At 62.5% G+C, this 57671-nt stretch carries 51 protein-coding genes (1 of these 51 only partly in view); 29 read left to right on the forward strand and 22 right to left on the reverse strand.

The window, feature by feature from the left end; genetic code table 11:
- Window position 1 precedes the first annotated feature (1 nt).
- The 7 genes from rbsD to guaA form a co-directional block, all read right to left on the reverse strand.
- Window positions 2-385, reverse strand: coding sequence for a D-ribose pyranase (rbsD, locus tag JJJ17_RS10355; protein ID WP_200686099.1), 384 nt, complete (start codon window positions 383-385; stop codon window positions 2-4).
- A 10-nt stretch (window positions 386-395) separates the two neighbouring features.
- The gene (locus JJJ17_RS10360) at window positions 396-1577 is read right to left on the reverse strand and encodes a dipeptidase (protein ID WP_200686101.1); all 1182 of its coding nucleotides are present in this window, start codon (window positions 1575-1577) and stop codon (window positions 396-398) included.
- Between the two features lie 110 nt (window positions 1578-1687).
- A complete protein-coding gene (locus JJJ17_RS10365) occupies window positions 1688-2173 on the reverse strand; it encodes a GNAT family N-acetyltransferase (protein ID WP_200686103.1) in 486 nt (161 codons plus the stop codon).
- The gene (locus JJJ17_RS10370; protein ID WP_200686105.1) at window positions 2170-3987 is read right to left on the reverse strand and encodes a M3 family oligoendopeptidase; all 1818 of its coding nucleotides are present in this window, start codon (window positions 3985-3987) and stop codon (window positions 2170-2172) included. The genes JJJ17_RS10365 and JJJ17_RS10370 overlap by 4 nt, the downstream gene beginning before the upstream one ends.
- A gap of 73 nt (window positions 3988-4060) precedes the next feature.
- Window positions 4061-4651, reverse strand: a complete 591-nt coding sequence (locus tag JJJ17_RS10375; RefSeq protein ID WP_234464028.1) for a putative quinol monooxygenase — start codon at window positions 4649-4651, stop codon at window positions 4061-4063.
- Window positions 4648-5382 carry a DUF72 domain-containing protein gene (locus tag JJJ17_RS10380; RefSeq protein ID WP_200686107.1) on the reverse strand — a complete coding sequence of 245 codons (735 nt, stop codon included), beginning with the start codon at window positions 5380-5382 and terminating at the stop codon, window positions 4648-4650. Before JJJ17_RS10380 ends, JJJ17_RS10375 begins: the two co-directional genes overlap by 4 nt.
- Before the next feature lie 106 nt (window positions 5383-5488).
- Window positions 5489-7048 (reverse strand): glutamine-hydrolyzing GMP synthase, encoded by a 1560-nt coding sequence (guaA, locus tag JJJ17_RS10385; protein ID WP_200686109.1) that lies wholly within the window; start codon window positions 7046-7048, stop codon window positions 5489-5491.
- A 127-nt stretch (window positions 7049-7175) separates the two neighbouring features.
- Here guaA and JJJ17_RS10390 point away from each other — a divergent pair, with 127 nt between their 5' ends.
- The 5 genes from JJJ17_RS10390 (at window position 7176) to JJJ17_RS10410 (ending at window position 12034) form a co-directional block, all read left to right on the forward strand.
- A complete protein-coding gene (locus JJJ17_RS10390; RefSeq protein WP_200686111.1) occupies window positions 7176-7691 on the forward strand; it encodes a CAP domain-containing protein in 516 nt (171 codons plus the stop codon).
- Window positions 7692-7810: 119 nt separating this feature from the next.
- A complete protein-coding gene (locus tag JJJ17_RS10395; protein ID WP_200686113.1) occupies window positions 7811-8092 on the forward strand; it encodes a hypothetical protein in 282 nt (93 codons plus the stop codon).
- 12 nt (window positions 8093-8104) lie between these two features.
- A complete protein-coding gene (locus JJJ17_RS10400; RefSeq protein WP_200686115.1) occupies window positions 8105-8752 on the forward strand; it encodes a DUF1523 family protein in 648 nt (215 codons plus the stop codon).
- Entirely contained in the window at window positions 8749-9690 is a 942-nt protein-coding gene (gene deoC / locus JJJ17_RS10405) for a deoxyribose-phosphate aldolase (RefSeq protein ID WP_200686117.1), read from the forward strand. Before JJJ17_RS10400 ends, deoC begins: the two co-directional genes overlap by 4 nt.
- A gap of 7 nt (window positions 9691-9697) precedes the next feature.
- On the forward strand, window positions 9698-12034 hold the full coding sequence (locus JJJ17_RS10410; RefSeq protein ID WP_200686119.1) for an aldehyde dehydrogenase family protein: 2337 nt from the start codon (window positions 9698-9700) through the stop codon (window positions 12032-12034).
- Between the two features lie 79 nt (window positions 12035-12113).
- Here JJJ17_RS10410 and JJJ17_RS10415 read toward each other — a convergent pair whose 3' ends face one another.
- The 3 genes from JJJ17_RS10415 to JJJ17_RS10425 all read right to left on the reverse strand — a co-directional run bounded on the left by JJJ17_RS10415 (window position 12114) and on the right by JJJ17_RS10425 (window position 16044).
- Window positions 12114-13109: an ABC transporter permease gene (locus JJJ17_RS10415; protein ID WP_200686121.1), complete on the reverse strand. Its 996-nt coding sequence runs from the start codon at window positions 13107-13109 to the stop codon at window positions 12114-12116.
- A complete protein-coding gene (locus JJJ17_RS10420) occupies window positions 13102-14109 on the reverse strand; it encodes an ABC transporter permease (RefSeq protein WP_200686123.1) in 1008 nt (335 codons plus the stop codon). The genes JJJ17_RS10415 and JJJ17_RS10420 overlap by 8 nt, the downstream gene beginning before the upstream one ends.
- A 231-nt stretch (window positions 14110-14340) precedes the next feature.
- Complete coding sequence (locus tag JJJ17_RS10425; protein WP_200686125.1) at window positions 14341-16044, reverse strand: peptide ABC transporter substrate-binding protein; 1704 nt, start codon at window positions 16042-16044, stop codon at window positions 14341-14343.
- A 345-nt stretch (window positions 16045-16389) separates the two neighbouring features.
- Between JJJ17_RS10425 and JJJ17_RS10430 the strand changes: the two genes are divergently transcribed.
- The 5 genes from JJJ17_RS10430 (at window position 16390) to purU (ending at window position 22844) form a co-directional block, all read left to right on the forward strand.
- Window positions 16390-17256, forward strand: a complete 867-nt coding sequence (locus JJJ17_RS10430; RefSeq protein WP_200686127.1) for a DUF2189 domain-containing protein — start codon at window positions 16390-16392, stop codon at window positions 17254-17256.
- 134 nt (window positions 17257-17390) lie between these two features.
- The gene (locus JJJ17_RS10435; RefSeq protein WP_200686129.1) at window positions 17391-19223 is read left to right on the forward strand and encodes an ABC transporter ATP-binding protein; all 1833 of its coding nucleotides are present in this window, start codon (window positions 17391-17393) and stop codon (window positions 19221-19223) included.
- 4 nt (window positions 19224-19227) lie between these two features.
- A complete protein-coding gene (locus JJJ17_RS10440; protein WP_200686131.1) occupies window positions 19228-20577 on the forward strand; it encodes an NAD(P)/FAD-dependent oxidoreductase in 1350 nt (449 codons plus the stop codon).
- 66 nt (window positions 20578-20643) lie between these two features.
- On the forward strand, window positions 20644-21810 hold the full coding sequence (locus JJJ17_RS10445; RefSeq protein ID WP_200686133.1) for a M20 aminoacylase family protein: 1167 nt from the start codon (window positions 20644-20646) through the stop codon (window positions 21808-21810).
- Between the two features lie 149 nt (window positions 21811-21959).
- A complete protein-coding gene (gene purU, locus JJJ17_RS10450) occupies window positions 21960-22844 on the forward strand; it encodes a formyltetrahydrofolate deformylase (protein ID WP_200686135.1) in 885 nt (294 codons plus the stop codon).
- Between the two features lie 252 nt (window positions 22845-23096).
- On the opposite strand, the gene JJJ17_RS10455 is transcribed toward purU, so the two are convergent.
- Genes JJJ17_RS10455 through JJJ17_RS10475 form a run of 5 tightly spaced genes read right to left on the reverse strand, consistent with a single transcriptional unit; the run spans window position 23097 to window position 28049 of the window.
- Window positions 23097-24176, reverse strand: coding sequence for a BMP family ABC transporter substrate-binding protein (locus tag JJJ17_RS10455; RefSeq protein WP_200686136.1), 1080 nt, complete (start codon window positions 24174-24176; stop codon window positions 23097-23099).
- Window positions 24177-24215: 39 nt separating this feature from the next.
- A complete protein-coding gene (locus JJJ17_RS10460; protein ID WP_200686137.1) occupies window positions 24216-25103 on the reverse strand; it encodes an ABC transporter permease in 888 nt (295 codons plus the stop codon).
- Window positions 25100-25459 (reverse strand): hypothetical protein, encoded by a 360-nt coding sequence (locus JJJ17_RS10465; protein ID WP_200686138.1) that lies wholly within the window; start codon window positions 25457-25459, stop codon window positions 25100-25102. The genes JJJ17_RS10460 and JJJ17_RS10465 overlap by 4 nt, the downstream gene beginning before the upstream one ends.
- Complete coding sequence (locus JJJ17_RS10470) at window positions 25456-26532, reverse strand: ABC transporter permease (RefSeq protein WP_200686139.1); 1077 nt, start codon at window positions 26530-26532, stop codon at window positions 25456-25458. The genes JJJ17_RS10465 and JJJ17_RS10470 overlap by 4 nt, the downstream gene beginning before the upstream one ends.
- Window positions 26529-28049 (reverse strand): ABC transporter ATP-binding protein, encoded by a 1521-nt coding sequence (locus JJJ17_RS10475; protein ID WP_234464029.1) that lies wholly within the window; start codon window positions 28047-28049, stop codon window positions 26529-26531. Before JJJ17_RS10475 ends, JJJ17_RS10470 begins: the two co-directional genes overlap by 4 nt.
- A 95-nt stretch (window positions 28050-28144) precedes the next feature.
- Here JJJ17_RS10475 and dnaE point away from each other — a divergent pair, with 95 nt between their 5' ends.
- The 7 genes from dnaE to JJJ17_RS10510 all read left to right on the forward strand — a co-directional run bounded on the left by dnaE (window position 28145) and on the right by JJJ17_RS10510 (window position 36820).
- Complete coding sequence (gene dnaE / locus JJJ17_RS10480) at window positions 28145-31615, forward strand: DNA polymerase III subunit alpha (RefSeq protein ID WP_200686140.1); 3471 nt, start codon at window positions 28145-28147, stop codon at window positions 31613-31615.
- A gap of 161 nt (window positions 31616-31776) precedes the next feature.
- Window positions 31777-32292, forward strand: a complete 516-nt coding sequence (gene ruvC / locus JJJ17_RS10485; RefSeq protein ID WP_200686141.1) for a crossover junction endodeoxyribonuclease RuvC — start codon at window positions 31777-31779, stop codon at window positions 32290-32292.
- A complete protein-coding gene (gene ruvA / locus JJJ17_RS10490; protein ID WP_200686142.1) occupies window positions 32289-32957 on the forward strand; it encodes a Holliday junction branch migration protein RuvA in 669 nt (222 codons plus the stop codon). Before ruvC ends, ruvA begins: the two co-directional genes overlap by 4 nt.
- A gap of 19 nt (window positions 32958-32976) precedes the next feature.
- Window positions 32977-33813: a M48 family metalloprotease gene (locus tag JJJ17_RS10495; protein WP_200686143.1), complete on the forward strand. Its 837-nt coding sequence runs from the start codon at window positions 32977-32979 to the stop codon at window positions 33811-33813.
- The gene (ruvB, locus tag JJJ17_RS10500) at window positions 33810-34838 is read left to right on the forward strand and encodes a Holliday junction branch migration DNA helicase RuvB (RefSeq protein WP_200686145.1); all 1029 of its coding nucleotides are present in this window, start codon (window positions 33810-33812) and stop codon (window positions 34836-34838) included. Before JJJ17_RS10495 ends, ruvB begins: the two co-directional genes overlap by 4 nt.
- Before the next feature lie 113 nt (window positions 34839-34951).
- Window positions 34952-35743: an inositol monophosphatase family protein gene (locus JJJ17_RS10505; RefSeq protein WP_200686147.1), complete on the forward strand. Its 792-nt coding sequence runs from the start codon at window positions 34952-34954 to the stop codon at window positions 35741-35743.
- Window positions 35744-35854: 111 nt separating this feature from the next.
- Window positions 35855-36820 carry a DMT family transporter gene (locus JJJ17_RS10510; RefSeq protein WP_325168800.1) on the forward strand — a complete coding sequence of 322 codons (966 nt, stop codon included), beginning with the start codon at window positions 35855-35857 and terminating at the stop codon, window positions 36818-36820.
- A 169-nt stretch (window positions 36821-36989) separates the two neighbouring features.
- Here JJJ17_RS10510 and JJJ17_RS10515 read toward each other — a convergent pair whose 3' ends face one another.
- A complete protein-coding gene (locus JJJ17_RS10515; RefSeq protein WP_234464031.1) occupies window positions 36990-37853 on the reverse strand; it encodes a DMT family transporter in 864 nt (287 codons plus the stop codon).
- Window positions 37854-37970: 117 nt separating this feature from the next.
- On the opposite strand from JJJ17_RS10515, the gene JJJ17_RS10520 reads away from it, so the two are divergent.
- Window positions 37971-39368 carry an aminotransferase-like domain-containing protein gene (locus JJJ17_RS10520; protein WP_234464032.1) on the forward strand — a complete coding sequence of 466 codons (1398 nt, stop codon included), beginning with the start codon at window positions 37971-37973 and terminating at the stop codon, window positions 39366-39368.
- A gap of 21 nt (window positions 39369-39389) precedes the next feature.
- On the opposite strand, the gene JJJ17_RS10525 is transcribed toward JJJ17_RS10520, so the two are convergent.
- The gene (locus JJJ17_RS10525) at window positions 39390-41459 is read right to left on the reverse strand and encodes a lytic transglycosylase domain-containing protein (protein WP_200686149.1); all 2070 of its coding nucleotides are present in this window, start codon (window positions 41457-41459) and stop codon (window positions 39390-39392) included.
- 114 nt (window positions 41460-41573) lie between these two features.
- On the opposite strand from JJJ17_RS10525, the gene dapA reads away from it, so the two are divergent.
- The gene (gene dapA, locus JJJ17_RS10530) at window positions 41574-42449 is read left to right on the forward strand and encodes a 4-hydroxy-tetrahydrodipicolinate synthase (protein WP_200686151.1); all 876 of its coding nucleotides are present in this window, start codon (window positions 41574-41576) and stop codon (window positions 42447-42449) included.
- Between the two features lie 223 nt (window positions 42450-42672).
- Window positions 42673-42858 (forward strand): hypothetical protein, encoded by a 186-nt coding sequence (locus tag JJJ17_RS10535; protein ID WP_200686153.1) that lies wholly within the window; start codon window positions 42673-42675, stop codon window positions 42856-42858.
- Between the two features lie 60 nt (window positions 42859-42918).
- Here JJJ17_RS10535 and JJJ17_RS10540 read toward each other — a convergent pair whose 3' ends face one another.
- The gene (locus JJJ17_RS10540) at window positions 42919-43515 is read right to left on the reverse strand and encodes an HNH endonuclease (protein ID WP_200686155.1); all 597 of its coding nucleotides are present in this window, start codon (window positions 43513-43515) and stop codon (window positions 42919-42921) included.
- Window positions 43516-43700: 185 nt separating this feature from the next.
- On the opposite strand from JJJ17_RS10540, the gene JJJ17_RS10545 reads away from it, so the two are divergent.
- The gene (locus JJJ17_RS10545; protein WP_200686157.1) at window positions 43701-44147 is read left to right on the forward strand and encodes a VOC family protein; all 447 of its coding nucleotides are present in this window, start codon (window positions 43701-43703) and stop codon (window positions 44145-44147) included.
- Between the two features lie 395 nt (window positions 44148-44542).
- The gene (gene pnp, locus JJJ17_RS10550) at window positions 44543-46684 is read left to right on the forward strand and encodes a polyribonucleotide nucleotidyltransferase (RefSeq protein ID WP_200686159.1); all 2142 of its coding nucleotides are present in this window, start codon (window positions 44543-44545) and stop codon (window positions 46682-46684) included.
- 52 nt (window positions 46685-46736) lie between these two features.
- On the opposite strand, the gene JJJ17_RS10555 is transcribed toward pnp, so the two are convergent.
- Window positions 46737-47615 carry a glycosyltransferase family A protein gene (locus JJJ17_RS10555; protein ID WP_234464033.1) on the reverse strand — a complete coding sequence of 293 codons (879 nt, stop codon included), beginning with the start codon at window positions 47613-47615 and terminating at the stop codon, window positions 46737-46739.
- Between the two features lie 86 nt (window positions 47616-47701).
- Between JJJ17_RS10555 and JJJ17_RS10560 the strand changes: the two genes are divergently transcribed.
- Together JJJ17_RS10560 and JJJ17_RS10565 are read left to right on the forward strand one after the other, a co-directional pair.
- Window positions 47702-48484 (forward strand): hypothetical protein, encoded by a 783-nt coding sequence (locus tag JJJ17_RS10560; RefSeq protein ID WP_200686161.1) that lies wholly within the window; start codon window positions 47702-47704, stop codon window positions 48482-48484.
- Window positions 48469-49302 (forward strand): glycosyltransferase family 2 protein, encoded by an 834-nt coding sequence (locus JJJ17_RS10565; protein WP_325168801.1) that lies wholly within the window; start codon window positions 48469-48471, stop codon window positions 49300-49302. The genes JJJ17_RS10560 and JJJ17_RS10565 overlap by 16 nt, the downstream gene beginning before the upstream one ends.
- A gap of 21 nt (window positions 49303-49323) precedes the next feature.
- Here JJJ17_RS10565 and JJJ17_RS10570 read toward each other — a convergent pair whose 3' ends face one another.
- Complete coding sequence (locus JJJ17_RS10570; RefSeq protein WP_200686163.1) at window positions 49324-49641, reverse strand: hypothetical protein; 318 nt, start codon at window positions 49639-49641, stop codon at window positions 49324-49326.
- 81 nt (window positions 49642-49722) lie between these two features.
- Window positions 49723-50496: an SDR family oxidoreductase gene (locus JJJ17_RS10575; RefSeq protein WP_200686165.1), complete on the reverse strand. Its 774-nt coding sequence runs from the start codon at window positions 50494-50496 to the stop codon at window positions 49723-49725.
- A 131-nt stretch (window positions 50497-50627) separates the two neighbouring features.
- On the opposite strand from JJJ17_RS10575, the gene JJJ17_RS10580 reads away from it, so the two are divergent.
- The gene (locus JJJ17_RS10580) at window positions 50628-51542 is read left to right on the forward strand and encodes a LysR family transcriptional regulator (RefSeq protein ID WP_200686167.1); all 915 of its coding nucleotides are present in this window, start codon (window positions 50628-50630) and stop codon (window positions 51540-51542) included.
- Between the two features lie 77 nt (window positions 51543-51619).
- Here the strand turns inward: JJJ17_RS10580 and JJJ17_RS10585 are convergent, their stop codons facing one another.
- The gene (locus JJJ17_RS10585; RefSeq protein WP_200686168.1) at window positions 51620-52276 is read right to left on the reverse strand and encodes a peroxiredoxin; all 657 of its coding nucleotides are present in this window, start codon (window positions 52274-52276) and stop codon (window positions 51620-51622) included.
- 176 nt (window positions 52277-52452) lie between these two features.
- On the opposite strand from JJJ17_RS10585, the gene JJJ17_RS10590 reads away from it, so the two are divergent.
- The 4 genes from JJJ17_RS10590 to flgK form a co-directional block, all read left to right on the forward strand.
- A complete protein-coding gene (locus JJJ17_RS10590; protein WP_200686755.1) occupies window positions 52453-53889 on the forward strand; it encodes an aldehyde dehydrogenase family protein in 1437 nt (478 codons plus the stop codon).
- A 189-nt stretch (window positions 53890-54078) separates the two neighbouring features.
- The gene (locus JJJ17_RS10595; protein WP_200686170.1) at window positions 54079-54840 is read left to right on the forward strand and encodes a flagellar motor protein MotB; all 762 of its coding nucleotides are present in this window, start codon (window positions 54079-54081) and stop codon (window positions 54838-54840) included.
- 81 nt (window positions 54841-54921) lie between these two features.
- Complete coding sequence (locus tag JJJ17_RS10600) at window positions 54922-56238, forward strand: flagellar hook protein FlgE (RefSeq protein ID WP_200686172.1); 1317 nt, start codon at window positions 54922-54924, stop codon at window positions 56236-56238.
- 33 nt (window positions 56239-56271) lie between these two features.
- Window positions 56272-57671 carry the 5' portion of a flagellar hook-associated protein FlgK gene (gene flgK / locus JJJ17_RS10605; protein ID WP_200686174.1) on the forward strand. 58 nt of this gene lie beyond the right edge of the window, so the window shows 1400 of its 1458 coding nt (coding positions 1-1400); the start codon lies at window positions 56272-56274; its stop codon lies off the right edge, out of view.

Raw genomic sequence — 57671 nt, forward strand, 5'->3', positions numbered from 1 at the left:
GTCAGAAGGCAACGCCCGACCACAGGCAGATATTCGCGTAGGGGGTAAACTCGCCCGTTCTGACCACTGCGCGTGCATCACGGCTCAGACGCTTGAAGTCTTCGTGGCTGACCGTCTCGACACGTCCAATCGACCGTTGGCGGAAGGCGTGGGCCAGTTCCTCGGACGCCTCGGTCGCAATCGCTGCGCGTTCCACGACCAGTTCCGACAGCAGCGCGTCCAGCACGTCGAAAAGCCCCGGCACGCCGCGCGTGACGGCAAGGTCGATCACCCGAACCCCCGGCGGCACCGGCAGACCGGCATCGCCGACCACGATCAGATCGCCATGGCCCATCGCCGCGACCAGCCCCGACAGTTCCGCATTCAACAGCGTGCCGCGTTTCATCAATCGCTCCTTACTCAGCAGGCAGAACTTCGGCCAGATAGGCCATCATATTGCCGCCCATCACCTTTGCGATCTGCGTCTCGGTCAGTCCGGCATCCATCAGCGCCTGCGTCAGCGCCGACAGATGCGCCGCATCGAAGGGCGCATCGACAGAGCCGTCATAGTCCGAGCCAAGCGAGACGTGATCTTCCCCCACCAGCGCAATCGCCGCGCGGATGCTGGCCGCGATGTCGGCAGGCGCGCGGCCACAGACCACATCGGCCCAGTAACCGATGCCGATCAACCCGCCCTTGGCGGCGATCCCGGCGACCAGTTCGTCGTCCAGATTGCGAGCACTGCTGCAGTGACCGTGAATCCCGGTATGGGACAGGATCGGGCGCGTCCCCTCGATCGCCAGCACATCGCGGACCATTTGCGGCGAGGCATGGGCAAGATCGATCACCATGCCTTTGGCCATCATCTGCTCGACTACCTGATGCCCGAATTCTGACAGCCCGTTGCCCGAGCCACCCTCGCCATGCAGGCTGCCGCCCAATTCGTTGTCGAAGAAATGGGTAAGGCCCATCAGCCGGAAGCCCGCATCATACATCACATCAAGATTGGCGATATCACCTTCAAGCGGGTGCCCGCCTTCCGAGCCCAGCATCGCGCCCAGCAGCTTTTGCCCGCCTTCACGAGCCTCCAGCACGGCGGCCAGATCGGCTTGGGTGCGGATGACCCGCAGGCTTTCGGGGTCACGCGCCGCCGCCCGTTCCAGCGCGCGGGCCTGCACCAGCGCACGGTTCTTGAGCGAAAACCAAGACGAGACCGGGCGAAGCTGACCCATGAAGAGCGGCGTTATATTGTCCGCAGCCTCGGCGCTGTTTTCGCCATAGTTCTGGCCGCGCGGGCTTTTGGTGACGGTGGTAAAGACCTGCACCGCGACATTGCCTTCTAGCAGGCGCGGCACGTCGGTATGGCCGCGCTCGGCCCGTTTCAGGATGTTGCGATCCCATAGCAGGGTGTCGGCATGCCAGTCGCCGATGACCAGTCGGTCATGTAGTGCTTGCGCCTCAGCGCTGACGGGCCAGCCATTCTCGGGCATGGTCATCGGGTTCAGGCCACGCTCGACATAGGCGGGGGCGAAAATGAAGAAAGCGGCAGCCGCAATGATCAGCACAGTGGCAAGTCCCAGAAGAATTCGTTTCAGCATCCGTCCCTCCGATTTGCGGGTCAGAATAGCGCGGGGACGCGGCAAGGCCATGACGAAGATACGGATGCCCGGCAATAACGTTGGGGAAGGCGATGACGTCGCGCTTCGCTTCAGGCTGGTGCAGGGGCAGCTTTCAATTCCAGCCGCATGATATGTTGTGGCCCAGCTTCGCCCTCTGGCCAGACGCCGCCCTCATCCAGAAAGCCCGCCTTGCCGTAAACCGCATAGGCGGCGGGGTTGCGGAAATTCACCGTCAGATAAAGGTTTTGCGCCTGCGGATAGGCGGCGCTGACATAGCCGCGCAGCGCCTGCATCGCCGCCGTGCCGCTGCCCTTGCCCTGTTCGCGCGCATCCAGAATGACACCGCGAAGGCCCAGATCGCCATGCCCGGCGAAATCATAGGTTTCAGAATAGGCCCGGTCGATGCGGAACAGGCCGATGGCGAGATCGTCTTTGCGGATTTCATGCAGGTCCATCGTCGGCGGCGTGTTCACCGCGTCGGCGACCGTTCCCGCGAAGACAAGCTGATCGGGCCGCAGCTTGATATGCGCGACCCGATCGATATCCCCGCGATCCAGCGGATGCAGGGAAATCACGCTTCTAGCGCCTCCAACTCGTCGATGAATCCTTCGATCATCGACAGGCCCTTGTCCCAGAATTGCGGGTCCGAGGCGTCAAGTCCGAAAGGTGCCAGCAATTCCTTGTGATGCTTTGATCCGCCCGCCGACAGCAGGTCGAAATATTTCTGCTGGAAGTCGGGAAGCCCGTCCTCATAGGCGGCGTAAAGCGCGTTCACCAAGCCGTCACCGAAGGCATAGGCATAGACGTAGAAGGGCGAATGCACGAAATGCGGCACATAGGTCCAGAAGGTTTCATAGCCCGGCATGAACTCGAAAACCGGGCCAAGGCTTTCGGCCTGAACCGACATCCACAGCGCATTGATATCGTCGGGCGTCAATTCACCCTCGGCGCGGGCGGCATGCAGTTTGCATTCGAAATCGTAGAAGGCGATCTGGCGGACCACGGTGTTGATCATATCCTCGACCTTGCCGGCCAGCAGCGCCTTTTTCTGCGCCGGATCGGTGGTCTTGGCCAGAAGCGCGCGGAAGGTCAGCATCTCGCCAAAGACCGACGCCGTTTCCGCCAGCGTCAGCGGGGTCGAGGCCAGCAATTCCCCCTGACCTGCCGCAAGGCGCTGGTGAACGCCGTGGCCCAGTTCATGGGCCAGCGTCATCACATCGCGCGGCTTGCCCAGATAGTTCAACAGAACATAGGGATGCACGGTGGTCACGGTCGGATGGGCAAAGGCGCCGGGCGCCTTGCCGGGCTTGGCGGCGGCATCGATCCAGCCCTTGTCAAAGAACGGCTCGGCCAGTTCGGCGAGCTTCGGAGAGAAGCTGCCATAGGCGTCCAGCACGGTCGCCCGCGCCTCGGTCCAGTCGATGGTCTTCGGCGTCTCGGTCGGCAGCGGGGCGTTGCGGTCCCAGACTTGCAGCTTGTCCAGACCCAGCCATTTGGCCTTCAGCGCATAATAGCGATGCGACAGACGCGGATAGGCGGCGGTGACGGCGTTGCGCAAAGCCTCGACCACTTCCGGCTCGACATGGTTCGACAGGTGGCGGCCATATTGCGGAGTGGGCATCTTGCGCCACTTGTCCTCAATGGCCTTTTCCTTGGCGAGCGTGTTGTGGATGCGGGCGAACAGCTTGACGTTATCGCCAAAGACCTTGGCAAGCGCATGGGCGGCGGCTTCGCGCTTTGCCCGGTCATGCTCGGTCAGAAGGTTCAGCGTTTCCTCAAGGCTCAGCGTCTCGCCATCGACCTCAAAGGTCAGTGCGGCGGTGGTTTCATCGAAAAGGCGGTTCCATGCGGCTGCGCCGACGACGGAATTGTCATGCAGGAACTGTTCCAGCTCATCGGACAATTGATGCGGGCGCATGGCGCGCATGCGGTCGAAAACCGGTCTGTAGCGGGCGGGACCATCCGGCGCGGTGAAGACGGCATCATAGGTCGCGTCGGGGATGCGATTGAATTCAAGGCTGAAAAAGACCAGCGGCGTGGTGATATCGGTGATCCGGCCCTGAAGATCGCCCAATTGCTTGGCGCGGGCGGCATCGACGGTGTTCTGATAATAGCGCAGGCCCGCATAGGACATGATCCGCCCGGCGATGATGTCGATGACCTGATACGCCTCGATCGCCTCAAGCATCTGCGGCGCGGTGAGGTCGGCCAGTTTGCCCTGATAGCGGGCGGCGAAATCGTTCACCTTCGCCTCAAGCGCGTCGATATCGGCGGTCAGTTCGGGCGCGTCGGGGGCCGGGTAAAGATCGGTCAGATCCCATTCGGGCAGATTGCCAAGGGAAGCGCCTTTGGTCGCCTCATTCGCGTCGAAACTCATCGGTCCGGGCATCATCGATCCTTTCTGCTTTGCGCTAGATTTGGACCGGCAGAGGCGCGTTCGCAAGGCTCAAGCGGCGATTTGATCAGGCAGGCTGCGCTCCGGTGACCTTCAGGATCGCGGTATCGATGCCAAGCGCCTGCGCCTTCGGGTGAATGACGGGCCGTGCGTCCGACTGACCAAGCGGGAAGTGGCCAATGATCGTGCCCGCCGCTGAGACGACAAGCGAGGGGTGCAGGTCGCTCTGCGCGCCAGTCGCGCGGTGAAGCGCTTCGATGGCCGTGTTATCGGACGCAGAGGCGGGCCTGATCAGCGGCTGGACCTCGTGACGCTGAAAGTCGCGGGCGATTGCGGTGCTTTCGCGCCCCCATTCGCTTGCACGGTTACGCGACTGATGGGCCTCGAATGCGTCTTCGTCGATGAACAGCTCCGAGATGTGCCAGATCAGCGGATCGTCATCCTGCCAGGCGTCGAAGCGCAGGCAGCCCGGCTCGGCCCGGCTCAAATCGACATGACCGGGCAGCAGGGACAAAGCCGTCATCACCTGACCCGCATCGGCGCAGATGAGGCGTCCTGTCAGCGCAGCCATCGGCCGGGACAGGATGATCGGGATGCCGGTTTCATCCTCGTGATGGTGGTCGTGGGTGTGGTGGTGATGTCCGCAGGAGCAACTCATTCTTTCAGCCGTTCGATCAGCGCCATGGCGGCGGCGGGGTTGCGGGGTTTCTCGCCCGAGATGACATAAAGATAAAGGTCACGATCCTTGGCAATCTTGCGCGCCTCGTCGGCCCAGCGGTCCAAATCGGCGGGGCTGTAGCCTTCCGGCAGATCGGTGGTGCCCATCAGGCGCAGATAGGCGAAATCGGCGGTCTGGGCGTCAATCTCGGGGAATTTGCTGTCGCAAGCGCGGACGATGGCAACGTTCTTCGCGCGGCACAGATCGGCGGCCTCGGTGGCTGCGAAACTGTCATGACGGACCTCGACCGCGTGGCGCAGCGTCAGGCCGTCATAGCTGGTGGGCAGAAGATCAAGGAACGCCGCAAAGTCCTCGGGGTCGAATTTCTTGGTTTCGGCGAACTGCCAATTGATCGGGCCGAGTTTCTTGCCCAGACGAGTCACGCCCGAATTAAGGAACCGTTCTGCGCTCTCCCTCGCCTCGGCCAACACGCGGCGATTGGTGGTAAAGCGCGGGCCTTTGACGGCGAAGACAAAGCCCTCCGGCGTCTCGTCATGCCATTTCTGAAAGCTTTCGCGCTTCTGGCTGCCGTAATAGGTCGCGTTGATCTCAATCGAGGTCAGGTGGGTGCTGGCATATTCCAGTTCCCGCCGCTGCGGCAGACCATCAGGGTAGAAAACACCGCGCCACGGCGCAAAATTCCAGCCGCCAATGCCGATATGGATCGCCATGATCGCCTCCATCCTTCGATGGTCCCGACCTTCGGCGCTTGGCTGGATGAGGTCAAGGTGGCGTCGAGCCTCCCGGACAGATGTCAGCGATGAAATGAGCCGAGGGCTATTCCCACTCGATCGTGCCCGGCGGCTTCGAGGTGATGTCATAGGTGCAGCGGTTGATGCCCTTCACCTCATTGATGATCCGGGTCGCCGTTTCGCCCAGAAACTCATGGCTGAACGGATAATAATCCGCCGTCATGCCATCGACCGAAGTGACCGCGCGCAGCGCGCAGGCGTAGTCATAGGTGCGACCGTCGCCCATCACGCCGACCGTGCGGACCGGCAGGATCGCCACGAAGGCTTGCCAGATGTCGTCGTAAAGTCCGTGTTTGCGGATCTGGTCGATGAAGACCGCATCGGCTTTGCGCAGGATCTCCAGCTTGTCGCGGGTGATCTCGCCGGGGCAGCGGATGGCGAGGCCGGGGCCGGGGAAGGGATGGCGGCCGATGAACTGGTCGGGCAGGCCAAGCTCTCGGCCCAAGGCGCGGACCTCGTCCTTGAACAATTCGCGCAGCGGTTCGACCAGCTTCAGCCCCATCTTCTCGGGCAGGCCACCGACATTGTGGTGCGATTTGATCGTCACCGAAGGTCCGCCAGAGAAGCTGACGCTTTCGATCACGTCGGGATAGAGCGTGCCTTGGGCCAGAAACTCGGCGCCCTCGATCTCGCTGGCATAGCGTTGGAACACATCGATGAACAGGCGGCCGATGGTCTTGCGCTTGACCTCGGGGTCGCTGATGCCTTCCAGCGAGCCAAGGAAAAGCTCGGTTTCATCGGCGTGGATCAGCGGGATATTGTAGTTGTCGCGGAACATTTTCACGACTTCGTCGGCCTCGTTCAACCGCAGCAAGCCGTGATCGACGAAAACGCAGGTCAACTGGTCGCCGATCGCTTCGTGGATCAGCACCGCCGCGACCGAGCTGTCAACACCACCCGAAAGGCCGCAGATGACGCGCTTGTCGCCGACCTGCTCACGGATCTTGCGGATCGCCTCGTCCTTGTAGCTGGCCATGGTCCAGTCGCCGGTAAAGCCCGCCAGCTTGACGAAATTCTCCAGCATGGTGCGACCGTTCGGGGTGTGGTGCACCTCGGGGTGGAACTGGACGGCGTAGAAATGGCGCGACGGATCGGCGATCATCGCCATCGGCGCGTTGGGCGAGGTGCCGATGATTTCGAATCCCGGCGCAAGTTCGGTCACACGGTCGCCATGGCTCATCCAGACTTCTTCGCGACCGCTGTCGAAAAGGCCAGCGAAGATGCCGTCGCCCTTGTGACCCGGTGCGGGAGAGATGAAGGCGCGACCGTATTCGGCATGGTGGCCCGCTTCGACGCGACCGCCCAACTGCTCCATCATCACCTGTTGGCCATAGCAGATGCCAAAGACCGGCACGCCCATGTCGAAGACCTGCTGCGGGCAACGGGGGCTGCCTTCCTCGGTCACGCTGGCTGGACCACCCGAAAGGATGATCGCCTGCGGAGCGATCTCGGCCAGCAATTCGGGCGAGACGCTGTTGAAGGGGCGGATTTCGCAATAGACATTCAGTTCGCGCAGGCGACGCGCAATAAGCTGCGTGACCTGGGATCCGAAGTCGATGATCAGAAGGCGCTGATGCTGGGTCATGTATGCGCTTTAAGCGGCAGTCGGGCTTCGCGCAAGGGGCGGATGCGGCCAACGGTTGCGGTAACCGTTGCGTTCGTCCGCGGCTTCTGCTTTGCCATGCGCAGAAAGCTTCTGAGGGACCGATCCGATGATCAGGAAAACCGCTGTCATTGCCCTGATATCCGTGGTGGCGATTGCCGGCTGCGGACGTGACCGGGGCGCGTTCCCGCAGGGAGAGGCGCTTGTCGCCGGAGGCGGTGCCGTCTGTGCGGCCGATCCCCTGTTGCCGTCGGCGATGGTCGATGCCGTCAACGCCGCCCGGGCAGGGCAGGGCAAGTCGCTGCTGAAACCGGATGAGCGGCTGTCAGGGATTGCGCAATCGCATGCCTGCGATATCGCCAGCCACAATCGCGCAAGTGTCGAGGGTTCGGACGGGTCCGGGGTGGTCGATCGGGCGCGGGCCGCGCGCTATCCGACCTGTGGTGTCGCCCAACTGGTCAGCGTGGGCGGCAGCGCCGATGCGGCGGTCAGTCGCTGGCTGGCTTCGGGTCCCCACCGTGATGAATTGCTGGCGCAGACGCCGGTCGATATCGGGGCGGGTGTGGTCCGTGGCCCGGACGGGCGGTTGTGGTGGAGCCTTGTTCTGGGCGAAAACTGCCGCTGAGGCCAAATCGCTGAAAGTGTGACCCCAAGCCCGCCGCCCTTCGTCGTCGGGTCACTTCTGGCTCTCCCGCACAAGCGATGCTAGCGTGATCGCAAGGACGAGGCAAAAGGAGGCACCCGTTGGCAGCATTGGTGCGGCTGATCATTTTCCTGATCATCGCCGAGACGGTTTTTTACCTGCTGCTGCGGGTCTATCTGCGCTCGCTTCGGACCGAGCGGCTTGAGGACATCTGGGACGCGCGCCACCCCGATCAGGCCGGGAACAACCCGGCCCGGCGCGAGTTTGTCCGCAAAGCGCTGGTCGGGTTCGAAAAGACGCTCAAGGTCAGGCTTCTGGTTCTGGTCTTCATTATTCCGACGCTGGCGGTCATGGGGATCGTCTATTTGGTCAACTGGCAGTAGGAGCCGCCCTTCATGCATTATGTCAAAGTCGTTCTCGGGGTTCTGCTGGGCGTCTTCGTCTTTGCCTTTCTGGACTATGTGCTGCCGTCGAAGAACACGGTCTATATTTCCAGCGCCTATAACCGGCTGACCGATGTTACCCCCTCTAACACCATGTTCTATGCGTCCGAGAACACCGGCACGGTCGAGAACACCTCGGGGCTGCGCGATGTCCGCTTCATCGAGACGGTGCGTCCGAACGGCAAGGTCTTCGTCTATCGCAATGAGGATACCGGCTGGATCTGGCCGCCCTATTTCAAATATGACAGCGCCAATCTTCAGGCCGAGGCGACCAACCTGCGCTCGTCCCGGCAAGACCCGCAATGGGTCAGCGTGACAGCCTATGGCTGGCGGCTGCCGTGGCTTTCGACCTATCCGAACGCGATCTCCATCGACACGCTTGCCAGCCCGTCCGAACAACCGAAGAACTGGCCCGCACTGATCATCCTGACCGTGCTGTTCATCTTCCTTGTGCTGTTCTGGCGGATGTGGGCGCAGTTCCGCGAGCGGACCATCGATCCCGCGATCCGCTCTGCCGATGCGCATTTCGACCGGGTCGAGGCGCGGGGCCGGTCATGGCTCGACCGTCTGAAGGGCACCAACAAGGGCGGCGGCAAATGAGACGCAATCCCGGCACCGATCTGAATACCGACAGCTTCGCCGATATTCGCATCAACACCCCGGCGGTCGAGCGCCGCGCGGCGACCATTCCCGCCCGGCGCAGCCTGAAGAAGGATCATCAGGCCGCCTGGCTGCTGAACGCGATCCGCTGCATCGATCTGACCACGCTTGCGGGCGACGATACCGAGGCGCGGGTGGCCCGGCTTTGTGCCAAGGCACGCCAGCCGGTCGATCCCGAATTGCTTGAGGCATTGGGCGTCACCGGTCTGACCACCGGCGCGGTTTGTGTCTATCCGACGATGGTTGCGGCGGCCAAACGCGCGCTTGGCAATTCCGGCATCCCCGTCGCCAGCGTCGCCACCGGCTTTCCCGCCGGGCTGATGCCGCTGGATCTGCGCCTCGCCGAAATTCGCTATGCCGTCGATCAGGGTGCGGACGAAATCGACATCGTCATCACCCGCGCCCATGTGCTGCAAGCCGACTGGACCGCGCTTTACGACGAAATGCGGGCGATGCGCGAAGCCTGCGGCACGTCGCGGATGAAGGCGATCCTTGCCACCGGCGATCTGAAATCGCTGGAGAATGTGGCGAAGGCCAGCCATGTGGCGATGCAGGCCGGGTCCGACTGGATCAAGACCTCGACCGGGAAAGAGGGGGTGAATGCGACCCTGCCGGTCAGCCTGATCATGTGCCGGGCGATCCGTGATTATCGCGACCAGACCGGCCATATCGTCGGCTTCAAGCCCGCAGGCGGTTTGCGCACGGCCAAGGATGCGCTGAACTGGCAGATCCTCATGCGCGAGGAACTGGGCCGCGACTGGCTTTCCCCCGACCTTTTCCGCATCGGCGCAAGCTCTCTTCTGGGCGATATCGAGCGTCAGATCAGCCACCATGTGACGGGCCGCTATGCCAGCGCCCATCGCCAAGCCATAGCCTGAGGGACGAATGAGCCGCGTGAGCGAAATCATGGAAACCATGGAATACGGCCCTTCGGTCGAAGACAGCAGCAATGTCCGCGACTGGCTGGCCCGCAACCCCGCCTTCGGCCATTTCATCGGCGGGAGATTCACCAGCCCCGGCAAGACCTTCGACAGCCGCGACCCCTCGGATGGCGAGCTTCTGGCGCAGATCTCGCAAGGCTCGGCCGAAGATGTGGCGTTGGCGGTCAAGGCCGCGCGAAAGGCGCAAAAGGGCTGGGCGGGGCTGTCAGGGTCGGAACGGGCGCGCTATCTTTATGCCATCGCCCGGCATGTCCAGAAACGCGAACGGTTCCTGTCGGTCCTTGAGACGCTGGACAATGGCAAGCCGATCCGGGAATCGCGTGACATCGATATCCCGCTGGTCGCGCGGCATTTCTATCATCATGCCGGTTGGGCGGAACTGCTGGACAGCCGGTTTCCGGGCTATGCGCCGCTGGGCGTCTGCGGTCAGATCATCCCGTGGAATTTCCCGCTGCTGATGTTGGCATGGAAGATCGCGCCCGCGCTGGCCGCAGGGAATACGGTGGTGCTGAAACCTGCCGAATATACCTCGCTGACGGCCTTGGCCTTCGCCGAAATCTGCCAAGAGGTCGGCCTGCCTGCGGGCGTGGTCAATATCGTCACCGGCGACGGTGAGACGGGGGCGGCGCTGGTCGCCTCGGATGTCGAGAAGATCGCCTTCACCGGCTCGACCGAGGTGGGGCGCCGCATTGCTGACGAGTTGGCCGGGACCGGGCGCAAACTGACGCTGGAACTGGGCGGCAAGTCGCCCTTCATCGTCATGGACGACGCCGATCTGGATGCGGCGGTGGAAGGCGTGGTCGATTCGATCTGGTTCAATCAGGGTCAGGTCTGCTGCGCCGGATCGCGGATTCTGGTGGCCGAAGCGGTCGCGGATCGGTTCGAGCGGTTGCTGCAAACCCGGCTGGCAAAGCTGCGGCTTGGCGCGCCTTTGGATAAATCGACCGATGTGGGCGCGATTGTCGATCCGGTGCAAAAGGACCGGATCGTGGCGATCTGCCGGGCGGCGACCGATGCCGGGGCCGAGCTGATCGGCGGCGAGGCGGGCGAGGGTTGCTTTATTGCCCCCGGCTATCTGCGCGGGATCGAGCCTGCCAATCCGGGGATGCAGCAGGAAATTTTCGGGCCCATCGCCACGTTGTCCACCTTCCGCACCGCGGATGAGGCGATCGAGTTGGCGAACAATACCCGCTACGGTCTGGCCGGTTCGGTCTGGTCGGAAAGCGCGACCGTGGCGACCGATCTGGCGGCGCGGATCAAGGCCGGGGTGATCTGGATCAACTGCGCAAACCTGTTCGACGCAGCGGCGCCCTTTGGCGGCTATCGCGAAAGCGGCTTCGGGCGCGAAGGCGCGCGGATTGGCATGCTGGAATATCTGGCCGAACCGGCGGTGAAAGCGGTGAAGGAAAAGCCCACCACGCCGCCCGTCGCCTCGACCGGGCCGGATGCTGGCGCGGGCGGCGGCATCGACCGCACGGCCAAGCTTTACATCGGCGGGGCGCAGAAGCGTCCCGATGGCGGCGCATCCTACAAGGTGCCGGGCGGTCTTGCGCCGCTGGGCAGCCGCAAGGACATCCGCAACGCGGTCGAGGCCGCTTCCAAGGCTGGCAAATGGGCGGCGATGGGCGGCCATGCCCGCGCGCAGGTGCTGTATTACATCGCCGAAAATCTGTCGGCCCGCGCAGGCGATTTCGCCGCCCGCACCAGCAAGGCAGAGGTCGAGGCCGCGATCGCCCGCGCCTTCCACTATGCCGCATGGGCGGACAAATTCGACGGCGCGAACGTGCAGGCCAAGGCCGGGCATCTGGTGAACGTGATCCCCGAACCCTTCGGCGTGATGGGCGTGGTCTGCCCGAACGCCCAACCCTTGGCCGCCTTCATGTCGCTGGTCATGCCCGCCATCGCGATGGGCAACCGGGTGGTGGCTATCGCCGCGCAGGATGATCCGCTGGCGGTGACCGATCTCTATCAGGTCTTCGACACCTCGGATCTGCCGGGCGGTGTGGTCAACATCATCACCGGCGCGAAGGACGAGCTTGCCCCGGTCCTTGCTGCCCATGATGAGGTCGCGGCGCTGTGGTATGTCGGTGACGCTGCCGGTCTGACCAAGGCCGAACGTGCGGCGGGCGGCAATCTGAAACCCGTTTGGTCGCCCGAGAATCGCGACTGGACCAAACCCGCCGCTCAGGGCGAGACGTTCCTGCAACATGCGACGCAGGCAAAGACGATCTGGCTGCCCTATGGGGCCTTGCCGGAAGGCAGCGGCAGCGCCGCCTATTGAGGAAGAAGATCGGTATTTTTACAACGAAGAAGCCAATCGCGGCTTCTTCGTTGCCTAAATACCGGAAAGGCCACGTCGCCTATCTGCCCCGGATGCGCGGGTCCATCGCATCGCGCAGGCCGTCGCCGATATAGTTCACGCAAAGCACCGTCAGCGAGATGAACAGCCCCGGCAGGATCACCCGGCTGGGATACATGACCATTTGGTCCACCGCGTCGTAAAGCAGCCGTCCCCAAGTCGGGAAATCCGGCGGGAAGCCAAGCCCGAGAAAGCTGAGCGCGGATTCGGTGATGATCGCCGTGGCGATGCCCAGCGTGGCCGCGACCATGATCGGCGACAGCACGTTCGGCAGGATGTGCCGGGTGATCATCCGCCGTGGCGGGGTGCCGATCGAGGTGGCAGCAAGGATGAATTCCCGCTCTTTCAGGCCCAGAACATCGCCGCGGACGATCCGTGCCGCCTGCATCCAGCTTGTCGCGCCGATAGCGGTGACGATCAGGATGAAGATCCCAAGCGCCGGGCCGAAATTCTTCGACAGCGGCTCGCGGAACAGCGTCACCATCAGCAGAAGCAGCGGCAGCAGGGGCAGCGCCAGAAACAGTTCGGTCATCCGCATCAGCGGCGCGTCGAGGCGGCGGAAATAGCCGGACAGGACGCCGATCAGGCTGCCGATGGTGATGGCGATGATCATCGCCGTCAGCCCCACCGCGATTGACACCCGCCCCCCGGCCATCAGCCGGGCCAGCATGTCGCGGCCAAGTTGATCGGTGCCCAGCGGATGCGCCGCCGAAAAGCCGGAATTGCGGGCGCGAATGTCCACATAGGTCGGATCGATGGTCCAGAGATATGGCCCGATCAGCACGAACAGGATCGTCGCCGCGAACAGGAACAGCGCCACCATTGCGCCGCGATGGCTGCGAAACTGCCGCCAGATGTCGCGCCACTGGCTGCGGGTTTCGCCCCCGGCTATCTGCGGATTGTCGGGGGGCAGGGCGGCCACCGCGCCTGCCGCCGCTGCGGTCTCGTCGATCAACTCGTTGGTGTTCAGGCTGTGTTGGCGATCGGACTCAGTCATAGCGGATCCTCGGGTCCAGCACCCCGTAGAGGATGTCTGCAATCAGGGTGAAGACGACGATCAGGATCGCGAAGATGAAGGTCAGCGTCAGCACCATCGGGATGTCATTGGCATGAATCGCGGTGATCAGAAGCTGACCAAGCCCGTTCACTTTGAACACCTGTTCGGTGATGATCGCGCCGCCAAAGACCGCAGGCAGGCCAAGCGCGATGACCGTGATCACCGGGATCAGCGAATTGCGCAGGACGTGTTTCAGCACCACCGTCCGTTCGGACAGCCCCTTGGCGCGGGCGGTGCGAACGTAATCCTGATTGAGGTTGCTGAGCATCGAGGCCCGCATGAACCGGCTGATCTGTGCCGCGTTATACAAGGCCAGCACTGTGACCGGCATCACCATCTGCCGGACCTGCGCCCAGAAGCTGTCCCAGTCCCGCACCACCAGCGTCGTGTCATAGACCGAAGGGAACCACTGCAGTTTCACCCCGAAGATGATGATCAGCACGACGCCGGTGAAGAAGGTCGGCATCGAAAAGCCGATCATCGACACGAAAGTGCCCAACTGATCGAACCACGAATATTGCTTATAGGCCGAGATGATACCGATCGGGATCGCGATCATCACGCCGACCACATAGGACATGCCCACCACCGTCAGCGTCTGCGGCACCCGCTGTGCGATCACGTCAAAGACCGGGCTGCGCGACTGAAAGCTGATGACGCGCTGCATGCCTTGGCTGAAGCTGGTGCCGAAGAAATGGTCGAACCAGTAAAGCGGCTCGACCCAGAAGAACTGCTTCAGCCACAGCACGTAGCGGATATACCACGCCTGCCCAAGCCCAAGCGCCTCGCGCATGCGTTCCTTGACCTCGGGCGGCACGGTTAGCGGCACATCGCCCAGCGGATCGCCCGGTGAGGCCTCAAGCAGCAGGAAGATCACCAGCGAGATGAACAGCAATGTCGGAATGGCCAGCAACAATCGTCGGAGCGTGAAGGTCAGCATCTTGGTCTCCTTCGCGGGTGGTCATGCTGGGAATGGGTCACTCGGCATTGCTCCGGTTGGACATGTGGCATTGGCCTGATGCTCGGGCCTGCTTGCCTTCGGGTCAAGCGTCACGTTGCCTGCGTGAAGGCAGCAGGCGGCTGACACGAAAGCAATCCGGTAAAGGCTGAGAAATCGGGCATTTGGGAAAATCGTCCCCGGCGGATCGCGCCGGGGACGGAGAGGATCAGGTCATTCCGACAGACGGTGCCAGTCGGCGACGTTCCAGATTTCGCTGTCCCATGCGTTCAGCTCGACCCCGCCAAGCGTGTTGGAATGCGCCGCCGCCGTGCCGCGATAGACCAGCGGGATGATGGCGTTGCTTTCCTTGGTCAGCATCTCGTTCAGCTTGCGACCGGCTTGGGCGCGCTCAGTGGGGTCGCCGATGGCGCCAAGCTCGCCCATCAGCTTGTCATAGGCTTCATCGCAATAGCGGCTGATGTTTTCGCCCTGCCACTGGTTATTCGGTCCCGGCGCCTTGTCGCAGGTCCATTTTGCCAGATAGGGGGCCGGGTTGCCGCCTTCGAAGTTGTCGGCATACATTTCCACATCGGCATAGAATTTCTGCAACGTATCGGGCGAACCCGCATCCGTGCCGAAGAAGACCGAGGCATCAACCGTCTTCAGTTCCGTTTCGATGCCGATTTCAGACCACCATTGTTTGATCAGCGCCTGGAAGTCCTGACGCACGGCGTTGACCGAGGTTTGGAAAACCATCTTCAACTGCACACCGTCTTTCGCGCGCACGCCGCTGCCATCATCGACCCAGCCAGCCTGTTCCAGCAGCGCCTTGGCGCCTTCGATGTCCTGCGTCAGACATTCGGTATTGTCCGAGGCCCATGCTTCAGGGGCAGGCACATAGTTACAGGTCGGCTGACCCGAGGTGCCATAGCCAATCTCGGTCAGCAGGGTGCGGTCGATGGCCATCGACAGCGCCTGACGCACGGCAGGATCGGACAGGAACGGGTGCGGATGGGCGGTGGTCGAACGCTCGCCCTCGGGCAGGGATGAGGAGGGATCGGTCAGGTTGACATGGATCCGCTCGACCAGACTGCCGAACGCGGCCGAGACCTTGCCCTTGCCCATCGCCTCCATCCCGGCGATCACGTCGGGCGCAAGCTGGGTGTTCCAGGCGTAATCATATTCGCCGGTCTCCAGCACCGAACGCGCGGCAGCCACTGCATCGCCGCCACCTTTGATGGTCGCCGTGGCGAAGGCGGGTTTAGAAGCGTCGCGGAATTCCGGGTTGGCCTCGAAGGTAATCACGTCATTGGTCAGGAAGCGAGTGACCTTGAACGGGCCGGTTCCGATCGGGTTGAAGTTCTGATCGGTGCAGGTCGGCGCATTGGCGCCTTTGCAATTCTCGAACTGGGCTTTCTGGATGATCGGGGTATTCGCGCCGACGAAGGCCGAATAGGGATCGGGCATCGCGGTGACGAAATTGACCTTGATGGTCAGGTCATCGACCGCCTCGATGCTTTCCACGCCCTCGAATTTGGCAAGCTGCGAACAGCCGCCCGCCGGGTCCATGCAATATTCGCCGGTGAAGACCACATCTGCCGAAGTGACCGGGCTGCCGTCGGACCATTTCAGGCCTTCCTGCAACTTCCACGTCACCGATTTCAGGTCTTCCGCGATGCCGCCATTGTCCAGCGTCGGAATTTCGACCACCAGCCTTGGCATCAGCTCGCCCTGAGGCGTCATCACCGCCAGCGGCTCCAATGTCATGCTAGAGGCGACAAGCTCTTTCGTGCCTCCCGACAGATAGGGGTTCATCGTCGATGGCGCCTGCCACATGATGATATTCAAGGCTCCGTCCGCACCGCGTTCGGCCATGGCCGCCGGTGCGATTGCGAGGCTCGCCACGGCGCCCATCAGCAAGGTTGTCAGCTTCATCATACTCTCCTGTTGGGGATTCGTTCCGGTTGCACCAAGGCGCAAACACGGGGAAAGCCTGTTAACGGCTTCATTCTTTTCATTTTCTGGTCCCGTTTTTTCGGGTTGGTTTTGTTGGTCGTCCCTGCGGAATGATTACGACTTCAAACGAAGCCCGGACAGAAAGCAAGCGATATCACGGCGAACCGCGGATCCCGCCGCACAGGTCTTTGAGGTGAAACCCGTCAGTTTTTCTGATAGAATGAAGCTCAGGACGGTTCGGCCATAGGGTGGTCGCGGGCGCATTTGGGTTCTCCGGTTGCTGCCTCGTCTGGCCTCTGGCCCTCACAGGGGGAGGATAGAACCATGACCCGCGAAACGATCGGAAATCCTTTAAGTTGGAGCGCGCAAAGGCTGGCCGGGATGGGCCGTGGCGTTGGTGAGGCGATGGACGGGATCACTGGCCACCCGATGGCCCGCCCCGTAGTCAACAGCATCGGAATGAGCGATATCCGTATCGCCCTTCGCAAGGGGACCATCGATTTCGTCGCGTTGCGCACCGATGTCATCACGCTGGTGGTGATCTACCCGATCATTGGCTTTGTGCTGTGTGTTTGGGCATTCAGCGCCGGACAGGTGCATCTGCTGTTTCCGCTGGCCGCAGGTTTCCCGCTGGTCGGCCCGGTCGCGGCAATCGGCCTCTATGAGATGAGCCGCCGCAGGGAGATGGACGAGCAGACCAACTGGGGTGCTGTCCTTTCGACATTGACCGGTCGTGTCCTTGGCCCGGTGCTGACAATGGGCGCGTTGTTGGCGGCGATCTTCATCACATGGCTTTTCGCGTCGCATGTCGTCTGGGAGGCGACCATGCAGGCCGAAATCTACGACAGCCTGCCTGCTTTCGCGGCAGCGACGCTGACCAGCAGCGCGGGTTGGACCATGATCGTCGTGGGTTGTGCCGTCGGATTTGTCTTCGCCGCCTTGGTTCTGTGCATCAGCTTCGTGTCCTTCCCGATGCTGATCGACAGGCCGGTGGGCGTGCCGGTGGCTTTGGCGACATCGCTGGCCGTCGCGCGCCAGAACAAGCGGGCGACGGCTCTATGGGGCATGATTGTCGTAGGCGGGCTTATTCTGGGGTCGATACCGCTCTTTGCGGGGCTGATCATCGTTCTGCCGATCCTCGGGCATTCGACCTGGCACCTTTATCGCCGCGCGGTGTCCTACACGGACTGAAAAAAGATCTGCGGTGAGGGTCCGCCCGGCAGCAAGGCGCCCGTGGGCGCCGCCGGGCAGACCCCGCAGCTTTCGGATTTGACATTTGACCAAGGCCCGTTAGCCTTCCCCTATGCCAATCAGAGGGATCGCTGATGCTTGATCAGACACCGCTCGTTTCAATCGAAAAACTTCGGGTGGAATTTGAAACCGGCGACGGCGTCGTCGTTGGCGTCAAGGATATCAGCTTCTCGATCAACCCCGGCGAATGCGTCTGCGTGGTCGGCGAATCCGGGTCGGGCAAGTCGGTCAGCTCGCTGTCGCTGATGCGTCTGGTCGAATTCGGCGGCGGCACCATCACCAATGGTCAGCTTCTGTTCGATCAGGGCAATGGCAAGGTGATCGACCTTGCCAAGCAATCCACGCCCGCCATGCGCGACATTCGCGGCAACCAGATCGGCATGATCTTTCAGGAGCCGATGACCGCGCTGAACCCGGTCTTTACCGTCGGCGATCAGTTGACCGAAGGCCTGATCGTCCATCGTGGCCTGACCAAGAAACAGGCCCGCGCCCGCGCGCTGGAGATTCTGCGGCAGGTCCGCATCCCCGAACCCGAACGGCGAATGGACCAATATCCGCACGAGCTTTCGGGCGGGATGCGCCAGCGGGTCGTGATCGCCATCGCCATGGCCTGCGAGCCGCGCCTGCTGATCTGCGATGAGCCGACAACGGCGCTGGACGTGACCATTCAGGCGGAAATTCTGGCGCTGATCGACCGTTTGAAGCGTGAAAAGCAGATTGCCGTTCTTTTCATCACGCATGACATGGCCGTGGTCGCGCAAATGGCAGACCGTGTCGTGGTCATGTATCGCGGCGACAAGGTCGAGGAAGGTCCGGTCGAGGAAATCTTCGAAAACCCGAAGCAGGATTACACCAAGATGCTGCTGGCGGCGGTGCCTCGTCTGGGCGAGATGACCGGCAAACCCGCGCCGGAACGGATGCGGCTGATGCGCGACGGTAGCGTCTCGGTACCCGAGCCGATCATCGTACAGGATCCCAAACCGCTGCTGACCGTGCAGAACCTGACCACCCGTTTCAACGTCAAGGGCGGCCTGCTGCATCGCACCATCGCGCGGGTTCATGCGGTCGAGGATGTCTCTTTCACCATCAATGCGGGCGAAACCCTGTCTCTGGTCGGGGAATCCGGTTGCGGGAAATCCACCACCGGCCGGTCGATCCTGCGGCTGGTCGAGCCGGAATCGGGCACTGTCGATCTAGGCGGCACCGACGTTCTGGCCCTGTCGCAAAGCGGGCTGCGCAAGGCCCGGCGCGACATGCAGATGATCTTTCAAGACCCCTTTGCCAGCCTTGATCCGCATATGAAGCTTTACGATCAGGTTGCCGAACCGCTGGAGAATTACGGCATCGGCAGCCGGCCAGAGCGTAAGGACAAGATAGCTGCCCTGTTCGACCGGGTGGAACTGCCGCGCAGCTTCATGCGCCGCTATCCGCACGAGATGTCGGGCGGCCAGCGTCAGCGGATCGCCATCGCCCGCGCACTGGCGCTGAACCCGAAGCTGATCGTTGCGGATGAGGCGGTAAGCGCGCTGGATGTCTCGGTTCAGGCGCAGGTGCTGAATTTGCTGATGGAATTGCAGCAGGATCTGGGCATCTCGATGCTGTTTATCAGCCACGACATGGCGGTGGTCGAGCGGGTCAGCCATTATGTCGGCGTCATGTATCTGGGCCGCATCGTCGAGCTTGGCACCCGCCAGCAGGTGTTCGAAAACCCGCAGCATTCCTATACCCGCCAGCTTATGTCCGCCGTGCCGGTCGCCGATCCCCGCGAGAAGAAGATCAGCGAGGATCTGAACTTCCGCCCGATCCCGTCGCCGATGCATCCGGCGGATTATCAGGCACCGCCTTCGGTCTATCGAGAGGTCGCGCCGGGCCACAAGGTTCTGGTCGATCCCGTCACCCATCAGTAACCGAATGACCATCCGCTCTGACCCGCCGATCGGCCCTTCGACGCCTGTGCAGTTCACGGCCCCCTTGCCGGATGCTGCCGATGTCGTGGTGATCGGCGGCGGCATCGCCGGAGTGACAACCGCCTTCTATCTGGCCCGCGACGGGTTGAAAGTGGTTCTGTGCGAAAAGGGCGTGATTGCGGGCGAACAATCGTCGCGCAATTGGGGTTGGGTGCGCGCGCAGGGCCGGGATGAGGCCGAAATTCCAATCATGCTGACCGCCCGTCGCTTGTGGAAAGCACTGGCGCAAGAGCTTGGCGATGTGCTGGGCCTGACCACATGCGGCGTGACCTATCTGGCGAACGATGCCGCGACCCTTGCGCGTTATGAAGCCTGGCTGGATGTCGCCAGCCGTCACGGTCTGGACAGCCGGGTGATGGGGCAGGGTGAGCTTGCGTCGGTTCTGCCTCATGCCGCTGGCTGGGTCGGCGCGCTGACCACCCCATCCGACATGCGCGCCGAACCGGCATCGGCTGTGCCCGCCATCGCTGGTCTGGCGGTGGCCGAGGGTGTCACGATTCGCGAAAACTGCGCGGTTAGGGCGCTGGATGTGCAAGGCGGAGAACTGCGTGGGGTGGTGACCGAAGCCGGATCGGTCCGCGCCGAACGGGTGCTGTTGGCGGGCGGCGCATGGTCAGGGCTTTTCGCCGGAAATGCCGGGCTGCATCTGCCGCAGCTTTCGGTGCGTGCGACGGTTGCGGCGACGGTGCCAATCGCCGACTTCTGGCCCGGCGCTGCCGCGGATGATCGCTTCGCCTTCCGACGCCGTGCCGATGGCGGCTATACCTTGGCTCCGGGCACGGCGCATGATTTCTGGATCGGCCCCGCCTCGTTTCGCCATCTGCGGCAATATCTGCCGATGATGCGCCGCGATCTTGCCCAGACCAGCCTGAAACCCGCCGCGCCGAAAGGCTTTCCCGACGCATGGCGCACGCCTCGTCGTTGGTCCCCGGACGGACCGAGTCCGTTCGAGGCGATGCGGGTGCTGAACCCCGATCCTGTCGCCGCGCGAGTGACGAAACTACAGGATGACTTTGCCTCAGCCTTTCCGCAGATCGGTCGCCCACAGATCCGTGCGGCCTGGGCGGGGATGATCGACACCACGCCCGATCAGGTACCGGTTCTGGACGAGACCAGCTTGCCCGGCTTTTTCATTGCCACCGGTCTGTCCGGCCATGGTTTCGGCATTGGGCCGGGCATCGGTCGGGTCATGGCCGATCTGATACAGAACCGCGATCCGGGACATGATCTTTCCCGTTTCCGTTTTGCCCGGTTTCTGGACGGCACGCCGGTCACGCTTGGACCGGGCCTTTAGAACTGCGCCAAGGGGCTTGCGGCTCATCGGCAAAAGATTAACCCTTGGGCGGAAGGAGACACCCACATGCCAGTCAAGAACCGCTTTGCCGAGCTGCTTCCCGAAATCACCGCGTGGCGACGAGATTTCCATGAACATCCCGAGCTGCTGTATGATGTCCATCGCACCGCAGGGAAGGTGGCGGAATTGCTGCGCGCGTTCGGTTGCGACGAGGTGGTCGAGGGGATCGGACAGACCGGCGTGGTCGGCGTCATCAAAGGCAAGACGGATACCAAGGGTCGCGTTATCGGTCTGCGCGCCGATATGGATGCGCTGCCGATCATCGAGCAGACGGGCGTTGAATATGCCTCGAAAACGCCGGGCAAGATGCATGCCTGCGGACATGACGGACATACGGCGATGCTGCTGGGCGCCGCGAAATATCTGGCCGAGACCCGCAATTTCGACGGCACCGCCGTGGTGATCTTCCAGCCCGCAGAAGAGGGCGGCGCGGGTGGCGAGGCGATGATCAAGGACGGCATCGTCGATCGGTTTGGCATCGATGAGTTCTACGGCATGCATAATATGCCGGGGATGCCGGTCGGGCAGTTCTCGATCCGGCCCGGCGCGATGATGGCGGCGGCGGATCAGTTCGACATCATCGTGACCGGCAAGGGCGGCCATGCCGCCAAGCCGCATGAATGTATCGATACAACGCTGACCGCGGCGCAGATCATCGTGGCGCTGCAATCGGTTGTCTCCCGGAATATCGATCCGCTGAAAAACGCGGTGATCTCGGTCTGTGTGGTCTCCACGGATTCAACCGCGCATAACGTGATCCCGCAGGTGGTGAAGCTGAAGGGCACGGCGCGCAGTCTGGACCCCGAGGTGCGGGCGCAGCTTGAAGAGGGGATCACCCGCGTCTCGGTCAATGTAGCGGCTGCAATGGGGGCGACGGCCAAGGTCGATTACCAGCGCGGCTATCCGGTCACGATGAACGATCCGGCAGCGACCGAATGGGCGGCCGATGTCGCCACCCAGATCGCGGGCGGGATCGACATGGACATGCAGCCGATGATGGGCGGCGAGGATTTCAGCTATATGCTGAACGAACGACCCGGCGCCTATATCTGGGTCGGCAATGGCGATTCGGCGATGGTCCATCACCCGGCCTATAACTTCAACGATGATGCGATCCCGGCTGGCTCTAGCTGGTATGCCGGCATGGTCGAGGCACGCCTGCCCGCTGCCTGACTCTGGCACCTGATTCTTCTCCGGCATCGTCAAAGGTCGCACTGACCCCCGGCGGTGTCGGAAACGAGATTGTCAAAAATCCCGATTTAGATGAAATGCCGGGCGAAGGGCGTGTCGCCCGATCTGGCATTGATGGGACGGAGAGCCACATGAAAAGCTATACCTTGCGCGTCACCTGCGAATCCACCCGCGGGATCGTCGCGGCCATCTCGGGCTTTCTGGCGCAGAATGATTGCAACATCACCGACAGCGCGCAGTTCGACGATGCGGAGACCAAGCGGTTCTTCATGCGCGTCAGCTTCCGCTCGGAAGGCAGCGCGACGCTGGATCAGTTGCGCAAGGATATCGAGCCGGTCGCAGATGCATTCGACATGGATATCGAGATCACCGACGATTCCGTGAAGAAGAAGGTTCTGATCATGGTGTCGCGGTTCGGGCATTGCCTGAATGACCTTCTGTATCGCTGGCAGATCGGTGCGCTGCCGATCGATATCGTCGGCGTCATCTCGAACCACCACGAATACCAGAAAGTCGTGGTCAATCACGATATCCCGTTCCACATGATCCGCGTCACCGCCGAGAACAAGGCCGAAGCGGAAGCGCAGCAGATGGCGATCATCAAGGATACCGGCGCGGAGCTGGTGGTGCTGGCGCGATATATGCAGGTGCTGTCGGATCAGATGAGCCAGGCGATGTCGGGCCGGATCATCAACATCCACCACTCGTTCCTGCCGTCGTTCAAGGGCGCGAACCCCTACAAGCAGGCATTCGAGCGGGGGGTGAAGCTGATCGGCGCAACCAGCCATTACGTGACTGCCGATCTGGATGAGGGCCCGATCATCGAACAGGATACGGTGCGTGTGACTCATGCCCAGTCGCCGGGCGATTACGTGTCGCTGGGCCGCGATGTCGAAGCGCAGGTTCTGGCGCGGGCGGTTCACGCCCATATCCACGGGCGCGTGTTCCAGAACGGTTCGAAAACGGTGGTCTTCCCGGCGTCTCCGGGCAGCTATGTCAGCGAGCGGATGGGCTGAAGAGGGGGCTTTGCGCCCCCGCCGCGCCACGGCGCGGCTCCCCCGCAGGATATTTCGTCCAAGGCAAAGCGGCTTAACCCGGTGTTAACTCGGTCCGTGCCATAGCTGGATCACGGTACAGGCGGGGACGCCGATGACCGTCCAAGGCAAAGCGCCTCGCTTCCTGATTGGAGGCGAGGCGCCGTGCATTTGCCTTGGTCAAAATATCCCGGGGGCGTCCCGCAGGGACGGGGGCAGCGCCCCCATCCTTCCTTATTGCGGAATGGCCGCCGTGATGCCTTCGACATAGAAGTTCATCGAAGACAGGTCTTCGTCACTGGCGGTTTCGCCCTCGGCCAGCCACGCGCTGCCATCCGCCTTGTTCAGCGGGCCGGTAAAGGGGTGATACTCGCCCGAAGCGATTTGCTCTTTCAGCGCCAGCGCTTCTTCTTTCACCTCGGCGGGGACGGCGTCGGTGATTTCGCCGATGACCACTTCGCCGTCACCGATCCCGGCCCAGGTCGCGTTGGATTGCCATGTGCCGTCCAGAACTTCGCCAACGCGCTTGATATAATAGGGCGACCAGTCGTCGATGATCGAGGACACACGCGGGCTGGGCGCAAAAGCCGCCATGTCGCTGGCCTGACCGAAGCCGATGGCACCGGCCTCTTGCGCCTTGGCAAGCGGTGCGGTGGAATCGGTGTGTTGCAGGATCACATCGACGCCTTCGGCCAGAAGGGCGGCTGCGGCGTCGGCCTCTTTTGCGGGGTCGAACCAGCTATAGGCCCAGACCACCTTCATCTCGACCTCGGGGTTCACCTTGCGGGCGTGGATGAAGGACGAGTTGATGCCTTGAATCACCTCGGGGATCGGGAAAGAGCCGATATAGCCGATCTTGTTCGATTCCGTCATCCGGCCAGCAATCGTGCCCATCACCGCACGGCCTTCGTAGAAACGTGCATCATAGGTGGCGACGTTATCGGCGCGTTTGTAGCCGGTTGCGTGTTCGAATTTCACGTCAGGGAATTTTGCGGCGACGTTCATCACCGGGTCCATGAAGCCAAAGCTGGTCGCGAAAATCAGCTTGTTTCCGGCCAGTGCAAGCTGGGTCAGGGCGCGTTCGGCATCGGCGCCTTCAGGGACGCTTTCGATGAAGGTCGTCTCGACACGGTCGCCAAATTCGGCCTCGATCGCCTGACGGCCGAGGTCGTGTTGATAGGTCCAGCCGCCATCGCCGACCGGGCCGACATAGATGAAGCCGATTTTCAGTGGCTCGTCCTGGGCGAAGGCGGGTGCGGCGAGCGTCAGGATTGACGCGGCTGCGGCGCTGGCAAGAAGGGTTCTGCGTTTCATGGCTTGGTCTTACTCCCGTTGGATTGTGGTTGGCGCGGCTTATCGCAGCGCATGGAAATTCTGGCCCAGCGAGCCGGGGGCGGCACCGCCCGCGCGACGGCTGAATTTCTGCCGGGCCGAGATGAGGACAAGGACGATGATCGTGGCAAGATAGGGCGCCATTGACAGCAGTTGCACGGGCACCTTCACCCCCGCCGCCTGCAAGCGCAGTTGCAGCACGGTGACGCCGCCGAAGAGCCACGCGCCGACCAGCACCCCGGTTGCCGTCCAGTTCGAGAAGACGACGATGGCCAGCGCGATCCAGCCCGCGCCCGCCGTCATGCCCTCGGTCCATTGCAACACCGTCGCGATGGAAATGAACGCCCCGCCGATCCCGGCCATCGCGCCGCCAAAGGCAATCGCGCCGATGCGGACCAGCCGGACATTATAGCCAAGCGCATGGGCGGCATCGTGGTTTTCGCCAACGCCGCGCAGGATCAGCCCGCCGCGAGAGCGATTGAGGAACCACCAGATCAGCGGCACCATCACCAGCCCCAGCCAGACGATCCAGTTGATGCGAAACGGACCGGGAATCATTGGCGGGGCCTTGACGCCCTCAAACGGTTTGCCGAACAGCGCGGCAAGGCCCAGCCCGAACAGCGTCAGCGCAAGGCCCGAGGCGACTTGATTGGCCAGCAGGAACTGTGTCAGCACCGCGAATAGCAGCGACACCGCCGCACCGCCCGTAGCAGCGGCCGCGAAGCCAAGGAAAGGGCTGCCCGAGACATAGGCGACCGCGAAACCCGCCAATGCGCCGGTGATCATCATGCCCTCGACGCCGAGGTTGAGGACGCCCGCACGTTCGACGATCAATTCGCCAAGCGCGGCGAAGAGGATCGGGGTCGAGGCCGAGAGGAGCAGCAGGAAGATGGACAGGGGGTCGATCATGCCGCATTCCCACTGAAATAACGAAAAATCCACAGGACGAGCGCAAGACCAGCGAAGAAGCCGATTCCGAATGAGACACGACCGGACATCGGCAGTTCTTTCCTGCGATCATGCCCGGCGATGCTATGGCCGATGGCTGCGATCAGCCGCCACAATCCCAGCAATATTACCGCCGCCACATCGGCCAGGATGGACACATCAAACCACAGGCCAAGAATCAGGATTGCAACGAGCACAATCAGGGCGATGCCGACCACGGGGATTTGCATCAGCGCCGCGACGATTCCGCCGAAGCCTAGTCCGACAGCAAGAAAGATCAGCTTTGCGCGGGTGTCCAACTTGGGGAAATTGCTCATGCCACCACCCTCCGCTGGATCTTGAACCGGGTCAGCAGATCGAAGCCCAGAAGGAAGAACAGCATCATCCCCTGAAACACCTGCACGGTGGCGGCGGGCAGGTTCAGCATCAGTTGTGCCAACTCGCCGCCGATATAGGTCAGCGCCAGCAGCAACCCGGCCAGTAGGATACCCACCGGATGCAACCGCCCAAGGAAGGCCACGATGATCGCGGTGAAGCCATAGCCGACGCCGATCTTGTCGGTGATCTGGCCTGCCGGGCCTGCGACCTCGAAAAGGCCCGCCATTCCGGCCAGCGCGCCCGAAAGGCCAAGGCAGAAGGCGACCAGTGTTTCGGGCTTCACCCCGGCAAAGCGGGCGGCGCGGGGGGCAAGGCCCGCCGTGCGGATGTGGAAGCCGCGGATATGGCGGCTCATCAAAAACCACGTCGCCAGAACCGCGACTGCTGCGGCAACCACACCCCAATGGGTGCCGGTCCCGGCGATCAGTTCGGGGTTCGACGCCGAAGGATATTGTTGCAGGTTGCGCGAGCCGGGAAAGCCAAAGCCTTCCGGGTTTTTCATCGGCCCGAAGGCCATCCACGCCGCTACCCGTTGCGCCACATAGACCAGCATCAGCGACACGAGGATCTCGGACGCACCGAACCAGTTGCGCAAGGTCGCGGGGATCATTCCCCATGCCCAGCCGCCTGCCGCGCCTGCGACGACCATTGCCGGGAAAATCCACATGCCTTCGGACGGATAGGCGGCCAGCGCCACCGCCGCGCCGCAGATGGCGCCGATGATGTATTGCCCCTCGGCCCCGATATTCCAGATGCCCGCCCGAAAGCCGATCGCCAGCCCCGAGGCGATCAGGATCAGCGGCGCCGCCTTGACCAAGAGTTGCGGGCGCGAATAGGACGAGGCCATGCCGAACAGCGGGTCCCAGAAGATCGTTTTGATCGCCGCGACCGGATCATAGCCCATGACCCAGAACAGCAATCCGCCTGCAACCATCGTTGCCAGCACCGCCAGCACCGGCGTCAGGAATTGCCAGAGGGTCGAGACCTCGCTGCGGGGAACAAGCTGGATCATATATGGGCGACCTCCATGCCATGCGCGCCGCCCAGCATCAGGCCGATTTCGTCAAGGCTAAGTCCCTCGGTCGGGCGGGGATCGGACAGGCGGCCCTCGTTCAACGCGCAGAAGCGGTCCGAAAGCTCCAGCAATTCGTCCAGATCCTGCGAAATGACGATGACGCCCGCGCCGGACCGCGCCAGATCGAGCAGCGATTGACGGACCGAGGCCGCAGCACCCGCATCAACGCCCCATGTCGGCTGGTTCACCACCAAAACCACAGGGTTCTGCATCACCTCTCGCCCAATGACGAATTTTTGCAGATTGCCGCCCGACAGCGCCCGCGCGGCGGTGCCGGGGCCGGGGGTGCGGACATCGAAGCCCTTGATGACGGCCTCGGCGAAATTCTTTGCTGCGGCCCGGTCGATCAGGCCATTCTTGACCAGCCCCTTACGCGGGCCTGCGGTCAGCAGCGTATTCTCGGTCAGGCTGAAATCGGGAACGGCGGCGTGGCCCAGACGATCCTCGGGCGCGGTCAGCAGACCTGCCTTGCGGCGATGGACCGGACCGGACCCGCCCAGATCGCGGCCTTGCAGCGCGACCATGCCCGGCGCGCTGCGCATTTCGCCTGACAGGGCGGCCAGCAATTCCTCTTGCCCGTTGCCCGCAACGCCGCCGATGCCAAGGATTTCCCCCGCCCGCAGCGACAGCGAGACATTTTTCAGCGCGGTGCCTTCGGCATTCGGGGCAGGTAGGGACAGGCCCCTGACCTCCAACAGCACATCGCCTGCCTGCCTGCCGGTTCGGTCGATCAGCCGCATTTCTCCGCCGACCATCATCGCGGCCAGTTCGCGGGCGGAATGGGCACGCGGGTCGCAGCTATCCACCACCTTGCCGTGGCGCAGGATCGTGGCGCGGTCGCAATGGGCGCGGATTTCCTCAAGCTTGTGGCTGATATAGAGGATCGCCGTGCCCTGATCGGCCAGCTTGCGCAAAGTGGCGAACAGCAGTTCCGCCTCTTGCGGGGTCAGCACGCTGGTTGGCTCGTCCATGATCAGCAGGCGCGGGTTCTGCAACAGGCAGCGGATGATCTCGACCCGCTGCCGCTCGCCCGCCGACAGGGTGACGATCCGGCGGGCCGGGTTCAGGGGCAGGCCGAATTCCTGACTGACCTTGGCGATCCGTGCCGCAAGCTCGCGTCGCGCGGGTGGGTTTTCCATGCCAAGCGCGATATTTTCGGCAACTGTCAGCGCATCGAACAGGCTGAAATGCTGAAACACCATCGCCACGCCCTGCGACCGGGCCTCGCGCGGATCGGCGGGCTGGTGCGGCTGACCGGCCAAGGTCATCGCGCCTTCGTCCGGACGCACCAATCCGTAGATCATCTTGACCAGCGTGGATTTTCCCGCGCCGTTTTCGCCAAGCAGGGCGTGGATCTCGCCTGCGGCGACATCGAAGGACACATCGTCATTGGCGCGCACGCCGGGATAGGACTTGCCGATCCCCTCCGCCCGGAACAGTGCCGCACCTGCCAAATTTTGTCCCTCCGGTCAAATATACCCCTGCATAGCGCGGCGGCATCCGTTTGGGCAATTGCACTGTTTCGGCAGGCTGCGATAAAGTCCTGATCATGTCCGAAAAATCCCCCCGATTCATTCACCTTCGCACACATTCCGAGCATTCCTTGCTTGAAGGCGCGATCCCGGTGGGCAAGTTGCCCGCCCTTGCCGCAGATGCCGGAATGCCCGCCGTGGCGCTGACCGACACCAATGCGATGTTTGCAGCGCTGGAATTCAGCGTGAAGGCGCAGGACAAGGGGGTGCAGCCCATCGTCGGCTGTCAGATGAGCCTTCAGGCCGATGCGACCGGGCCTGTCGTGCTTCTGGCGCAAAATCAGGCAGGCTGGCTGAATTTGATGGCGCTGTCGTCCTGCCTCTATCTGCGCAAGGATGGCAGCCTGCCGCATATCACCGTGGAGGAGCTGTGCGAGCGGGCCGAGGGGCTGATCTGCCTGACCGGCGGCGCGACCGGGCCATTGGGCCAGTTGGTCGCGCAGGGCCAGAAGGACAAGGCCAACGCGCTTGCCGACCGGCTGGCTGCGGCCTTTCCGACCCGGCTTTACGTCGAGTTGCAGCGCCATCCGGGCGAGAACGGGCAGTTGATGACCGCCGAGGCCGCGTCAGAGGAAGGGCTGATCGACCTGGCCTATACCAAGGCGCTGCCCCTGGTCGCGACCAACGATGTCTATTTCCCCAAGCCCGATATGTTCGAGGCCCATGACGCGCTGATCTGCATCGCCGAAAAGGCCTATGTGGATCAATCGCAGCCACGTCGCCGGTTGACTCCGCAGCATTATTTCAAGTCGGCCGAGGAAATGGCGGTGCTTTTCGCCGATCTGCCCGAGGCTTTGGAAAACACCGTCGAGATCGCCCGCCGCTGCGCATTCGCGGTCAAGAAACACGCCCCGATCCTGCCGCGCTTTGCCGATGACGAGGTCGAGGAATTGCGCCGTCAGGCCCGCGCCGGGCTTGAGGAACGGCTGAAGGTCATCCCCCATTCGGTCAGCGTCGAGGAATATCACGCAAGGCTGGATTTCGAGCTTGGCATCATCGAGCAGATGGGCTTCCCCGGTTACTTCCTGATCGTCGCCGATTTCATCAAATGGGCCAAGGATGAGGATATTCCGGTGGGTCCGGGCCGTGGTTCGGGCGCAGGCAGTCTTGTCGCCTATGCGCTGACCATCACCGACCTTGACCCTTTGCGTTATTCGCTGCTGTTCGAGCGGTTCCTGAACCCCGAGCGGGTCTCGATGCCGGATTTCGACATCGACTTCTGCATGGATCGCCGGGAAGAGGTGATCCGCTATGTGCAGGGCAAATACGGTGCCGACAAGGTCGGTCAGATCATCACCTTCGGTGCGCTTCTGTCCAAGGCGGCGGTGCGCGACGTGGGCCGGGTGTTGCAGATGCCGTTCGGGCAGGTGGACCGGCTGTCAAAGATGATCCCGGTCGAGGGGGTGAAGCCGGTCAGCGTCACCAAGGCCCGCGCCGATGAGCCGCGCCTGCGCGAGGCGGCGAAGGAAGAGGTGGTCAAGCGTCTGCTGGACTATGCCGAGCAATTGGAGGGGCTGTATCGCAACGCCTCGACCCACGCGGCCGGGGTGGTGATCGGGGACAGGCCGCTGGACCGGCTTGTGCCGCTCTATCGCGATCCGGCCTCTGACATGCCCGCCACGCAGTTCAACATGAAATGGGTGGAACAAGCCGGGCTGGTGAAGTTCGACTTCCTTGGCCTGAAGACGCTGACGGTGATTCAGAACGCGGTCGATCTGATCAATGGCGGCGGTCGTCCGCTGCATGTCACCGCGGACGGCCGCACACTTTACGACCCGCCCGAGGGGGCCGAGAACCAGATCAACGCCATCCCGCTGGACGACAAGCCCAGTTATGACCTTTTCGCCAGTGCCCGGACGGTCGCGGTGTTCCAGGTTGAAAGCTCGGGGATGATGGACGCGCTTCGGCGGATGCGACCCACCTGTATCGAGGATATCGTGGCCTTGGTCGCGCTGTATCGTCCCGGCCCGATGGAGAATATTCCGACCTATTGCGACGTGAAGAACGGCGCGCGGGAACTGGAATCCATCCATCCCTCGATCGACCATATCCTTGCAGAGACGCAGGGCATCATCGTCTATCAGGAACAGGTGATGCAGATCGCGCAGGTCATGGCGGGCTACAGCCTTGGCGGCGCCGACCTGCTGCGTCGGGCGATGGGCAAGAAGATCGCCGCCGAAATGGCCAAGGAACGGCCGAAATTCGTCGACGGCTCGGTCGCGAATGGCGTCGATGCCAAGAAGGCGGGCGAGGTTTTCGACCTGCTGGAGAAATTCGCCAATTACGGCTTCAACAAATCCCACGCGGCGGCCTATGCCGTGGTCAGCTATCAGACCGCATGGTTGAAGGCGAACCACCCGGTCGAATTCATGGCCGCGGTGATGAACTGCGATATCCACCTGACCGACAAGCTGGCCGTCTATAAGCGCGAAGTGGACCGGATGGGGATCGAGATCGTGCCGCCCTGCGTCAACCGCTCGGCGCCGACCTTCACCGTCAGGGACGGGCGCATCCATTACGCGCTTGGAGCGCTGAAAGGCGTCGGGATCGAGGCGATGCGGCTGATCCACGAGGCGCGGGGCGACGTGGCCTTCCGCGACATCCACGACTTCGCCCGCCGCGTCGATATGAAGCGCGTCGGCAAGCGTCCGTTGGAGATGTTGGCCCGCGCCGGGGCCTTCGATCTGCTGGATGACAACCGCGCGCGGGTGTTGAAATCGCTGGATACTCTGGTCGCGTGGTCGGCTGCGGTGCAGGAGCAGGCGGCATCGTCGCAATCATCGCTGTTCGGCGGAGGCGAGGATCTGCCGCCGCCGCGCGCACCGATCGCGCAGGTCTGGCTGCCGACCGAGAAGCTGGGCGAGGAACACAAGGCCGTCGGCTTCTATCTGTCGGGGCATCCGCTGGACGACTATCTCCCGGCATTGCGCCGCAAGAAGGTGAAGACGCTGGCCGAGATTTGCGCCGAGGCCGAAGGCGGCCCGCTGGTCGCCAGCATCGCAGGCACGGTGGCCGCGCGGCAGGAACGCAAATCGGCCAAGGGCACGCCGTTTGCCTTTGTCAGCCTGTCCGATCCGACCGGGCTTTATGAGGTCACCGTCTTCTCGGACCTGCTGACCGCCGCGCGCGACCGGCTGGAACCGGGGCAGAATGTGGTCCTGCAAGTGAAGGTAGAACCCTCGGGCGATCAGGTGAAGATGCTGGCGAATTCAGTGGCTTCGCTGGAGGATGTGGTGGCGGATGCCGGCGCGGGCTGTCTGGCGGTCGAGTTGCAGGGCGCCGATACGATCCCGCGTCTGGCCGAGGTGCTGGTCCGGGTGCGCGACGAAATCCGGGTGCCGTCACGGTCGCGCGGCCCGGTGCTGCTGCGAATCCGTGAAGGCGATGAGGTGATCGAGATCGAGGTGGCGAATGATGCGCCGCTGACCACACCTGCGCGGCAGGCCCTGCGGGCGGTGCCAGGTGTGCTGGATGTGATCGAAGAGTGATTGCGTCCCGCGATGGCCGGGGGAGCTTCGCGCCCCCCGGACCCCCTGCGGAACGGCACGGCGCGCTTGGCGGTGGCATTGATAAGAGAGGGATTTGCAATCTGCTCTAGGCGATGTTCGCGTTTCGTGCTAATCCGTTCAAAAAGCATAAAGGGGCAGGCATGCGGGTTCTTGGGATCGATCCCGGTTTGAGAAATACCGGCTGGGGCGTCATCTTCGTTGACGGTCCGCGACTGCGGCATATCGCCAATGGCGTGATCAAGACCGCTGCCGACAGCGCCACCCCTGATCTGGCGCAGCGTCTGGCCGAGCTTTATCGCGGCCTCACCGCCGTCATTACCGCCTATGCGCCCGATTTGGCTGCGGTCGAGCAAACCTTCGTCAACAAGGATGCGGTTGGCACGCTGAAGCTGGGGCAGGCAAGGGGGATTGCGCTGCTGGCGCCGGCTCTGGTCGGGGTGCCGGTCGGGGAATATGCGCCGAATGCGGTGAAAAAGACTGTCGTGGGCGTCGGTCATGCGGGAAAGGAACAGGTGCAGCACATGGTTCGCGTTCAATTGCCCGGTGTCCGCTTTGAAAGCCCCGATGCCGCAGATGCCTTGGCCATCGCCATCTGCCACGCCCATCACATGCAGGGCCGCGCCCTTCGTGAAGTTCTGCCCAAAGGTGCCGCATGATCGGGCGGATCGCCGGGGTCATCCTGCACCGGGCGCGGGATCAGGTGCTGATCGACGTGCGCGGCGTCGGCTATATCATCCATGTCAGCGAACGGACGGCGGCAAGCCTGCCCCCGGTCGGACAGGCGGCGGCGCTTTATACCGACCTGCTTGTGCGCGAGGATTTGCTGCAGCTTTTCGGCTTCCCGACCATGCTGGAGAAGGAATGGCACCGGCTGCTGACCAGCGTGCAGGGCGTGGGGGCCAAGGTGTCGCTGGCGGTTCTTGGCACGCTGGGCACCGATGGGCTGAGCCGGGCGATTGCGCTTGGTGACTGGTCGGCGGTGCGCAAGGCACAGGGCGTCGGGCCGAAACTGGCGCAGCGGATCGTGCTGGAGCTGAAGGACAAGGCGCCGGGCATCATGGCGCTTGGCGGCGATCTGACCGTCGATGCAGGCGATGTCGCGCTGGTCGAGACGGATGCGGTCTCCACCCCGGTCGCCGCGAAGCCGCGCACAGCGCCATCGGCACAAGCCACCTCCGAGTCGCTTTCGGCATTGGTCAATCTGGGCTATGGCCATTCCGAGGCTGCTGCTGCTGTGGCCGAGGCGCAGGCACGGGAACCCGAGGCGGCAACGGCGGCGTTGATCCGTGCAGCGCTCAGGTCACTGGCGCCGAAAGAGTAGTTGGTCGGGATCGGAAAAAATGGCAGGGAACGCGAAAGTCTTTGTGTTGATGGCAGGCCTCACCGCGCTGGTGATGGGGCTGGGCTGGATGATGGGCGGATCGGGCGGGGCGATGATCGCGCTGCTGATCGCCGGCGGCATGAACTTTTTCGCGTGGTGGAACAGCGACAAAATGGTGCTGCGTCAGCAAGGCGCGGCTGAACTAAGCCCGCAACAGGGCGGTGATCTTTACGCGCTGACCGCAGGGTTGGCCGAAAGGGCCGGGCTGCCGATGCCGAAGCTGTATCTGCTGCCGACCGAGCAGCCCAACGCCTTTGCCACCGGCCGCAATCCCGAAAATGCCGCCGTGGCGGTGACGCAAGGGCTGCTGAACGGGTTGAGCCGCGAAGAGGTCGCGGGCGTGATCGCGCATGAACTGGCCCATATCAAATACCGCGATACGCTGACGATGACCGTCACGGCGACGATGGCCGGGGCGATTGCGATGATGGGCAACATGCTGCTGTTCACCGGCGGTCGCAGCGACCGGGGTGGCGGCATTGGCGCGATCCTTGCGATGGTGCTGGCGCCGATTGCGGCGATGATGGTGCAGATGGCGATCTCTCGCGCCCGCGAATACGAGGCTGATGCGGAAGGCGCGCGGATCTCGGGACAGCCGCTGGCGCTGGCCTCGGCCTTGTCGCGGATCGCACAGATGGCCGGGCGCACGGTGAATGTCCCGGCTGAAAAGAACCCGGCTTCGGCGGCGATGTTCATCATCAACCCGCTGCATGCGATGCGGGTGGACCGCATGTTCGCCACCCATCCCCCGACCGAAGAACGTATCGCCCGCCTGCGCGCCATGGCCCGCCGATGATCCAGCCCGATCCGAACCTGCGCCCCGAAAAGCTGGAGGACGAGACCGAGGATCGCGCCCTGCGCCCGCAGGCGCTGTCCGAATTCGTCGGTCAGGCTGAGGCGCGGGCGAACCTGAAAGTGTTCATCGAAAGCGCCCGGATGCGCGGCAAGGCGATGGATCACACGCTGTTCTTCGGCCCGCCCGGTCTGGGCAAGACCACGCTGGCCCAGATCATGGCGCGGGAACTGGGGGTGAACTTCCGCATGACCTCTGGCCCGGTTCTGGCGCGGGCGGGCGATCTGGCGGCGATCCTGACCAATCTGGAAGCGCGCGATGTGCTGTTCATCGACGAAATTCACCGGATGAACCCGGCGGTCGAAGAGATCCTTTATCCGGCGATGGAGGATTTTGAACTTGATCTGGTGATCGGCGAAGGCCCGGCGGCGCGGACGGTGCGGATCGAGTTGCAGCCCTTCACCCTTGTCGGCGCGACCACCCGACTGGGGCTGCTGACGACACCTTTGCGCGACCGTTTCGGCATCCCGACCCGGTTGCAATTCTATGAAATCCCCGAGCTTGACCTGATCGTCCAGCGTGGCGCGCGGATGATGGGGATCAGTGCCGATCCTGATGGCACGCTGGAAATCGCCCGCCGCGCGCGGGGCACGCCCCGGATCGCCGGGCGGCTTTTGCGTCGGGTGATCGATTTTGCGCTGGTCGAAGGCGATGGCCGCCTGACCCGCGCGATTGCCGACATCGCCCTGACCCGGCTGGGGGTCGATCATCTGGGGCTGGACGGCGCCGATCGGCGCTACCTGACTTTGATGGCCGAGCATTATGGCGGCGGCCCGGTCGGGGTCGAAACGCTGTCCGCTGCGCTGTCAGAAAGCCGCGATGCCATCGAAGAGGTGATCGAGCCCTATCTGCTGCAACAGGGGCTGATCGCGCGGACACCGCGCGGTCGCCAGCTTGCGCCAAGGGCGTGGCAGCATCTTGGATTGGCGGCCCCGGTGACGCCGGGTCAGTCCGACCTGTTCGAGTAAGTTGACGCAGGAGAAGGCTGGAAACGGGTGCGCGCTTTGATCGCCGCCGTCAGCCTGCGCTTCACATTTGCCCCGCTTGCGCCTATGACGCGCGCAACCCCCATTCGGAGCAAGTGATGGCAAGCGCCAATCTCAACATCATGATCAAAGCGGCCCGCAAGGCCGGGCGCAGCCTCGTCAAGGATTTCCGCGAGGTCGAGAACCTTCAGGTCAGCGTCAAAGGCGCGGGCGATTTCGTCAGCAAGGCCGACCGCGAAGCCGAGCGGATCATCAAGGAAGAACTGCGCGGCGCGCGGCCGAATTATGGTTGGCTGGGTGAGGAAACCGGCGAGGAGGCTGGGGAAGATCCCACCCGCCGCTGGATCGTCGATCCGCTGGACGGGACCACGAACTTTCTGCACGGCCTCCCGCATTGGGCGGTCAGTATTGGGTTGGAACATAAGGGCGAAATCGTCGCCGCGGTGATCTTTGACGCAGCAAAGGATGAGCTTTTCGTGGCCGAGAAGGGCGGCGGGGCGTTCATGAACGATCAGCGTCTGCGCGTCTCGGGGCGTCGGCAGCTTGGCGATTCGCTGTTTGCGACGGGCATTCCCTTTGCCGGTCGCGGACCCTTGCCAGCCGCCTTGCAGGATCTGGCGCGGCTGATGCCGTTGACCGCTGGCGTGCGCCGGTTGGGCGCAGCGTCGCTGGATTTGGCCTATGTCGCGGCGGGTCGCTATGACGGCTATTGGGAGCGCGGAAACCAGCCTTGGGACGTGGCCGCAGGGATCCTGATGGTGCGCGAGGCCGGGGGCTTCGTCGAGGGGATTCGCGACGGTGACGATCCGCTGGAATCAGGGCGGATGATCGCTGCGAATGCCCAGATTTTCGAGCCCTTTGCCAAAGTGATCCGTAGTCGCGACTGAGCCTGAAGACGTCGCGCCCTGCGTGACAGCACTTGCATTATCTGCAAGGCTGGCTTGACTTGACCTTGCGCCGATGCGGGCGCATGGGCGGGGAAGTTTCGGGACGCGATCATGTCAGACAATAAGAACGACCAGCCTTATGCCGCCTCGGCAGCGGCCGCAGCGGCGGTGTCTCCGGTGCCGCCCGTTACGCCAGTCACCCCCTCGATGCCGCGCGACCGGACGGGGCTGGCGATTGCGCTGATGTGTCTGGTCAGCTTCATTTTCGCATTGCAGGACGGTTTCTCGCGCGTGCTGGGCGCGGCCTATCCGCCGATGGTGGTGGTGATGATCCGTTATTGGGTCTTTGCCGCCTTCGCGATTGCGCTGGTCGCACGACAGCCGAGCGGGCTGAAACGCGCCGTCAGGACCAAGAGACCGCTGACCCAAATCGCACGCGGCGTCATTCTGGTCCTCGAAACCGTCATCATGGTCGAGGCTTTCGTGCGCCTTGGTCTGGTCGAGACGCATGCTGTCTTCATCGTCTATCCCCTTCTGGTTGCTGCACTTTCCGGGCCGATACTGGGCGAACGGGTTGGCTGGCGGCGGTGGACCGCGATCGGGATCGGCTTTGTCGGGGTGATCTTCGTGCTCAATCCGGGCGGCGGAGTCATGCGGTGGGAGGCGTTGTTGCCCTTCGTCTCGGCATTGCTGTTCGCACTTTACGGACTGCTGACGCGGCATGTGTCGCGGGACGATCCGACCTCGGTCAGCTTCTTCTGGACGGCGGTTGCTGGTGCGACGGCGATCACCATTCTGGGCATTCGGGAATGGGTCTGGCTGGCGCCGATGGACTGGATCTGGATGGGGATGCTGTGTGTGCTGGGCATGACCTCGCACTATCTGCTGATCCGCGCTTATGAGCTGGCCGAAGCGTCGATCCTGCAACCCTTTGCCTATACGCAGCTTGTCTGGGTCAGCTTTATCGGCGTGCTGCTGTTCGATGAGGTGCTGCGGCCGAATGTCGTGATCGGGGCGGTGATCGTGGTCATGGCCGGGCTGTTCACATTGTGGCGGGCACGGGTGAAAGCCGCCTGACGCAACGGGTTGCGGGCGTTGCAAACGGTATTTGTGCAACGGAGAAACCGGGAGCGCAGGAAAACCAGCAAATGCTGGGGTTTTGGTTGCACAGGGCGTGCACCGCGTAAGCACCGGGCGTGCACAGGCTGTACACAGCTTGCGAACGGTGGGTGTTGCGCACACGTCTTCAGGCATAGCGTCGGGCCATGGCGACGCAGGCGACAACCACCAGTGTCATCGCAATCATGGTCGGGGCGACAGGCTCTTTCAACAGAAGGGCGGCCAGCGACAGGCCAAAAAAGGGCTGCAAAAGCTGCAACTGGCTGACCCCGGTGATGCCGCCCAAGACGAGGCCGCGATACCAGAAGACAAACCCCACCAGCATGCTGAAAACCGAGACATAGCCGAGGCTCAGCCATTCGGACAGCGAGACCCTCGCAAGGCCGGTAGGCCATGTCATCAGCATCGCCGGAAGCATCACCGGGACAGAGATGAGCAGCGCCCACGATATGACCTGCCAGCCACCAAGTCGTCGGGACAGAACCGCACCCTCAGCATAACCAAGACCGCAGACGATGATTGCTGCGATCATCAGGGAATCGCCGGAGAAGTTGCCGCCATTGCTTTGGGAGAGAGCGAAGAATGCGACCGCAAGAGCCCCAACGCCGGAGAACAACCAGAAGGCCGGATGCGGGCGCGCCGCGCCGCGGAGCACGCCGAACAGGGCTGTCGCCAGTGGCAGCAGGCCGACAAAGACGATCGAATGCGCCGAAGTAATGTGCTGAAGCGCCAGAGCGGTTAGCAGGGGAAAACCGATGACGACCCCGGCAGCCACTATGAGGAGCGAGCCTAGGTCGGACAACGTTGGTGGTCTTTGGCGGAGCAGAAGAAGCAGTAGGGATCCCAGCAGAGCTGCGATCACGGCACGGGTCGAGGTCAGGAAGAACGGGCTGAAGCCGCCGACTGCGATGCGGGTCGCGGGCAGAGAGCCGCTGAAGATGACGACTCCGATCAGGCCGTTAAGCCAGCCAGCCGTGTTCCGATCCATCATCGCGCTTCCTTAGTATGGCGGCTTTGCGGATAGACTTTCGCGATTGGTTTAGGCAGGCACAGTGCAATACAATCTAGACAAACTGTATTGATCCGAATTGCCATACGGTTAAGAGGTATGATGCTGAAGGCAGGACGTACGCAGGAAGTGATGGAGGCGATCCGGGGCCGCATTGCCGGGCGGGCTTTGCTTGCGGGCGAGCGTTTGCCGTCGATCCGGCGGTTTGCGCGAGTGATGGGCGTGTCGCCTTCCACCGTGGTCGAGGCTTATGAGCGGCTGGTGGCCGAGGGGTTGATCCGATCGCGACCGGGTTCGGGTTTCTATGTCGCAGGGGCGGCACCGTCGCTGGATATGCGCAAGCCCGAAGCAGGGCGGGACAGGGCGGTTGATCCGCTTTGGGTGTCGCGGCAGGCGCTGGATGCGGCGGGCGATGTGCCGAAGCCCGGTTGCGGCTGGCTACCGCCTGACTGGATGCCCGAGGCCGCGTTGCGTCGCGCTATGCGACAGCTTGCGCGTGATGACGATACAAGCCTGACCGATTACGGCAGCAGTCAGGGCGCGCCGAACCTGCGCCGTCTGCTGGCACGGCAATTCGCGGATGAGGGGTTGGGCGCGAGCCCCGAGGATATCCTGCTGACCGGGTCGGGTTCGCAGGCGATTGATCTGATCTGCCGCTATCTGCTGCGGCCCGGCGATGTCGTGATGATAGACGATCCCTGTTATTTCAACTTTCAGGCGCTGCTGCGGGCCCACAAGGTCAGTGTGGTCTCGGTCCCCTATACGCCGGATGGGCCGGATCTGGCGGCTTTCGCGGCGGTGCTGAAGGAACATGGGCCGCGGCTCTACATCACCAATTCGGCGCTGCACAATCCGACAGGGGCGACGATGACGGCGCAAGTCGCGCATCGGCTGCTGAACCTGGCGGCGGCGCATGGCCTGACGATCATCGAGGATGACATTTTCGCCGCGCTGGAGCCAGAGCCGTCACCGCGTCTGGCCGTGTTCGACGGTCTGGACCGGGTGATCCGCATTGGCAGCTTTTCGAAGACGATGTCGGCCTCGGTTCGTTGCGGCTACGTCGTTGCGAAACCCGAGGTGATCGAGGCGCTGGCCGATCTGCAGGTGGCGACCAGTTTCGGCGGACCCGGCCCGGTCGCCAGCGGGATCGTCCATGCCGTGCTGAGCGACGGCAGCTATCGCAAGCATGTCGAGGCGATGCGGCAACGGCTGACCCGTGCGCGGCGCGAGATCGCGGGGCGGCTGTCCGGTCTGGGGATCGCGCCATGGGTGATGCCGCGCGGCGGGTTCTATCTGTGGTGCCGTCTGCCCGAGGGGCGCGATGCGACCGAGGCGGCGCGACTGGCTCTGCGGCAGGGTGTCATTCTTGCGCCCGGCAATGTTTTCAGCCCGGCTCTGTCAGCGCCCGATTTCATGCGGTTCAATATCGGTCAAATGCCGCCAAAGGTCTGGCAGGTCTTGCCGCAGGTGTTGGTAGGTGCGCCTTCCTCGCGGTGAGAGAAAGTTCTGCGCGAGGCATTACCGTGCCGCCGCTTCCTCGATCGGGTTGGGCATCCAGCCTTCGGGAAGGTAGGGGCCGAAGAAGGGTTTCATCGGTGGGCGGGCCGAGAGGGCTAGTGTCAGGCGCAGGGGCGGGGCCGGGATCAGGCCGCCGCCGTTCAGATCGAAGGTTGGGACGATGGGCGCAGGTTCGCCGTGGATGCGAGAACGGTAAACTGGCATCGCCTCGGTCACGCGCATGACGTAGTTGCGGGTCTCGTCGAAGGGGATCAGTTCCACCCAATCGACCGGGTCGAAATCGCGGCGCAGGTCTCCGAAATCGGTGAGCCAGCGGGCGGGGCGACCGGGGCCGGCGTTGTAGCCAGAGGCGACAAGTGCCGTCGAGGTGCCGAAGCGTTGGCGCAGGCCGTCCAGATAGGCGGCACCCAGACGGGCGTTATAGGCCGGGTCGGTGGTCAGGCGGCCGCGTTGATAGCGGATGCCCAGTTTACGGGCCATATCCTCGGCAGTGCCCGGCAGAAGCTGCATCAGGCCAAGCGCCCCCGCCGGGCTGCTGACGGTGTGGTTGAATTCGGATTCCTGTCGCGAGATCGACATGATCAGTTCGGGCGGCAGGTCCAGATCGGCATTCTCCAGCCCGGTCAGCGGGAAATGCGCCGCCGGATAGATCACGCCGCGATCCGCCGCGCGTTTGGACAGGCGCAGGCCGTGCCATGGGGCGCGCGCCTCATACATAAGCCGGGACATGCGGACGGTGTCCTGCGGATCGCCAGTTTCCGAAAGGTGCAGGAAGAAGCGCTGCGCCTCGTCCGGGCGGCCGGTGGCGAGAAGCCAGACACCCGCCTCGAAAACCGGGTTCGCGCCAAGGGCTGTGCCGCGCCAGTCGGGCAGGGTGTCCAGCGCCGGGCCGGGTATGGCGAAAGCGTCGGGCATGATCGCGCCGGTCTTTTCCGCCGCAAGCTGGCCGTAATAGGTGCCGGGCATCGCCGCCGCCTGTGCATAGGCGGTTTGGGCAGCCTCGGTATCGCCCAGCCCCTCATGTGCGCGGCCCTGCCAATAGAAGGCGCGCGATTTGCTGATCGAGCTGCCGACGACGGTTTCGAGATGCAGGAAATGGCTAAGCGCGCGATCCGCCGCGCCCTGATGCAGCGCCGCGAAGCCTGCCAGCCATTCAAGATCGGCATAATGTTTGTTGGATCGGTCAAGGAAATGCGCCTTGGCCAGCGCCTCCGCCCGTGCCCAGTTGCCGTTGCGCATCGAGAGGCGGGCGTAATCCACCCGCATCTGCGCCCAGAGATCGGGGACACGCAGCGCCTCGGCACTGGTCGAGGCTTCCAGCATCAGCGTCTGCGCGCCTTCGTGCTGTTTGGCGCCGACGCGCCACAGGAAGCGATCAAGGGTTAGGCCCGGATCGGCGCGAGCCTCGGGCGGAAGGGCGAGGATCAGGTCGTCGACGCCGCCGCGCCCGGATTGCAGGGCGATGCGGGCGGCGAGAAGCGGGCGGTCAGCCTCGGGCAGGCGGGGCAGAAGGCGGTCGGCCTGTGCCCATTCCTGCAGATCCAGCATCGCCGCCGCGCGGGCGGTCATCAGCGGTTCAAGCTGGGCGCGATGGGCGGCGAGGAAAGCTGTCTCATCGGCCAGATCAAGCGGGGCAGACAGCCAGAAGCGTTCACGCTCGGCCCGGGCAGCGTCGTCGTCGAGGGTGGTGAGATAGGCTTCCTCGGTCCGAAGCGTGGTCGGCAGGCGGTCGGCGAACCAGTCGCGGATATCCTCGGGCGGCAGGCCGACGGGGATACGGGCATCGCCGCGTTCGCGCAGAACCGCAAGGCCGGGCCAGTCGCCATATTGGCGGATGAAGGCAAGGTAGCTTTCGAAATCGCCATGGCCTGCGCGCATGGCCTGCCAGGCGACCAGCGCCTCGGCCATGGGACCAGAGCGTTTTGCCGCATCGCGGGCGGTGGTCCAGTCGCGGGCATCGGCGGCGGACAGCGCAAGCGCCATCGCGCCCGCATCCTCGGCCCGCGCGGGAAGCGCAAGGGTCGAGGTCAGCAGCAGCCCGGCGGCCAGAATGTCACGCAGAAGTCGCATCGTCTTCCTGTCTCGCCGCCATCGCGGGCAGACGCAATTCACAACCTTGGCAAGATCATCGCCCGGCGTTAGTTAGGCGCGCAATCCTTATCAACCCAATCGCAGGAGCGTGTCATGTTCAAAGGGTCTTTGCCCGCACTGGTCACGCCGTTCACCACGGACGGCGAGCTGGATCTGAACACGCTGAAGAAGCTGGTTGAGTGGCATGTGGATCAGGGTAGTCACGGTCTGGTGCCGGTGGGCACGACCGGGGAAAGCCCGACGCTGACCCATGACGAACACCGTCTGGTCGTGGAAGAGGTGGTCCGCATCGCTGCTGGCCGGATTCCGGTGATCGCCGGGGCGGGGTCGAACTCCACCCGCGAGGGGATCGGGCTGGTTCAACATGCAGCCGAAGTCGGTGCCGATGCCGCGCTGGTGGTGACGCCCTATTACAACAAGCCGACTCAGGCCGGGCTGATCGCGCATTACACCGCGCTGGCCGAAGCGGCCGATCTGCCGATCATCATCTACAATATTCCGGGCCGCTCGGTCATCGATATGCTGCCGGAAACCATGGGCGAGCTGGCGAAGCTGCCCAATATCGTCGGCGTCAAGGACGCGACCGGCAAGCTGGAGCGGGTGAGCCAGCAGCGGATCACCTGCGGGCCGGATTTCGTCCAGCTTTCGGGTGAGGACGGAACCGCGCTTGGCTTTAACGCGCATGGCGGTGTCGGCTGTATCAGTGTGACCGCCAATGTCGCGCCGAAGCTGTGCGCCGAGTTCCAGGAGGCCACCTTGCGCGGCGATTATGCGGCGGCGCTGGACTATCAGGACCGGCTGATGCCGCTGCATGTGGCGATCTTCATCGAGCCGGGTCTGGTCGGCGCGAAATATGCGATGTCGCGGCTGGGCCTGTGTGATGAGCGGGTGCGGCTGCCGCTGTTGCCGCTGACCGAGGGAACCAGAACGCAGATCGATGCGGCGCTGGCGCATGCCGGGCTGATCTGAGACCGGGGCCGACAGGGGCGATTCTGTCGGCCGAATCATTCCTGATGACGATTTCTGGCGCTGCGGCGGTCGGGTGCTGCCCGGCTGTCGCGGCGTTTTGTCGCGCGGATGCTTTGTTTTCAGGCGCATCGCCGGGCTTATCGGCTCAACTATGTGGGATTTGATCTACCGGGCTTTTCAATCATCTCTTCGCGGCCCATATTGAGGGCAAGGAGAGATCATCATGCCATTGCCGCATTTTCTGCTGATGCTGTTGGCGGTCATCGTAGCTGCCGCCGTGACGCTTTGGGTTTCCGTGTCCGCAGGGGTGCCGCTGATCGCGCTGCTTCTGGTCACGCTAAGCGCGGCGGCCCTGCTGCATCTGGCCCAACGCAACCGGCATGATCACGACAACCGGCACGGGCATTAGGTCGGTCTGCGGGTCATCTTCGGCTGAATTTGCGCCGGAAGGCGGTGTCGATCCGCTGTTTCAGCTTTCCAGCTCTGCATCCCAATAGAGAAAATCGATCCAGCTTTCGTGCAGGTGGTTCGGCGGGAAGCGCCGACCGACCGAGTGCATTTCTTCGGGCGTTGGCTGTCGCGGCTTCTTGCGCAGGTTCATGCCGGAATGGCGCAGGCTGCGATTGGCCTTGCGCAGATTGCAGGGCGAGCAGGCGGCGACGACATTTTCCCATGAGGTGATGCCGCCGCGCGACCGGGGAACGACATGATCGAAAGTCAGATCGCCGCGCGCGCCGCAATACTGGCAGCAGAATTCGTCCCGCAGAAAAAGATTGAAGCGCGTGAATGCCACGCGCTTCTGGGGTCTCACATAATCTTTCAGGACGACGACCGAGGGGATGCGGAAAGCCTGCCTTTGACTTCGCACCACCTCGTCATATTCGGCGATGATGGTGACGCGGTCCAGAAACACGGCTTTTATCGCTTCCTGCCAAGGCCATAGCGACAACGGATAGTAACTCAGCGGTCGAAAGTCGGCATTCAGCACCAGCGCCGGATGATGGCGCAGCGCCGCAGGCTCGCGGACGAACTGGGTTCGGAATTCGGTCTGATGTTCGTCCAGCATATCGCCTTCCCGTCTGCCCCTCGTGATCAGGTCAGGGGCGCCATCCAGATGCATTCAGACTATATATCGCGTCCGCTATCTGGCAAGCCCCTGCATGTATTCGCGCGCCGGTTCGATCTAGCAATTGTCGATGACACCGGCATGACAGATTGCCTGATGCCGCAGACCATGGCAGGGTGCGGATCATGAGCAGTAAGACCGAAAAAGCCGCCCCTCCTGTCCTTGGAACGTTGGAGAGCGCGCTTTACGCAGACGATCTCGAAGTGGCGAAGGCGTTCTGGCAGGACGTGATGGGGCTGAACGCTTTCCAATACGTGCCGGGCCGCCATGCGTTTTTCCGCATCAGCGACGACCCACGCCCGCAGGTGCTGTTGGTGTTTCGGGCCAAGGCGACGCGAGAGCCGCCGAAACCCGGCGCTCAACTGCCCGTGCCGCCGCATGGCACGCGCGGGCACGGCCATTTCTGTCTGGCCGTCGCGCCTGAGGCGCTGGATGCATGGCGGGCGCATCTGGTGGAAAGCGGTATCGAGATCGAGGCCGATTTTCAGTGGCCGAATGGCGCACGGTCGATCTATATCCGCGATCCGGCGGGCAATTCGATCGAACTTGCGGACGCGGCAATCTGGACCTGATTTTTTGGTTCGGGCCGATCTGGCGAGCGAGCACGCGTTTACCTGATGCGGCGCCTACCTTTGCCGGCTTGGGCGGTTCGGTCGGCCCATAAGGCGATTGTAGAACGTGGCCGATGCCCTGCGCGATGCCGGGCTGGAGGTCACGCTGAAGCGGCATTTCTTTGGTTGCGCCACCAGTGTTTCGGGGCGGAAGCCAAGGCGTTCGCGTTAGGGGTGCGGCGCGGTGCATGTCGTGCAAAACACTTTCCAAGCATCTTGATTTCCTGTAATGCCCCCCAATCTGTGACGTGACGCCCGGCCCCGGGGCACATGCATAAGGATAGGGGCGGCGGCAATGGGGCCGCCATTATGACACGAGGCGGCCGGAGGGCCGGACCGCTCTCAGAGGAAATCAGATGTTTGATGAAGTGAAGAAATCCATCCAGTGGGGCCAGGAAACCCTGACGCTGGAAACGGGCAAGGTTGCCCGTCAGGCTGACGGCTCGGTCATCGCCACTTTGGGCGAAACCAGCGTCATGGCCAACGTGACCTTCGCGAAGGAGCCGAAGCCGGGTCAGGACTTTTTCCCGCTGACGGTTCACTATCAGGAAAAATACTACGCTGCCGGTAAAGTCCCCGGCGGTTTCTTCAAGCGCGAGGCGCGCCCGACCGAGAAAGAGACGCTGACTGCGCGTCTGATCGACCGTCCCTGCCGCCCGCTGTTCGCGTCGGGCTTCAAGAACGAAGTTCTGGTCATGTGTACCGTGCTGTCGCACGATCTGGTCAATGACCCCGATATCGTTGCAATGATCGCGGCTTCGGCTGCGCTGACCATTTCCGGCGTGCCCTTCATGGGTCCGATCGGGGCTGCCCGCGTCGGCTTCGTCGATGGCGAATATGTCCTGAACCCGGAAGTGTCGGACATGGACCAGCTTCGGAACAACCCCGAACAGCGTCTGGATCTGGTCGTCGCGGGCACCAAAGACGCCGTGATGATGGTCGAATCGGAAGCCTATGAGCTGACCGAGGAAGAAATGCTGGGCGCCGTGAAATTCGGCCACGAGCAGATGCAGCCGGTCATCGACCTGATCATCGATCTGGCCGAAGTCGCGGCGAAAGAGCCTTTCGACTTCCAGTCGCCGGATTACAGCGCGCTTTATGCCCGCGTGACCGAGCTGGGTGAGGCCGATATGCGCGCCGCCTATGCGCTGCGCGACAAGGGCGAGCGTCGCGATGCGATCGACGTTGCCAAGGCGAAGATCGTCGAGGGTCTGTCGGAAGACGAGCTGGCCAATCCGAACCTGGGTTCGGCGCTGAAAAAGCTGGAATCGGGCATCCTGCGCGGTGACATCATCCGTGGCGGCGCCCGGATCGACGGTCGCGACGGTCGCACCGTCCGTGCCATCGACAGCGAAGTCGGCATCCTGCCGCGCACGCATGGCTCGGCCCTGTTCACCCGTGGTGAAACGCAGGCGCTGGTCGTGACCACGCTGGGCACCGGCGACGATGAGCAGATCATCGACGCGCTGCACGGCAATTTTCGGTCGAACTTCCTGCTGCATTACAACTTCCCGCCCTATTCGGTCGGCGAGGTTGGCCGCGTGGGTTCGCCCGGCCGTCGTGAAATCGGTCACGGCAAGCTGGCATGGCGCGCGCTTCAGGCGGTTCTGCCTGCTGCGACCGACTTCCCCTACACCATCCGCGTCGTGTCCGAGATCACCGAATCGAACGGTTCGTCCTCGATGGCTTCGGTCTGCGGTGGCTCGCTGTCGATGATGGATGCGGGCGTTCCGCTGAAAGCGCCGGTTGCCGGTGTGGCCATGGGTCTGGTCCTTGAGGACAAAGACAACTGGGCCGTGCTGACCGACATTCTGGGTGACGAGGATCACCTGGGCGACATGGACTTCAAGGTGGCCGGGACCGCAGAGGGCATCACCAGCCTTCAGATGGACATCAAGGTTCAGGGCATCACCCCGGAGATCATGGAGAAGGCTCTGGCGCAAGCCAAGGATGGCCGTCTGCATATCCTGGGCGAGATGAACAAGGCGCTGGCCGAAGGCCGCCGCGAGTTCAGCGCTCATGCGCCGCGCATCGAGACGATGAACATTCCGACCGACAAGATCCGCGAAGTGATCGGTTCGGGCGGCAAGGTCATCCGCGAGATCGTGGAAGTTTCGGGCGCCAAGGTCGATATCAGCGACGACGGCACCATCAAGATCGCTTCGGCCAATGCCGACTCGATCAAGAAGGCTTACGACATGATCTATTCGATCGTGGCAGAGCCGGAAGAAGGTCAGGTTTACACCGGCAAGGTGGTGAAGCTGGTCGATTTCGGCGCCTTCGTGAACTTCTTCGGCAAGCGTGACGGTCTGGTCCATGTGTCGCAGATCGCCAACAAGCGTCTGGGCCATCCTTCGGAAATTCTGAAGGAAGGTCAGGAAGTGAAAGTGAAGCTGCTGGGCTTCGACGATCGCGGCAAGGTTCGCCTTGGCATGAAGATGGTCGATCAGGAGACCGGCGAAGAGATCACCGAAAAAGCCGAAGAATCGGCTGAGTGATCGCGTTCTGAGAAGATATGAAAGGCCCCGCCCGGTGCGGGGCCTTTTGCTATCAGGTGCTGCGTTTGGCCAGCTCTCGCATGGTCTCGGTCATCCAGTCGGCAGGCGGTGTGGGCTGCCCGGCGGGTTGCCAGATCCCGTAAGTGCGACGTAGCCAGTCGATTGCGGCCAGATCGGCCATGACCCTGTTATGGTCCGCCTCGACCAGATCGTGCAGCGCATCGACAGACCCGCAGGCCGCGCCCCTCATCCGGGGGCGTTCGGCAACCAGCCAGATCGGTATCCCCCGACGCTCGAACTGGCCCGACAGCCATGGATCGTCCACCGTCCAGATGATCTCGGGAATGTCCCAGGCGGCGTCGTCCAGCCAATCGGGACGCAGCAACACACCGCCATGACCCGACAGAAGATCGACATAGCCGCTGCTGGCATACATCGGTGATTTATAGGTGCAGAGGGACAGGATACGCTTCAACCGATAGAATAGCGGTTTGCGATCCCACCTGCGGGCGCGGGGCAAGCGGTCTGCTGCACGGGCGCTATCTGCAATATCGGGAAGGTTTTCGCCCGCTTCGACGATAACGCAGCCCGGATGGCGGGCGCTTTCACGCTTTAGCCGTGCGTGCCAGTCGGGATCGTAAAGTTTGTCGTCATCGCAGAACAGCAGATCCACATCCGCGTCGCGCAAATCGCGTGCTGCAGGCAGAACCTTTGTCGCCGGACCAAGATCGGCGGCGCAGCGATGGATGCTGATACCTTCGGGAACATCGGGCAAACGACCGTCCCAATCGGGGAAGCGTCGATAGGTTTCCGGGATATAAAGTCTGATATTTGCTGCCGGAAGTCGTTGAGCAAGTAGGCTTTCAAGCGTCGGTTGCAGAAGATTGAAGCGTGGGGGGATCGTCGAAAGCGTGATGATTGTGGCAGTCATAAATATACCTGACGCCCTTGTCGGGCAGGTTGCAACTAAGCTAGCTGACGTGCAGGCTAACCTTTGCCCGAAAGATGGACAATGTAATGGTCGATGACATTCTGAATATCCTGACCATGAAATGGGGCACGCTTTACAGTGCCGATGATGTGAACCGACTGGCTGCGCAGGTGCGCCGCCATCTGGCGCGGCCGCATCGGTTCGTGTGTTTCACCGACGATGCGACCGGGCTGGACCCGCAGATTGAGGCGCAGCCGCTGCCGGAGCTGGGTCTGCCCAAGGGGCATGGCGACACCCGTTGGCGCAAGCTGGGGATCTTTCGGCGCGATCTGGCCGGGCTGACCGGCACCGCGCTGTTTCTGGACATCGATCTGGTCGTCGTGGACGATCTTGCGCCATTCTTTGATCTGCCCGGCGCGTTTCATATCATCCGCGACGATGACCTGTTCCGCCCGAAGCCCTTGCGCAAGATCAACCCGGACCGCGACCGCTTCCTGCACAGCGTCGGCAATTCCAGCGTCTTCCGGTTCGAGATCGGGCAACACGCCTATATCCTCGACGCCTATCTGGCCGATCCTGCGGCGGCCACCGCGAATTATGAGATCAGCCAGCAGTTTCAATCCGCGCAGTTGGAAAAGCATGGCAACCTGAATTACTGGCCGAAGGGCTGGTGCGTCAGCTTCAAGAATGATTGCGTGCCGCGCAATTTTGCCAGCTACTTCCGCGATCCAAGCATGCCGGAAGGGGCGAAGATCGTGTTGTTCGCAGGCGCTCCGAAGATGGAGGACGTTTTCGCCGGGCGTGGGCATAAATGGTATCGCCGTATCGGCAATATCGACTGGCTGCGCCGCGCGTGGGAAGCACCGTGATCGGCGATCTGTTCCGGCAGTTCAAACATCGCCGCCGTCTTGCCCGCGCGATCAGCGACCTTGCCGCCCGTCCGCTCAATCAGGGCAGGGCTCATTCTCTTCCCGGCCCGCTGATCGTTTCGCTGACCAGCTATTCCGCGCGGTTCGGCACGCTGGCGCTGACCTTGCGCGGCTTGCTGGGCCAGACGGTGCGGCCAGATAGGGTGATCCTGTGGCTGGATGAGGGCGATGAGACCCGCTTGCCGGAGGACGTCCGGGCATTGGACGGGCTTGAGATTGCCACCTGCCCGAACTGGCGATCCTACAAGAAGATCGTGCCGACGCTGCTGGCGCACCCGTCAGCCTATATCGTGACCGCCGACGATGATGTCTATTATCCGGCAGAGTGGCTGGCGGGATTGGTCGATGCGGCGGCCTCGGGTGCAGCGGTTGCATGCCACCGGGCGCATCGCGTGGCGCTGAACGCTGCGGGGCAGCCAGCGCCCTATGGCGAATGGGCGCATAACATTGACGCGCCTGAACGCTCTGGCCTGATCTTTCTGACCGGCGTGTCGGGGGTGATCTATACGCCCGGCGTGTTCCATGCCGATGTGACGCGCGACGATCTGTTTACCTCGCTCGCGCCGCGTTCGGACGATGTCTGGCTATACTGGATGCACCGCCTGAATGGGGTCGAGGCGCAAAAGATCGGAGGCCGCGCGCGGATTCTGGAATGGGAGGGCAGTCAGGCCCAAAGCCTGCGTTCCGAAAACCTGCACGGAACCGGCAATGATCAGGCGGTCGCCGCGCTGTTGGCGCATTACGGCTGGCCGGGTTAGGCAAGCCCAAAGACGACCGGGTCAGCCCGCCGCCTGCCCGATATCCAGCCGGGTGAAGCGTCCGTCGGGTCCGGGCGTGAAGGTGAAATAGGTGCGAAAATCGCCCCATTGGTCGGAATGGAACTGGCCGATGACGGTGCGGCCATCATCCTCGATCCGGTCGATGCTGACGAAACGCTCGGTCCCGATTGCATTGGTAAATTCGGCGAAATCGCGGCGATTGCCGTCATCATAAAGGTCGGGCGCGTCGGAGAAGCACGAAAGCCAGCTGGGCTTGTCATTGTTCTGCCAGGCGGTCAGCGCTGCGCGGACATTCGGATCGGTGATTGTTTCCAGCATCTCATGCTCCTGACGCTGATGGTTCGATGTCATCCCGCGTGAAGCGGGACAGGCCGGCGGATTGCCCGCCGGCCCGGCGTTTTACTTGGTGGTGTAGCCGCCATTGACCAGAATCGTCTGGCCGGTCATCCACCAGCCTTCCGAGGTCAGGAACAGAATCCACGGCGCGATATCCTCGATATCGGTCAGCCCGGTTTTCGAAAAGTTCGACAAGGCAGCCGCGGTTTTGTGATAGGCGACCGCATCCTCGCCCTCGGCAGGGTAGAAGAAGGGCGTATCCATCGGACCCGGCCCGATTGCGGTCACCGAGATCCCGCGTTCGCCGAACTCTTTCGAGGCGGCGCGGGTGAAGTGCTCGACCGGCGCTTTCAGGCCCTCATAGGCGGCATAGAACGGGGTAAAGGCCCCCAGAAGCGAGGTGACGACGGTCACGACCTTGCCGTTGTCGTTCACGTTCTTGCCTGCTTCCTTGAGGAAGAAGAAGGCGGATTTGATGTTCACGGCGCTGGACTGATCGAATTCAGCCTCGCTGACCTCAAGGATCGGCTTTTTGATGACCATGCCCACCGTGTTGACCGCAATGTCAGGTCGTCCGACGGCGGCCACCACGTCGCTGAACAGTTTCTCCATCGCCCCGGCGCTGGTCAGATCGGCCTGAAAGGCGGCGGCTTCGGCGCCAGCGGCCTTGACGGCGGCGACGGTTTCCTCGGCCTCAGCCTTGGCGGCGTCGCTGTTGTAATGGATCGCGACGGCCTTTGCCCCGGCCTTCGCATATTCGCGCGCCAGAAGCCCGCCAAGGTTTTTCGCGCCACCTGCAATCAGGACGACTTTACCCTCAATACCATTTCTCGACATGAAATCTCTCCTCATAGACGAATGTGCCGTTCCCGCTTGCGGGCCGGACTGGTCAAGAATTGGAGCATGAGGCGTCAGCGGCAACCCGGCCTCCCTTGACAGCTGCTGTCGGAAAATCCGAACAATCGGGCATGGATCGCTTTCGCCAGATGCAGATATTCGTGCAGGTCGTGGAAAGCGGCAATCTGTCGCGCGCCGCCGAGGCGCTGAGGCTGCCACGTTCGACCGTCTCGACCGAGCTGCAGGCGCTTGAAGATCGGTTGCAGTGCCAATTGCTGCATCGCACTACCCGTCAGATGGTCCCGACCCGCGACGGGATCGAGTTCCTGCCGGTTGCGCGCGAGATCATCGAAGCGGTGCTTTCAGCCGAGTCGATGTTCCTGCAACCCGAGGACGGGATCGTCGGCAGGCTGCGCATCGACATGCCCAGCCGCATCGCCCGCAAGATCGTCGTGCCCGCGCTGCCGGGCTTTCTTGCCGCGCATCCGGGGTTGTCGGTCGAGTTGAGCGCGCATGACCGTTTCACCGATCTGGTCGCGAATGCGGTCGATTGTGCGTTGCGTGTCGGCTCGTTGGACGATTCCGGCCTGATCGGGCGGAAGCTGGGTGATCTGCCCTTCGCCACCTGCGCCAGCCCGGACTATCTCGCCCGGTTCGGCACGCCCAAGGTGCCTGACGATCTGGCCGGGCACAGGCTGGTCAGCTACGCGCCGCGATTTCCTGCCACGTCCTCTGATCTGACGTTTCTGGTCCGGGAGAACTTGTCAGAGGTGACTTTGCCCAGCTCGATCATGGTCGACAACGCCGAAGCCTATATCGCGGCGGCGGTAGCGGGGCTTGGGATCGTTCAACTGCCCGCCTATGACGTGCAGGATTTGATCGCGGCGGGCTTGTTGGTCGCGCTGCTGCCCGAGCATGCGCCGCCGCCCGAACCGCTGACATTCCTGTTCGTCCAGCGCCGCAACCTGCCGCGTGGGGTGAGGTTGTTTCAGGAATGGTTGGTCGAAAGGCTGGTCGAGGCGCAGGTCATTGCCGATCCCGCATAGGTGCGACCGGCCTTGCCGGTAGCTGGCGTAAAGACCGATCAGGCAACCGACAGTGCCGGTTGCCTGATCCGCGGTGATTATGCCGGGTCTTTCGCGAAACGCAGATAGGGCAGCTTGATATCCAGCGGGCCGTATTTCGCCTCGGCTGCTTCATTGTCCAGCGCCAGTGCAACGATCACGTCCTGACCGGGCACCCAGTTGGCCGGGGTGGCGATGGGCACGCCGTCGGTCTTGATCACCGCATCCAGCGCGCGGACGATCTCGGCGAAGTTGCGGCCGATCGACATCGGATAGGTCATCGTCAGCCGGACTTTCTTGTCCGGGCCGATGATGAACACGGTGCGGACGGTGGCCGAATGCGCCGGTGTGCGACCCTCGGTCGGCAGGTAATATTCGGCGGGCAGCATGTCATAGGCCTTTGCCACCACCAGATCGCGGTCGTCGATCATGGCGAAATTCGCCGGTGCGCCTGCGATCTTCTCGATATCGGCCTTCCATTTGCCGTGATCCTCGACCGAGTCGACCGAGACGCCCAGAACCTTGGTGTTCCGCTTTTCGAACTCTGGCACCAGTTGCGCGACGGCGCCGAACTCGGTCGTGCAGACAGGGGTGAAATCGCGGGGATGGCTGAAGACAATGGCGTAACTGTCACCCAGCCAGTCGTGGAAATGGATCTCGCCCTCGGTCGAGTTGGCGGTGAAATCGGGGGCGATGTCATTGATGCGCAGCGACATGCGAATAGTCCTTTCCGTTGTCGAGTCGCGGACACCATATGCCGATGCCGGGAAAATACCAGTGCTGTTTGACGACAAATATAGTCGTGATTTGTGATGCCGATTATGGGTTGCACCCGCCCGGTCGGCAGATCACCCTGACGCGAAGCAGAAGACAGGAGGATGCGATGAGCGAGCTGCTGGACAAGCGCAAATTCTATATCAACGGGCAATGGGTCGCGCCGTCGCGCAAGAATGATCTGGAGGTCATCGACCCCTCGACCGAAGAGCCGGTGGCGGTGATTTCGCTGGGCGATCAGGTAGATACGGATGCTGCCGTGGCTGCGGCCAAGGCTGCCTTCCCGGCATGGTCGCGGACCAGCCCGTCCGAGCGTCTGGCCTATGTCGAGAAGATCCTTGAGATTTATCAGCGTCGTGCGAAGGACATGGCTTCCGCGATCACGCATGAAATGGGTGCGCCGGAGGATATGTCGCTGGCCGATCAGGTCGGCGCGGGCGCCTATCACATCCAGAACTTCATCACCGCTTTCAAGGATTTCCAGTTCATCCGTCCGCTGGGCGATCACGCCCCGACCAGCATGGTCGCATGGGAGCCGGTTGGCGTCGTGGGGCTTATCACGCCGTGGAACTGGCCGATGAACCAGGTGACGCTGAAGGTGATCCCGGCGCTTCTGGCAGGGGATACCTGCGTGCTGAAACCGTCCGAGATCGCGCCTCTGTCGTCGATGGTTTTCGCCGAAATGGTGGATGAGGCCGGGCTGCCGAAAGGGGTTTTCAATCTGGTGAACGGCGACGGCGCGGGCGTGGGGACGCAACTGTCCACGCATCCCGATGTGGCGATGATCAGCTTCACCGGCTCGACCCGCGCCGGGATTGCGATCAGCAAGGCCGCCGCTGACAGCCTGAAGAAGGTGGTGTTGGAACTTGGCGGCAAGGGGGCGAATATCGTCTTCGCGGATGCTGACGAGAAGGCCGTGGTCCGCGGGGCGAGGCATTGTTTTTACAATAGCGGCCAATCCTGCAATGCACCAACGCGCATGCTGGTCGAGCGGTCGGTCTATGATCGTGCGGTCGAGACGGCTGCAAAGGTCGCGGCAGAAACGCCGGTGGCCACGGCGCATCAATCCGGGCGTCATATCGGGCCGGTGGTCAGCAAGCAGCAATGGGAGAAGATACAGGATCTGATCCAGAAGGGTATCGACGAAGGTGCTCGTCTGGTCGCCGGCGGACCGGGTTTGCCGGAAGGTGTCAACCGGGGCTATTTCGTCCGTCCGACGGTATTCGCCGATGTCTCGAACGACATGATCGTGGCCCAGCAAGAGATTTTCGGGCCGGTGCTGTCGATCATCCCCTTCGACGACGAGGAAGAGGCGATCGCGATTGCCAATGACACGCCCTATGGTCTGACGAACTACATTCAGTCGCAGGACGGCAGCAAACGTAACCGTGTCGCGCGGCAGGTGCAGTCGGGAATGGTCGAGATGAATGGCGAGTCGCGCGGAGCAGGCTCGGCATTCGGCGGCGTGAAGATGTCCGGTCGCGCACGCGAGGGTGGCGTCATGGGGCTGGAAGAGTTTATGGATTCCAAGCAGATAAGTGGCTGGGACGTGTGATCCCGGTCGCTTAAGGGTAGAGCGGAACCGGGGGTTTCACACCCCCGGACCCCCGTGGGATATTTCAAAGACCAAAGCAGGACATATCGCTGCCCGGTTTTTCGGGAAGTAGTGAAGATTTGATGCGTTAACTTGCTTTCAGAGGGCAAGCGGGCCGACATTCCTCGCCATATTCAATGCGAGGGGCAGATGGCTGCGCAAAAGGGATCGGCGGGCTCGCCGATCATCATCAAAAGGTCGGTAAGTGCCGTTCAGGAAGCGCATCATGGCGGGGCGTGGAAGGTTGCCTATGCGGACTTCGTGACCGCGATGATGGCCTTTTTCCTGCTGATGTGGCTGCTGAATGCCACCACCGAGAAGCAGCGGGAAGGGCTGGCGGATTACTTCAACCCGACTGTGACGCGAAGCCCCGGCGCGGCGGGGAACGGGACCGAGTTCGGTGTGCGGCATGCGATTTTCGACATACCGGACAATGCAAAGGCGGCAGATTTCGAACGTGTGGCACGTCAGGTTCAGGATCAGTTGACCGGCTCTGGTGCCGAATCGATGCAGTTGACCAATATGTTGAAGCATGTGGTGACGCGCATGACCGACGAGGGGTTGGTCATCGAACTGACTGATCTGACCGATGATCCGCTTTTCGTGGAAGATACAGGTCAACCGCAACCTGCGCTGGTGGATTTGAGCCGTGTTCTGGCAGATGCCCTGCGGCATGTGCGTAATGATATCGCCATCGCGGGCCATGTGAGGGGATACCCGGAAATGATGGTCGCATCGCCGGTCTGGGCGCTGTCGGACGCCCGCGCGCACGCGGTTCGCAACCTTCTGGAGCAGGCTGAAATGAACCCTCAGCGGATTCAGCGCGTGAGCGGATATGCCGATCGAAAGCAGCGCTCGGCAAACCCCATGGACCCAGCCAATAACCGGATCGAAGTGATTTTACTGAGATAACAGCCAATCCGCGCGCCGATTAGGCGAATCTTAATCTGGCGCGGAGATAGTGACGACCAAGGCAAGCGAAGGGGGCTTTTCATGTCAATCTCTTCCGCCATGAATGCCGGGGTTGCGGGGCTTGCCGCGAACTCGACACGATTGGCCACCATTTCGGACAACATCGCGAACTCTGGCACCTATGGTTACAAGCGGGTTGAGACGGAGTTTGATTCCTTTGTTCTGAACCAGAACCGGACCGCAGGGATATATTCGGCGGGGGGTGTTAGGGCATCAACCAGCAGGATCATTGACGAGGACGGGGCGTTGGTGACCACCACCCACCCGCTGGATATCGCGATCTCTGGCCGGGGGATGCTTCCTGTGACCTCGGCGACTGATCTGGACAACGGATTCGAGGAATTGCCTTTCATGATGACCCGGACCGGATCGTTTCGGCCCGATCAGAACGGTGTGCTACGAACGGAATCCGGTCTGGTTCTGATGGGCTGGCCAGCGCTGGCAGATGGGACCGTCCCGCTGATGTCACGCGATTCAATGGCCTCGCTTCAGCCGGTTCAGATCGCATCGAACCAGAGTGCGGGTGATCCAACGACGATGGTAAGTCTGGGGATCAATTTGCCAGCGACAGACACGCTTCCGACAGGTGGTGGCGATGCGTTGCCGTTGAAGGTCGAATATTTCGGCAACCTTGGCACCTCGGAAGCTTTGAATCTTAGCTTCCTTCCAGATGTCAGCGACCCGACCGGCATGTCGAACCGATGGACGCTTGAGATCCGGGACTCTGCATCGGACCCGTCCAGCAATCTTGTTGGCTCCTACACGATCACCTTCGATGACAGTGCTGCATATGGCGGCAGCATCGCCACCGTCGCTGCGATAACAGGTGGGGCCTATGATTCCGCGACAGGCATTTTGCCACTGAACGTCGCAGGCGGAAGTCTGGATCTGTTCATCGGCACACCGCAAGGAACCAAGGGTCTGCGGCAGTTGTCTGCCAGTTTCTCTCCCACCAACATCACCAAGAATGGCTCTCCGGTTGGACAGTTGTCTGGCGTTGAGGTTGATGAGGATGGCTTTCTGAAAGCGACCTACGATACCGGCTTTGTCAAAACCCTCTATCAAATACCCTTGGTGGACGTTCCGAACGAGAACGGACTGATCTCCATGGACGGGCAAGCGTTCCAGATTTCCACGACCTCGGGAAGCTTCTTTCTCTGGAATGCGGGCGACGGCCCCACAGGATCGATCCAGGGATTCGCAAGGGAAGCATCCACCACGGATGTCGCACAGGAACTGACCCATCTGATCCAGACGCAGCGGGCCTATTCGTCGAACGCGAAGATCATCCAGACAGTCGATGAGATGCTGCAGGAAACGACGAATATCAAGCGATGATGGACGGCTTGGCATCGTGAAAGGATATCGGGAATGAGTATGGCACAGGCGATGTCGAACGCGCTTTCGGGTCTGAAGGCCGTTTCACGCGGCACGGAAACCGTCGCCGCCAATATCGCAAACGCAATGACGCCGGGATATGCCCGACGCGAAGTAAGCTTGGCGTCACAGTCACTCGGTGGCGGCAGCGGCGGTGTTCGCATCATCGATGTCACGAGGATGGTGAACGCAGGAATCCTTGCAGAATCGCGCCTGTCGGAAGCGGCTAAAGCCAATGCCGCTACACTCGCCGATTTCACCAACAGGATGCAGGCGACACTGGGGATTGCCGGTGAAGCTGGTAGTCTGGGCGCTACGCTCACCGATTTTCAAACCGCACTGATAAGCGCTTCCGCCCGCCCTGAAGACGAATTGCGTCTTTCACAGGTTGCCCTCGCGGCCGTCGCACTGTCGAAAAGTCTGAACAATGCTTCTGCAGAGGTTCAGAAAAGCCGGACGATTGCGGATCAGGCTATTGCGGCTGATATTGCATCGCTGAATGCTGGCTTGGAAAATATCGCAAGCTTGAATCAGCGGATCAGCCTTGTCGGTGCGGAAGGCTCGGACCCCTCTGCGCTCATTGATGAACGTCAAAGAGTGGTCGATCTGATCACCCGTATCGTTCCGCTGCAACAAGTGGATCGGCCGGGGGGCGCGATAGCGCTTTTCACAAAGGATGGCGCGGCATTGCTGGATGGAAGCCGTCCGGCAGAGCTCGCATTCGCGATGTCTGGCTCGGTGACTGCTCAGGCTGATGTCATGTCGGGGTCGCTTTCTCGCCTGAACATGAACGGGGTAGAGCTTACCCCTCGGCAGATGCAGTTTTTCTCTGGCGGCACGTTGGCTGCCCATTTTACCATTCGCGACGAGCTCGGTCCGCAGTTGCAGGCAGAACTAGACGTTATCGCATTCGAGTTGCACGAAAGGTTCGCCGATCCATCGGTTGATCCAAGTCTGGTCCCGGGGATGCCCGGAATTTTTACGGATGCCGGTCTCCTCGCAAGCGATACGGCGATCAAAGGGCTTGCCGGCAGACTTGCTATCAATGACTCGATCGCGCCAGACGCGAATGGAGAGCTATGGCGCATCAGATCCGGCTTGGGTTCGGCCAGCCCGGGTGCGATTGGTGACACGACGCTGTTGACCTCGCTCTCAAATGCCATTGGATCCGCACTCGCTAGCCCAAATCCGCTCGTCTTCGATGGAGTGGCGACATTGTCTGGGCGTTTCGCACAGTTAGAGTCGCGGGTAGCGACCAGACGCGTAAATGTAGAAAGAGAACTTGCTGGGTTCAGCGCCCAGGCGGAAGCGTTTTCATCCCGGCTTGCGGCCGATGGCGTCGACAGTGACGCCGAGATGCAGCGTCTTCTGCAATATGAGCAGGCTTATGCCGC

Source organism: Paracoccus caeni, from assembly GCF_016629665.1.
Classification (GTDB): Bacteria; Pseudomonadota; Alphaproteobacteria; order Rhodobacterales; family Rhodobacteraceae; genus Paracoccus; species Paracoccus caeni.

Coding starts and splice junctions, on each gene's coding strand:
- JJJ17_RS10545 (WP_200686157.1), top strand. CDS start 43,701: ATGAGCAGTAAGACCGAAAAAGCCGCCCCTCCTGTCCTTGGAACGTTG.
- JJJ17_RS10580 (WP_200686167.1), top strand. CDS start 50,628: ATGGATCGCTTTCGCCAGATGCAGATATTCGTGCAGGTCGTGGAAAGC.
- ruvC (WP_200686141.1), top strand. CDS start 31,777: ATGCGGGTTCTTGGGATCGATCCCGGTTTGAGAAATACCGGCTGGGGC.
- rbsD (WP_200686099.1), bottom strand. CDS start 385: ATGAAACGCGGCACGCTGTTGAATGCGGAACTGTCGGGGCTGGTCGCG.
- JJJ17_RS10470 (WP_200686139.1), bottom strand. CDS start 26,532: ATGATCCAGCTTGTTCCCCGCAGCGAGGTCTCGACCCTCTGGCAATTC.
- JJJ17_RS10540 (WP_200686155.1), bottom strand. CDS start 43,515: ATGCTGGACGAACATCAGACCGAATTCCGAACCCAGTTCGTCCGCGAG.
- dapA (WP_200686151.1), top strand. CDS start 41,574: ATGTTCAAAGGGTCTTTGCCCGCACTGGTCACGCCGTTCACCACGGAC.
- JJJ17_RS10415 (WP_200686121.1), bottom strand. CDS start 13,109: ATGACTGAGTCCGATCGCCAACACAGCCTGAACACCAACGAGTTGATC.
- JJJ17_RS10575 (WP_200686165.1), bottom strand. CDS start 50,496: ATGTCGAGAAATGGTATTGAGGGTAAAGTCGTCCTGATTGCAGGTGGC.
- JJJ17_RS10380 (WP_200686107.1), bottom strand. CDS start 5,382: ATGGCGATCCATATCGGCATTGGCGGCTGGAATTTTGCGCCGTGGCGC.
- JJJ17_RS10510 (WP_325168800.1), top strand. CDS start 35,855: ATGTCAGACAATAAGAACGACCAGCCTTATGCCGCCTCGGCAGCGGCC.
- JJJ17_RS10560 (WP_200686161.1), top strand. CDS start 47,702: ATGGTCGATGACATTCTGAATATCCTGACCATGAAATGGGGCACGCTT.
- JJJ17_RS10555 (WP_234464033.1), bottom strand. CDS start 47,615: ATGACTGCCACAATCATCACGCTTTCGACGATCCCCCCACGCTTCAAT.
- JJJ17_RS10535 (WP_200686153.1), top strand. CDS start 42,673: ATGCCATTGCCGCATTTTCTGCTGATGCTGTTGGCGGTCATCGTAGCT.
- JJJ17_RS10375 (WP_234464028.1), bottom strand. CDS start 4,651: ATGAGTTGCTCCTGCGGACATCACCACCACACCCACGACCACCATCAC.
- JJJ17_RS10520 (WP_234464032.1), top strand. CDS start 37,971: ATGATGCTGAAGGCAGGACGTACGCAGGAAGTGATGGAGGCGATCCGG.
- JJJ17_RS10425 (WP_200686125.1), bottom strand. CDS start 16,044: ATGAAGCTGACAACCTTGCTGATGGGCGCCGTGGCGAGCCTCGCAATC.
- JJJ17_RS10390 (WP_200686111.1), top strand. CDS start 7,176: ATGATCAGGAAAACCGCTGTCATTGCCCTGATATCCGTGGTGGCGATT.
- deoC (WP_200686117.1), top strand. CDS start 8,749: ATGAGACGCAATCCCGGCACCGATCTGAATACCGACAGCTTCGCCGAT.
- JJJ17_RS10570 (WP_200686163.1), bottom strand. CDS start 49,641: ATGCTGGAAACAATCACCGATCCGAATGTCCGCGCAGCGCTGACCGCC.
- JJJ17_RS10465 (WP_200686138.1), bottom strand. CDS start 25,459: ATGAGCAATTTCCCCAAGTTGGACACCCGCGCAAAGCTGATCTTTCTT.
- JJJ17_RS10435 (WP_200686129.1), top strand. CDS start 17,391: ATGCTTGATCAGACACCGCTCGTTTCAATCGAAAAACTTCGGGTGGAA.
- JJJ17_RS10430 (WP_200686127.1), top strand. CDS start 16,390: ATGACCCGCGAAACGATCGGAAATCCTTTAAGTTGGAGCGCGCAAAGG.
- guaA (WP_200686109.1), bottom strand. CDS start 7,048: ATGACCCAGCATCAGCGCCTTCTGATCATCGACTTCGGATCCCAGGTC.
- purU (WP_200686135.1), top strand. CDS start 21,960: ATGAAAAGCTATACCTTGCGCGTCACCTGCGAATCCACCCGCGGGATC.
- JJJ17_RS10400 (WP_200686115.1), top strand. CDS start 8,105: ATGCATTATGTCAAAGTCGTTCTCGGGGTTCTGCTGGGCGTCTTCGTC.
- dnaE (WP_200686140.1), top strand. CDS start 28,145: ATGTCCGAAAAATCCCCCCGATTCATTCACCTTCGCACACATTCCGAG.
- JJJ17_RS10440 (WP_200686131.1), top strand. CDS start 19,228: ATGACCATCCGCTCTGACCCGCCGATCGGCCCTTCGACGCCTGTGCAG.
- JJJ17_RS10585 (WP_200686168.1), bottom strand. CDS start 52,276: ATGTCGCTGCGCATCAATGACATCGCCCCCGATTTCACCGCCAACTCG.
- JJJ17_RS10445 (WP_200686133.1), top strand. CDS start 20,644: ATGCCAGTCAAGAACCGCTTTGCCGAGCTGCTTCCCGAAATCACCGCG.
- JJJ17_RS10460 (WP_200686137.1), bottom strand. CDS start 25,103: ATGATCGACCCCCTGTCCATCTTCCTGCTGCTCCTCTCGGCCTCGACC.
- JJJ17_RS10410 (WP_200686119.1), top strand. CDS start 9,698: ATGAGCCGCGTGAGCGAAATCATGGAAACCATGGAATACGGCCCTTCG.
- JJJ17_RS10455 (WP_200686136.1), bottom strand. CDS start 24,176: ATGAAACGCAGAACCCTTCTTGCCAGCGCCGCAGCCGCGTCAATCCTG.
- JJJ17_RS10515 (WP_234464031.1), bottom strand. CDS start 37,853: ATGATGGATCGGAACACGGCTGGCTGGCTTAACGGCCTGATCGGAGTC.
- ruvA (WP_200686142.1), top strand. CDS start 32,289: ATGATCGGGCGGATCGCCGGGGTCATCCTGCACCGGGCGCGGGATCAG.
- JJJ17_RS10495 (WP_200686143.1), top strand. CDS start 32,977: ATGGCAGGGAACGCGAAAGTCTTTGTGTTGATGGCAGGCCTCACCGCG.
- JJJ17_RS10595 (WP_200686170.1), top strand. CDS start 54,079: ATGGCTGCGCAAAAGGGATCGGCGGGCTCGCCGATCATCATCAAAAGG.
- JJJ17_RS10600 (WP_200686172.1), top strand. CDS start 54,922: ATGTCAATCTCTTCCGCCATGAATGCCGGGGTTGCGGGGCTTGCCGCG.
- JJJ17_RS10420 (WP_200686123.1), bottom strand. CDS start 14,109: ATGCTGACCTTCACGCTCCGACGATTGTTGCTGGCCATTCCGACATTG.
- JJJ17_RS10370 (WP_200686105.1), bottom strand. CDS start 3,987: ATGCCCGGACCGATGAGTTTCGACGCGAATGAGGCGACCAAAGGCGCT.
- pnp (WP_200686159.1), top strand. CDS start 44,543: ATGTTTGATGAAGTGAAGAAATCCATCCAGTGGGGCCAGGAAACCCTG.
- JJJ17_RS10525 (WP_200686149.1), bottom strand. CDS start 41,459: ATGCGACTTCTGCGTGACATTCTGGCCGCCGGGCTGCTGCTGACCTCG.
- JJJ17_RS10360 (WP_200686101.1), bottom strand. CDS start 1,577: ATGCTGAAACGAATTCTTCTGGGACTTGCCACTGTGCTGATCATTGCG.
- ruvB (WP_200686145.1), top strand. CDS start 33,810: ATGATCCAGCCCGATCCGAACCTGCGCCCCGAAAAGCTGGAGGACGAG.